We start from the raw sequence: 55,753 nt of genomic DNA on the forward strand, positions 1-55,753 counted from the left end.
CCCGACTGACGGATGCCGGTTCGCGACGCCGCCGGTCACGTCAGAGCCGCTCGCCGGGCGGCGGGATCGACCAGGACGGCCACGTTGTCGAGCCGGGTCAGCTCCGGTACGACGCCCGCACCGAAGCCCGTCCGCCATACCGGACACCCCGGGTCCCGGAGCCGATCGGCGGCCCAGGTTCCGGAACCACGGAAGGGTGTCCCGGGCGCCGGCTCGCCGGGATCATGGCCTGAACACAAAGCCCAGGAGGCTGATCGAGTGACTGTCACACCATCAGTTGGCCCCACCCCCGCCCCCGCCCCGGTCGGCACCGCCACGGTGCTGTCCCTGCGGGGCATCTCCAAGCGCTTCGGCGCGGTCCAGGCCCTGAAGAACATCGAGCTGGACGTTCGCGCCGGTGAGGTGATGGCCCTGGTCGGCGACAACGGCGCCGGCAAGTCGACGCTGGTGAAGACGATCGCCGGCGTCTACACCGCGGACGACGGCTCGATGGTGTTCGACGGCCGGGAGGTACGGGTCGGCAGTCCGGCCGAGGCGCAGCAGCTCGGGATCGCCACGGTCTTCCAGGACCTGGCCCTGTGCGACAACCTCGACGTGGTCGCGAACCTGTACCTCGGCCGCGAGCTGCGCAGGGGCCGGGTGCTCGACGAGGTCGAGATGGAACGCTCGTCCTGGGAGCTGCTCCGCCAGCTGTCGGCGAAGATCCCGTCGGTCCGGATCCCGGTGGCCAGCCTGTCCGGCGGGCAGCGGCAGACCGTCGCGATCGCCCGTTCACTGCTCGGCCAGCCCAAAGTGGTGATGCTGGACGAGCCGACCGCGGCCCTCGGCGTGGCTCAGACCGCCGAGGTCCTCAACCTGGTCGAGCGGCTGCGCGAGCGGGGTCTCGCGGTGATCCTGATCAGCCACAACATGGCCGACGTGATGGCGGTGGCCGACCGGGTCGCCGTACTGCGTCTGGGCCGCAACAACGGCGTCTTCGTGGTCAGCGAGACCAAGACGCAGGACATCATCGCCGCCATCACCGGCGCGACGGACAACGCGGTCTCCGAGCGCGCAGCGCGCCGGACCCGTGAGGAGGGGACCGCATCATGACGCTGCACGGATCAGAGGTCCGGCCGCAGGACACCCCACGCCCGGCCACCGGGAACGGGAACGGCACGAACGCCGAGCTGCCGGCCGACCTGCAGGACGAGCGGCTGATCGCCAGCCACGGCGTCAGCGGCGCCGTTTCGGCCTTCACCGCCCGGCTCCGCTCCGGCGACCTCGGCTCGGTACCGGTGGTGGTCGGCCTGATCATCATCTGGGCGGTCTTCCAGATCGCGAACGGCTCGTTCCTGTCCAGCCGCAACCTGGTCAACCTGACCCTGCAGACCACCTCGGTCGGGGTGATTGCCATCGGCATCGTCCTGGTCCTGCTGCTGGGTGAGATCGACCTGTCGGTCGGTTCGGTCAGTGGCCTGTCGGCCGCCGTACTCGGGGTCACGTTCGTCAATCAGGGCTGGCCGCTCGCGTTGTCGCTGCTGGCCGGCGTCGTGCTCGGCCTGGTGATCGGCTTGTTCTACGGCGCGCTCTACACGCGGTTCGGCGTACCGAGTTTCGTCATCACGCTGGCCGGTCTGCTCGGCTTCCTCGGTCTTCAGCTGCTGGTGCTCGGCAAGGAGGGTTCGCTGAACCTGCCCTTCGACTCCGCGCTCGTCGGTTTCGCCACCCGCAGCTTCCTCTCCCCCGCGCTGGCCTACGGGCTGGTCGCGGTGGTCGTCGCGGTGTACGTGCTGACCCGGCTGCGCGGCAGAGGCGCCCGCATCGCGGCCGGGTTGTCGGCGGCACCCAACTCGATCATCGCGGTCAAGGCCGGTGCACTCGCCGTCGTCCTGCTCATCCCGGTGATCATCCTGAACGGCGACCGCGGGGTGTCGTCGATGTTCCTGCTGTTCCTCGGGCTGGTGGTGGCCACCGATCTCGCCATCCGGCGTACGCGCTGGGGGCGGTCCGTCGTCGCGGTCGGTGGCAACGTGGAGGCCGCCCGGCGGGCCGGTATCAACGTCCGGATGATCTACCTGTCCGTGTTCGCGGCCTGCTCCACCTTCGCCGCCGTCGGCGGTCTGCTCGCCGCCGCCCGGCTGGTCGCGGTGAACCAGAGCAGCGGCGGCGCCGACACCAATCTGAACGCGATCGCCGCGGCCGTGATCGGCGGTACCAGCCTGTTCGGCGGCCGTGGTTCGGCGTACTCCGCTCTCCTCGGTGCCCTGGTGATCATGTCGATCTCCAACGGCCTCGCCCTGCTCAGTCTCGACTCCAGCGTCCGCTACATGGTGACCGCCGGCGTCCTGCTGATCGCCGTCACCATCGACTCCCTCAGCCGCCGCAGCCGCCAGGCCCACGGGCGGGCCTAGAGCCGGCGGGCCCTCCCCTGACCCTGACCAGGTGGGGGCCCGCCGTTCCAATCCGCAGCCCAATCGGGTGGCAGGATGTGCGACATGATGTCCAGAAGGCCCATCAGGGTGGCGAAAACCGGTGAGCGACACACGGTCACTCCGCTGGAGTTGTTCTTCGATCTGGTGTTCGTGTTCGCGCTGACGCAGATCACCGCACTGATGGCACACGATCTGAGCTGGCACGGCGTACTGCGCGGTCTGTTGCTGACCGGCTTGCTGTGGTGGAGCTGGATCGGCTTCTCCTGGTTGTGCAACCTGGTCAAGGCCGACGAGGGCGCTGTCCGTGGCGTGATGCTGGCCGCGATGGCCGCGATGTTCCTGATCGCCCTGGCCATCCCGGAGGCGTTCGGCGACCTTCCGGGTGGTCTGCCCGGGCCGGTGGTGATCGCCGGTGCCTACTTCGCTTTCCGCACGCTGCACCTGGTGCTCTTCTGGCTGATCGCCGAGGGAGACCAGCAGTTGCGCCGTACTCTGATCCGCTTCGCCGGGTCGATGCTCGGCGCCAGCGCGCTGCTGGTGGTCGCTTCGCAGTACGACGGCCGCACTCAGACGGTGCTGTGGGCGGCCGCGCTGGCGGTGGACTACGGCGGCACGTACCTGATCGACGCGCACGGCTGGCGGTTTCACTCCGCCTCGCACTTCGCCGAACGGCACGGACTGATCGTCATCATCGCGCTCGGCGAGTCGATCGTGGCCATCGGCGTCGGTGTCACCGATCTGCCGATCTCCTGGCCGATCCTGATCGCGTCCGTGCTCGGCCTGGCTGTGTCGTCCGCCATGTGGTGGATCTATTTCGACGCGACCGTGCACTATGGCGAGCACGCGCTGGCTTCCGAACCGGAGGAGACCCGGACGGCACTCGCCCGGGACGCGTACACCTTCTGGCATTTCCCGATGATGGCGGGGATCATCCTGCTCGCCCTCGGCCTGAAGAAGGTGCTCGAGTACGTCGGTGACACCGAGCATCACCACCTCGACGACCCACTGAAGGGCATTGGCCTGTATGCGCTGTTCGGCGGGGTCGTGATTTACCTGCTCGGCCACGTCGGCTTCAAGTGGCGGACGATGCACAAGGTCGGGGTTTCCCGGCTGATCACGGCTGGTCTCGCGCTGGTCGCCGTACCGCTGGTGGCGAAGGTGCCGGCGCTCGGGCAACTCGGCGTACTCGCTGCCCTGCTGGCCGGGCTGGTCGCGTTCGAGTCGGTCCGCTTCGCACAGGAACGCGACCAACTCAAACACGGCGAACAGCACGCATGAGCGAGGAGCCCAGTGTGACCTACCCAACACTGCACTAGGCATACCCCGGCCTGGTCCCGCTGCCGTGCCAGCATGGCGGGCTCAGAACGACGGCCGTATCGGGGCCGTATCGCAGCGTGGAAAGGGAAGCAGTGGCTAACGAGAGGGACAACGAAGCGTGGCGGGCCGCGTTTGACGGCGTAGGAGCCTACGCGGCGCAGGAGAAGCGGATCGTCGACCAGGCGGTCGGGACTGACGGCTCGCCGGAGACCATGGAGGCGGCCAAGTCCGCACTCAGCGAGGGCCGGTTCGAGGACGCGGCGGACACCCGGTTCCGTCCCACCCCCGGCAAGGGCGGCGGCAGGACCCTCTGACCCGGACCTGCGCGTAGACATAAAACTGCTCCCCGGTAGCTGGAACTGAGTTCATCAGTCCCGACTACCGGGGAGCAGTTCTTGACGAGGTATGTCAGGCGGTGGCGGCGGTCAGGTCCGCCTTGGGCTCCGCGAAGTGACAGGCGGCGGTGTGGCCCGGGGTGGACTGCGGCTTGGGCTCGAGCGGGGGCTCCTGGGTGGCGCAGATGTCCTCCGCCTTCCAGCAGCGGGTCCGGAAGCGGCAGCCGCTCGGCGGGTCGATCGGCGAAGGTACGTCGCCGACCAGCCGGATCCGCTCCTTCGGCGGAACGCCCCGGATCGTGCCGAGGTCGGGAGCGGCGGACAGCAGCGCCTGCGTGTACGGGTGCTGCGGAGCGCCGTAGATCTGCTCGCGCGGCCCTTGCTCGACGATCTTGCCCAGGTACATCACCGCGACCTGGTCACAGAAGTGCCGGACCACGCCGAGGTCGTGGGCGATGAACACGAACGCGATCCCGAGGTCGCGGCGCAGGTCCTCCAGCAGGTTCATCACCTGGGCCTGGATGGACACGTCCAGCGCGGACACCGGTTCGTCGGCGATGATCACCTCGGGCTCCACGGCGAGCGCCCGGGCGATCCCGATGCGCTGCCGCTGGCCGCCGGAGAACTCGTTCGGGTAGCGGTTGTGGTGCTCGGGGTTGAGGCCGACCCGCTCCAGCAGCTCCTGGACCCGGTCGAGCTCCTTGCCCCGCTTGACCAGGTTGTGCACGCGCAGCGGCGTACTGATGATGTTGCTGACCGTCTGCCGGGGGTTCAGCGAGCTGTACGGGTCCTGGAAGACGATCTGCAGCTGGCGACGGAACGGACGCAGGTCCCGCTCCTTCAGCTGCGCGATGTCGGTGCCCTTGAACCGGATCTGACCGGCGGTCGGGGTCAGCAGCCGGGTGATCATCCGCCCGGTGGTCGACTTGCCGCAGCCGGACTCGCCGACCAGGCCCAGGCTCTCGCCGGCCTTCAGGTCGAAACTCACCCCGTCGACGGCCTGGACGACCTTCTTGGTCCGGCCCAGGCCGGCGGCTTCCTTGATCGGGAAGTGCATCTTCAGGTCGCGGACCTCGAGCAGCGGGGTCCCCGCGGCGGTGTCGACCGTGCGCACGTTGTCGCTCATCTCTCTCCTCAGCCCCCTGTCAGCCCAGTCTCGGCTCGACCTCGGCCTCGTAGATCGAGGCCTTGTCGTGCAGGTGGCAACGGGACGTGTGGGCACCGGCGCCGTCGACCGGCAGCAGCTCGGGCAGATCGGTGGTGCAGCGCTCGCCCTTCACCCGGTCCTTGTACGGGCAGCGCGGGTTGAAGGAACAGCCGGTGGGCAGGTTCAGCAGGCTCGGCGGCAGGCCCTTGATCGGGCGCAGCCGCTCACTCGCCGCCGACACGGTCGGGATCGACTCGAGCAGGCCCCAGGTGTACGGCATCCGCGGCCGGGCCAGCACGTCCTCGGCGGTGCCGTACTCGACGCAGCGGCCGGCGTACATCACCAGCACGTCGTCGGCCATCTCGGCGACCACGCCCAGGTCGTGGGTGATCAGCACGATCGCGGAGCCGAACTCCTTCTGCAGGTTGTTCAGCAGGTCCAGGATCTGCGCCTGCACGGTCACGTCGAGCGCTGTGGTCGGCTCGTCGGCGATGACCAGCTTCGGGTCGTTGACCAGGCCCATCGCGATCATCGCGCGCTGCCGCATGCCGCCGGAGAACTCGTGCGGGTACTGCGAGAAGCGGCGCTGCGGGTTCGGGATGCCGACCAGGTCAAGCATCTCCAGGGCGCGCTTCTTCGCGACGTCCTTGCTGACCTTGTGGTGCACCCGGTACGCCTCCACGATCTGGTTGCCGACCGGGTAGAGCGGGTGCAGGGAGGACTGCGGGTCCTGGAAGACCATCGCGACGGCGTCGCCGCGGACCTTCATCAGGTCGTTCTCGGACAGGCCGACGATCTCGTCGCCGCCGAGCGTGATCGAGCCGGTGATCTGGGTCCGCTTGCGGTCGTGCAGGCCCATCACGGCCATACTCGACACCGACTTGCCGGAGCCGGACTCACCCACGATCGCCAGCGTGCGGCCGAGCGGAACGGAGTAGCTCAGCCCGTTCACCGCGCTGACCAGGCCGTCGGCGGTCGGGAACTTCACGGTCAGGTCCTTGACCACCAGGTACGGCGTCTCGCCACTGGGATTGATCGATCCCTGCCGGCGCTCGCGGGTCGCGATCGACGGACCACGCCTGCTCTCGGCAGTCGTCGCACCGGCGGCTGCTTCCGGCGTGGGCGCACCTGTTCCGGCCATGGTTTCCTGGAGGTCCTTCCCCTCGTTGGCTGGTGTGGTCACGAGAGCCTCACCCGCGGGTCGATCAGGCTGTAGCCGATGTCGACGAGGAAGTTCATCGCGACGAGGATGGCCGAGGCGACCAGGACGGTGCCCATGATCACCGGCAGGTCGTAGTTGTTCAGGCTCTCCAGCACGAGGTTCCCCAGCCCCGGCAGGTCGAAGATCCGTTCGGTGAAGATCGCGCCGGCCAGGCTGCCGGCGATGTCGAGGCCGAAGATCGTGATGACCGGGATCATCCCGGAGCGCAGCGCGTGCTTGTACGTCACCTGGCGGTCCGACAGGCCCTTGGCCCGGGCGGTCCGGATGTAGTCCTCGCTCAGCGCCTCCACCATCGAGCCGCGCGAGTACCGGGCGTACTGCGTGCAGTTGTAGACGCCGAGCACCAGCCAGGGTGTCAGCAGGCCGGCGAACCAGGCCCCCGGATTGTCCGAGAACGGCGTGTAACCACCGCGCGGCAGGATCGGGTACAGGATCGTCAGGTACAGCGAGACCATCAAAGCGACGATGTAGTACGGCACCGAGCTCAGGATCAGCGTGCTGCTCATCAGCGCGCGGTCGCCCAGGGTGCCGCGTCTCTTCGCAGCCATCGAGCCCACGAAGACACCAATGGTGAGAACCATCACCGCATACCCGGCGACCAGCGAGACCGTGACCGGCAGCCGGTCCTTCAGCATGTCGGTGACCGGCCGGTCGTTCTTGAAGGAGTAACCCAGGCAGGGCACGCTGCAATGCTGCTTCACGCCGGCCGTCTCGAAGGTCCGCCCGGCGACGATGCCCGCCGTGTACTCGGCGAACTGCTGCACCTTGGGCCGGTCGAGGTGCAGATTTTCCTTGATCTCGTTGTATCGCTCTGTTGTGCAGTTGCGATCACCACAGATCGCCGCGGCCGGGTCGGTCGGGGCGACGAAGAACAACGTGAAGGTCGCGATCAGCGTGACCAGCACGACGCTGAGCGCGCTCACCAGCCGGCGCGCCACGAAGTAGAGCACGAGGGTTTCTCCTCACCGATCGGGGTGGTGACCGAACCGAGGTCCGGTCACCACCCCACCATCAGATGATCAGACTGCTAGGTACTGCGGCAGTCCGGATCAGGGCTGCTTCAGGTACATCGAGGTGAACTCCGGCAGGCCCTGGGTCGGGTCGTTGACGACGTGACCGAGGTTCTTGCCGATCGGGTAGTAGCTGGCGCTGTAGTACAGCGGGATCAGCGGCAGGTACTTCTCCAGGATCTGCTTGTCGACCTTCATCCACTCCTTGAGCTGCTCATCCGGGCTGAGCGCTCCGACGCGGTCGATCTCGGCGTCCAGGGTCTTGTCCTGCAGCATGCCGATGCTGTTGCTCAGCTCGACCGCGTCGGACCGGAACAGAACGGCGTACCAGCTGGTGCCGGACGGCCAGTCCGAGCACCAACCCGACGGGCCCTGACCGATGTTGACCGGAGCAGCCGGGTCGTTCCGCATGGTGCGGATCTTGGCCTTCGGCACACCGATCGCCTTGACCTTGAAGCCCGCGGCGGTGAAGACCTGGGTCCGCAGCTGGTTGACCTGAGTGGCGATCTTGTCGTCGTTGGAGTAGTACCAGCTGAGCTCGAAGTTCTCCTTGCCGAGTTCCTTCAGCTTCGCCTTGATCTCCTCGGCGACCGCCGGGTCCTCCGCGCCCTTGCCCTTACCGGTCAGACCCGGCAGCTCGTACTTCTCGTAGCCGGGAACGGCCGGCGGCAGGATCGTCGAAGCCGGGATCGCGCTCTCCGGGGTCAGGCCGGCCACCTTGCGCCAGGTGTCGAACGGGTAGCCCTTGGCGATCAGCTGCCGGACCTCCATCGGGATCTTCCGGGTGTCCAGGCCCCAGACCGTGGTGCACGGCTGCGGACCGGTGACGATCTGGCTCTTGTCCTTGACCTCAGGGATGAGGCTGGCGTCCAGGTCGGAGTAGTTCATCGCGTTCGCGTCCGGACCCGAGCTGGCCAGCACCTGGCGCTGCACCTTCAGGGTGTCCTGACCGAACTTGAAGTCCCAGGCGTCCGGGTACTGGTGCCGCACCGGGTCGGTGTTCGGGTCCCAGTTCGGGTTCTTCTTCAGCTTCAGCTGCGTGCCCGGGTTGTACGAGTCCACCATGTACGGACCGGTCGCCATCGGCTTCAGGTCGTAGCTCTTCTTGGTGTCCTTCGCCTTCGGGATCGGCGTGAACATCGGGAACGCCGCGTAGAACGGCAGGTCGTCGAACTTCCTCGCCAGGTGGATGATCAGGGTGCTCTCATCCGGGGTCTCGACGCCGGCGTAGTTGTCGCCGCTCGCGTACGGGCCCTTGTACTTGTCGCCGTCCTTGAAGAACTGGTTCTGGTACGTCGGGCCGGCGTCGTACAGGTCGTGCGCGAAGGACCGCTTGATCGCGTACGCGTAGTCGGCCGCCTTCACCGGCGAACCGTCCATGTACTTGATGCCCTGCTTGAGCTTGAACGTCCAGGTCAGGCCGTCGGCGGACTTGGTGCCCAGGTCCTCGGCGAGGTCCGGAACCAGGATCGGCTTCTGGGTCTTGTCGTCAAGCTTGTACTGCGTCAGCGCGCGGTACATCAGCTTGCCGATCTGGTTTCCGTCGGTGAAGTAGATGTTCGTCGGGTCCAGGGTGTCAGGCGTGACGTCGGACAGGACGGAGATGGTGCCGCCCTTCTTGGCACCCTCGACCTCCGGCGCCGGGCCCTTCAGCGTTGCGTCGGTGGCCTTCTCCTGGGCCGTGCCCGCGTCGCCCGTGTTGTCGCCGGTGTTGTTGTTCGACGACGGGCTGCCACAGGCCACGGCGGCCAGCATGACCGTCGCCGCAACAGCGGTGATCCGTTTCCACTGCATGTGTTGTGTTTCTCCTTTTCTGCCGCTGGGGCAACGCCGGGCTACCGGCGAGTCTTGGGGTCGAAGGCGTCGCGTACGGCGTCACCGAGCAGGGCGAGCGACAGCACCAAAGCTGTGATGCCCAGCACCGGGAGCCACAGGTACAGCGGATCCGCCTTGAACCAGTTGGTGGCGGTGGCGATCGTCTGACCCCATGACGGGATCGGCTCGATCAGACCCACACCGAGAAAGGACAGACCGGCTTCGGCGGTCACGTACGCCGGCAGCGACAGCGACGCCGAGATCACGATCGGCGCGACCAGGTTCGGCAGCAGTTCCTTGAACAGCACCTGCCGGGTCGGCACCCCGATCGCCTTCGCCGCGAGCACGAACTCGCGCTCACGCAGGGACAGCACCTCGCCGCGAATGATCCGGGCCAGGCCGGCCCAGCCGAAGAACGAGAGCACGAAGATCAGCACGAAGAACCTGGTCGACGCCTGCTCGTCCGGCGAGAGGTTGAAGGACCCACCGCGCATGCTCTCCACGATCGGAACCATCGCGATCGCGAACAGCAGGTACGGCAGGCTGAGGACGAAGTCGATGACCCAGGAGATGATCCGGTCGACCCAACCGCCGAGGAAGCCGGCCAGCAGACCCATCACGACACCGACGATGGTGCCGAACGCGGTCGCGGTGAAGGCGACGATCAGCGACGGGCGGGCGCCGTACACCCAGCGGGCGAAGTTGTCCCGGCCGGTCTTCGGCTCGACGCCGAACCAGTGCTCGGCGTTCGCCGCGATGGTCGGGAACCCGTACTCGTCGACCAGTTCGGGGTGGAAGGTGCCGATGTCGCCACCCTCGATCTTGGCCAGCAGCGGCGCGAAGATCGCCAGCAGGATGAAGAACAGCACGATGGCGGCGCAGGTGACAGCGACCTTGTCCTTGCGGAGCCGGTCCATCGCGATCCGGGTCGGAGATTTGCCGTGCGGGACGGCGGAGTCCCGAACCGGCTCTGCCGACGCCGGGTGGTCCTCGACACCAACTGTCGAGTCGGGTGAACCGATACTCATTCGCGCTCCGTCAGCTCTGTTCAGCTCTGTCAGCCAGATTCGTCCAGGGGTCCAGCCACGATCTGTAGATCGGGTAGAGCCTCGGCTGGTGATGGGCTCGGGTCAAATCCAGTTGACGACCGGGTCCGCCACAGCCGCGCGCTAGCCTGCCCGACGCCGTGACCCCAAACCAGCGGCGTTGGGAACCAGTGCACAAATCGTTACCGGAACGAGTACCGGACAGGAACATTTGCCCAGAACTTTCACTCTGCGCAACCGATCAGTCGCGAAAAGCGTCGGCACAGGCCCGCCAGCGTCCATTTTGTGCCACCTTTTGACAGAGCGTGATCAAATCCATCTCGCAGTGATGGTCACGCTCAGTGTTCATTAACCGGTCCAGTCTCCAGCGAAGCCGCCGCCAACGGTGTCGCGGATCATCTCGTCGAGGATGCGGCGGGCCTCATCGGTTTGCCTCGCGGGACGTTCAGCCGGGCCCGGCCGATCGCGTTGGCGGACCGCCCCGGACTCGTCCGGGGCGCCAGGTGGATCGCGTGCATCGGCCGACCGATGGGGACCGATGAAGAACGCGGCGCGCGCGACCTGGGAGTGGTGACGGTGGGGGCGGTGGTGACGGCTGCCGCCCCCACGGCGTCATCAGCTCTCGCGGACGTGCACGGTGACGAACGGCGGCTTGACCACGTCGAACGTCTCCCGGCGGCCGCGGATGTCGACGACGACCTGGTCGCCTTCCTTGATCGTCGCGTCGAGCAGAGCCAGGGCGATGCCCTTCTTCAGTGTCGGCGAGAAGGTGCCGGAGGTGACCTCGCCGAGCGCGGTGCCGGCCGAGCCCAGCACCGTCATGTGCGGGCGCGGAATGCCGCGGCCGACGGCACGCAGGCCGCGCAGGATCCGGGCCGGACCTCGCTCCTTCTCCGCCCGGAGCGCCTCGTCACCCCAGAAGTGCTCCTTCTTCCAGCCGACCGCCCAGCCGGACCGCGCCTGCACCGGCGTGATGTCCGGCGAGATGTCCTGGCCGTGCAGCGGGTAGCCCATCTCGGTCCGCAGCGTGTCCCGCGCGCCCAGCCCGGCCGGCACGATCTCGTACGGCGCCCCGGCCTCGAGCAGCGCGTCGAACACGGCGACCGCCGCCTCGTTCGGTACGACGAGCTCGTACCCGCGCTCACCCGTGTAACCGGTCCGGCAGACGACGACCGGCGTACCGGAGAAGTCCGCGGTCGCGAACGACATGTAGTCGTGCCCGGTCGGCAGGCCGATCGCACTCACCACCTCGTCGCTGTTGGTCCCCTGGACGGCGAGGATCGCGTAGTCGTCGTGAGTGTTGGTCACCACCACGCCGTCCGGCGCGTCCGCCTGCAGCAGCCGGACCACCTCGGCGGTGTTGGCCGCGTTCGGGATCAGGAACACGTCGTCATCCGCGTGCAGGTAGGCGATCAGGTCGTCGACCACTCCCCCACGCTCGTTGCAGCACAACGTGTACTGCGCCTGGCCGGGAGCGATCTTGGCAAGGTCGTTGGTCAGGCAGGAGTTGACGTACGCCGCCGCGCCCGGCCCCTTGACCGTCGCCTTGCCCAGGTGACTCACGTCGAAGACACCGACGGAGGTGCGCACCGCGGTGTGCTCGGCGACGACACCGGAGTACTCCAACGGCATTTCCCATCCACCGAACTCGGCGAACTTCGCGCCGAGGGCGACATGGCGCTCGTGCAGTGGCGACTTCTTCAACTCAGGCGACTCGGTCATGGAGGGGAAACTACCCGACGCGTAGCATGCGGAGGCAGCATTCACGTACCGTCACGACCGGCCCGTCTCCCGCCGGTCAAGGAGGACTGAGATTTTCGTGAGCACCATCACCCTGAGCAAGTCCGATGCGGCCGGTGTCCGGACCGACGCCGTGGTCATCGGCGTGGTCAAGGTCGGCGGCGGTGTCGCCCTGCCGGCCGGCACCGAGTCGCTGAACGCCGCATACGGCGGGAACCTGGTGGAGGTGCTGTCGGGTCTCGGCGCCACCGGCAAGGCCGGCGAGGTCACCAAGGTGCCCGGGCCGAAGCCGGGCAAGTCGGCCAACCTGATCGCGGTCGGTCTCGGCGAGGCGCCCGACGGTGCGCTGAAGACCGAGGACCTTCGGACCGCGGCCGGCGCCGGCATCCGCGCCGCCAAGACCTCCCAGTCGGTCGCCTTCGCCCTGCCGACGCCGGACGCCGACTGCATCCGCGCGATCGCCGAGGGCGCGCTGCTCGGCCGGTACTCGTTCACGGCGTACAAGTCCTCGGATGGTTCCACCGACGAGCCGGGCAATCTGACGGTGCTGACCGACCTGGCCCGGAACAAGGAGGCCAAGGCCGCGCTCGAGCGGGCCGAGGTCACCGCCGACGCGGTCCGCCAGGTGCGCGACTGGGTCAACACCCCACCGTCGGACCTGAACCCGGCCGACTTCGCTACGCAGGCGGCCGACCTCGGCAAGGAGTACGGCGTCAAGGTCGAGGTGCTCGACGAGAAGGCCCTGGCCAAGGGCGGGTACGGCGGCATCCTCGGCGTCGGCCAAGGCTCGGCCAACCCGCCGCGGCTGATCCGGATCAGCTACACGCCGAAGAAGCCGGTCACCCACCTGGCCTTCGTCGGCAAGGGCATCACCTTCGACTCCGGCGGCCTGTCGCTGAAGACCGCCAGCGGGATGGTCAGCATGAAGGCCGACATGGCCGGGGCCGCCGCGGTGATCGGCGCCACCGTCGCGATCGCCCGGCTCGGCCTGCCGGTGCAGGTGACCACGTACGCCGCGATGGCCGAGAACATGCCGTCCGGCTCGGCCGCGCGGCCGTCCGACGTACTCACCATGTACGGCGGCACGACCGTCGAGGTGCTGAACACCGACGCCGAGGGCCGGCTCGTCCTCGGTGACGCGCTGGTCCGCGCGTGCGAGGACCAGCCGGACCTGATCGTCGACGTGGCCACCCTGACCGGCGCCTGCGTCGTTGCCCTGGGCACCAAGGTGGCCGGCGCGTTCGCGAACACCGACACCGCCCGCGACCGGGTGGTGGACGCCGCGATCGCGGCCGGCGAGGCGATGTGGCCGCTGCCGATCCCGGCCGAGATGCTGGACAAGCTGAAGTCGCACTCGAAGGTCGCCGACCTGGCCAACATCACCGGCGAGCCGTGGGGCGGCGCGCTGGCCGCGGCCGCGTTCCTCGGCGACTTCGTTGCCGACGGCATCGACTGGGTCCACCTCGACGTGGCCGGCCCGGCCTTCAACGAGGGCAGCGCCAACGGCTACACCCCGGCCGGCGGTACCGGGTACGCCGTACGCACGCTGGTGGAACTGGCCGCCTCGGCCGGCTGACCACTTCGCCGGCCAGGCTGACCGCCTGGCTCACGTCGGCCGCTTGTTCGCGCCCGCCGGCCGGCCGTCTGCGAGGGTCAGCGGCGGGTCGGGGTGAGCTCGGTCAGCTCAGGCCGTTCTTCTTCATCCGGGCGTTGTACTCACGCATCCGGGGCGGGTAGCCGACCACGGCGGCGTCGTACGACGGGATGCCCAGCTTGTTGGCGAAGGTGTGCGCCCACTCGACCGAGGGGACCCGTCGCCGGGTCCACTCGCCGTCGATGGCGACCAGCAGCAGGGTGTAGTCGGTGACCGCGGTGCGCGGCTCGACGAATCCCTCAACGCCTTGGCGGGTTTGGGCGAACTCCCGCAGGTGCGCCTGGTCGGGGCTTTCCGAACGGCGCATCGTGCCCGGCTTCTGCCGGCGACCGAACCACTTCATGGGGCAAGTGTCCCCTATCGCCGCAACTGTCCGCCGAAATCCCGCGTAACGGTTCCGACCGGCCCGGGGGTGGCGCCCGGCCGCATCGGTGAAAAGATGACGCCGGGCCGGAACCGCGATCCGGGGCCCGCCCGCCGACCCGACGGACACGGAGGAACCTGTGACTGACACTGGCACGACGTACGACCTGGTGATTCTCGGCGGCGGCAGTGGTGGGTACGCCGCCGCACTACGCGCCGCCACCCTCGGCCTGTCCGTGGCCCTGGTGGAGAAGGACAAGGTCGGTGGCACCTGCCTGCACCGCGGCTGCATCCCGACCAAGGCGCTGCTGCACGCCGCCGAGGTCGCCGACTCCGCTCGCGAGGGTGAGCAGTTCGGTGTCCGGACGACACTCGAGGGTGTCGACATGGGCGGCGTGAACAAGTACAAGGACGGCGTCGTCGACCGGCTGTTCAAGGGTCTGAAGGGTCAGCTCAAGGCCCGCGGCATCACCGTGATCGAGGGCGAGGGCCGGCTCTCTTCCCCGACCACTGTCGAGGTGGGCGGTACGACGTACACGGGCAAGAACGTCGTGCTCGCGTCCGGCTCGTACTCGCGCTCGCTGCCCGGGCTGGAGCTGGACGGGCACCGGGTGATCGCCAGCGAGCACGCGCTGACGCTGGACCGGGTGCCGGAGTCCGCGGTGGTGCTCGGCGGCGGTGTGATCGGCGTCGAGTTCGCCAGCGCGTGGACCTCGTTCGGCACCAAGGTGACCATTGTCGAGGCGCTGCCGCGGCTGGTCCCGTCCGAGGACGAGGACTGCAGCAAGACGCTGGAGCGGGCGTTCCGGAAGCGGAAGATCGCCTTCAAGACGTCCACCCCGTTCGAGTCTGTCTCGACGACGGACTCCGGGGTACGCGTCACCGTCGCCGGTGGCGAAGTGATCGAGGCCGAGCTGCTGCTGGTCGCGGTCGGCCGCGGGCCGAACACCGCCGGCCTCGGGTACGAAGAGGCCGGGGTCGCGCTCGACCGCGGGTTCGTCACCGTCGACTCGACGCTGCAGACCAGTGTGCCGGGGGTGTACGCGGTCGGCGACATCGTGCCCGGGCTGCAACTCGCGCACCGCGGCTTCCAGCAGGGCATCTTCGTCGCGGAGCACATCGCCGGGCTGAACCCGACGCCGATCGACGAGGCCGGGATCCCGCGGGTGACGTATTCCGAGCCGGAGGTCGCGTCGGTCGGGCTGACCGAGGAGCAGGCCCGGGCCAAGTACGGCGACGTCGACATCCTGAACTACAACCTCGGCGGGAACGGGAAGAGCCAGATCCTGAAGACCGCCGGGTTCGTCAAGCTGGTCCGGGCCAAGGACGGCGCCGTGGTCGGCCTGCACATGGTCGGCTCCCGCGTCGGCGAGCTGATCGGCGAGGCCCAGCTGATCTACAACTGGGAGGCGTACCCGGCCGACGTCGCGCCGCTGGTACACGCCCACCCGACCCAGAACGAGGCTCTCGGCGAGGCCCACCTGGCCCTCGCCGGGAAGCCGCTGCATTTCCACGATTGAGACGACGAGCGGCCCACTGGGCCGCCCGAGTAGGTTTGAGGCCGTCGGGGCGTGCGTGTCCGCTGTGACCCGGATCCCGCTCGCGCCGGCGGCACCGTAGGCTGACACTCGACCGATCAGACGAAGGAGCAACCACCGTCATGCCGACCTCTGTATCCCTGCCGGCCCTCGGGGAGAGCGTCACCGAAGGAACCGTCACCCGCTGGCTCAAGCAGGTCGGCGACACGGTTGCCGTCGACGAACCCCTGCTGGAGGTCTCGACCGACAAGGTCGACACCGAGATCCCCTCGCCGGTGGCCGGCACCCTGCTCGAGATCAAGGCCGCCGAGGACGAGACCGTCGAGGTCGGTGCCGAACTGGCCGTCATCGGCGACGCCGGCGAAAGCTCCGGCTCCGCCCAGCAGCCTGCGGCCGACCAGTCCGCCCAGGCTCAGGAGGCCCCCGCCGAGCAGGCCGCCCCCGCGCAGGAGGCCCCGGCCGAGCAGGCCGCGCCGGCTCACCAGGCTGCCCCGGCTCAGGAGGCTGCCCCGGCTCAGGAGGTCGCCCCGGCTCAGGAGGCCCCGGCTCAGGAGGCTCCCGCGGAGCAGGCCCAGTCGCCAGCTCCAGCCGGCGGCCAGTCGAACGGTACGCCGGTCACCCTCCCGGCGCTCGGTGAGAGCGTCACCGAGGGCACCGTGACGCGCTGGCTCAAGCAGGTCGGCGACGACGTAGCCGTCGACGAGCCGCTGCTGGAGGTCTCCACCGACAAGGTCGACACCGAGATCCCCTCGCCCGTCGCCGGCAAGCTCCTGGAGATCAAGGTCGCCGAGGACGAGACCGTCGAGGTCGGCGCCGAACTGGCCATCGTCGGCTCCGCCGATGCCGCCCCGGCTTCCTCCGCCCCGGCCCAGGCCCCCGCCGAGTCGGCCCCCGCCGCCCAGGCCGAGGCCCCAGCCCAGGCTGAGGCTCCGGCTCAGACCCCGGCACCGCAGAACGCCCAGGCCCCGGCCGCACAGGCCCCTGCCCCGCAGGCCCCGGCAGCCCAGGCTCCCGCCCCGCAGGCCCCGGCCGCCCAGGCTCCTGCCCCGCAGGCAGCCTCCACCACGGCCCAGGCTCCGTCCGTCTCCACTCCGGCCGCATCCGCACCTGCCCCCGCCCAAGCCTCCCCCAACGGCGCCGTTTCCGAAGGCCCGAACTACGTCACCCCGCTGGTTCGCAAGCTCGCGGCCGAGCACCAGGTCGACCTCAACGCCGTACAGGGCACCGGCGTGGGCGGTCGCATCCGCAAGCAGGACGTGATCGCCGCCGCCGAGGCCCAGAAGGCCGCCGCCGCAGCCCCGGCAGCAGCACCGGCCGCGGCCGCCCCGGCCGCCAAGCCCGCCCAGATCAGCCCCCTGCGCGGCACCACCGAGAAAATGAGCCGCATCCGCAAGGCGATCGCGACCCATATGGTCAACTCGCTGAAGGTCTCGGCCCAGCTGACCACCGTGGTCGAGGTCGACGTCACCGAGATCGCGAAGCTGCGGAACGCGAAGAAGGCCGAGTTCGAGGCCCGCGAGGGCGTCAAGCTGTCCTTCCTGCCGTTCTTCGCGCAGGCCGCGGTCGACGCGCTGAAGCAGTACCCGAAGCTCAACGCCTCGATCGACGAGGAGAAGGGCGAGATCACGTACCACGCCGCCGAGCACCTGGGCATCGCGGTGGACGTGGAGAAGGGCCTGATGGTCCCGGTCGTACACAACGCCGGCGACCTGAACATCGCCGGTCTGGCGAAGAAGATCGCCGACCTCGCCGAGCGCACCCGCACCAACAAGGTGCTCCCTGACGAGATGGCCGGCGGCACCTTCACCATCACCAACACCGGCAGCCGCGGCGCCCTGTTCGACACCCCGATCCTGAACCAGCCCCAGGTCGGAATGCTCGGCACCGGCGCCGTCGTCAAGCGCCCGGTCGTCATCACCCACCCGGAGCTCGGCGAGACGATCGCGATCCGGCAGATGGTGTACCTGGCCCTCACCTACGACCACCGCCTGGTCGACGGTGCCGACGCGGCCCGCTACCTGACCGCCGTCAAGCAGCGCCTCGAAGAGGCCCAGTTCGACGTCTGATCCGCAATCCGGCGCCGGCGTCCGTCCACACTTCTGGACGGGCCCGGCGCCGTTTCGGTTTTCCGCCCGGGTACAGCGCCGCCAGGACGATCAAGGAGCAGAAGCAGGATGAAGTACGTGCTCGCCGGCGCCTCCGGCTTCCTCGGTACGGCGCTCGCGCGCGACCTGTCCGCCAATGGACACCAGGTCATTCGCCTGGTCCGCCGTACCCCGTCCGACTCGAACGAAGTCCGCTGGGACCCGGCCCGCGGTGACCTGGACCCGGCCGCCCTCGGCGACCCCGACGTCCTGGTCAATCTGGCCGGCGCGAACATCGGCCGCCCGTGGACCCCGGCGTACCGCCGGATCCTCCGTGAGAGCCGCGTCAGTACGACGTCCACCTTGGCAGCGGCCGCCGCGCAACTCGACCAGCGGCCGGTCGTGATCACGCAGAGCGGCGTCGGCGGCTACGGCCTCGACTGCGGCGACCGCACAATCACCGAGGACTCCGAACTCGGCGACGGCTTCCTCGCCGAGGTCGTCCGCGTCTGGGAAGGCGCCCTGGAACCAGCCCGCGCCGCCGGCTGCCGCGTCGCCGCCCTCCGCACCGGCGTCGTCCTGGACCGCAACGCCCCCGCCTTCCGGCTCCTCTCCCTCCCCTTCCGCCTCGGCCTCGGCGGTCGCCTCGGGCCTGGCACTCAGTACTTCCCCGTCGTCTCCCTCACCGACTGGCTCCGAGCCGTCCGCCACGTCGCCGAACATGACGCGCTCAGCGGCCCCGTCAACGTCACCCTCCCCAACCCCACCACCAACCAGGAACTCACCGAAGCCCTGGCCACGGCCCTGCATCGCCCCGCCCTCATCCCCGTCCCGGCCTTCCTGGTGAAAACCGTCCTCGGCGAATTCGCCTGGGAACTCCTCGGCAGCAACCGAGCCCTTCCCACCCGCCTCCAGTCCACCGCCTTCACCTTCCACCACCCCACCGCCCAATCAGCAATCTCCGCCGCTTTGAGCCACTGACACCGCTCCCAGCCACCTCAGCCACTGACAGCGCCGACCAACCTCAGCCGCTCGCGGGTTGTTTGACCGCTGGCGTGCTGCAACCCGCCAGTCATCAAACAACCCGCCATCGATACGTTGTCCGGGTTGCGCCGGTCGTGGCGCTAACGCACGCGGGCTGAGGTTTCCTCGTGTCGGGCAACGTGGAGATTGACACGGTGGTGGAGGTCGTCGCGTCCGACGATGCGGTGCAGATCGTGGCTGGCCTGTTCGGCCGCGGCTTGGACCGTGCCAAGGTCGGCGGTCGGTTCGATCGTGAGGTTCAATTCGGCGACGAGCTGGCCCCGGTCGGAGACCACCCGTCCGGTGGAGCTGCGCACGCCAGCGGTTTGAGTGAGTTTCTGTCCGGCCGCGGTGGCGGCGGCGTTCGCGTCGGCGGTGAGCCGCCCGGTGCGGTCGCTGCCCACCAGCTGCAGCCGGCCGACACCGCGGCTGCGGAAGTGCCTGATCAGCCAGATCAGGCCGATCAGCACCAGGAGCACCCCGGCAGCGCCTGTTGCCCAGGGCCACCACGCGGTCTGGGTGATGTCGCGTAGCCAGCCGAACCGCAAGCGCGCGGGTGCGTCGGGGATGAGGTCGAACCGCCATCCGAGGGCGGCGGCACCAAGCGCGATGAGCCCGACGCCGAGCACGAATGCGGCCACCCGGTCCACCGCGACCACTCCACGTCCCATCTCAGTGCTCCTCGACGACCCGCCTGCGGATCCGCGGCGGTGGCGACAAGACGGCGAGCCGTTCACCGAGGGTGATATCCAGATCAGTGGCGACCCGGCCGGTGTCCCCAGTGGCCCGGACCGTGATCTGCACCGTCCTCCGCCGGGACTTGGCGGTGGCCGAGATGACGGAGTCCACCGACTCCGCGGATTCGGCGGCCAGACGGGCGATGTCGCGGCGCCGGATCCAGACGCCGTCCTGGCCGACAGCGACGTGAGTGGCTCGGCGCGGTTTCACTGCTGCGACCAGGAACAACAGCCCGGCAACGACGGCGAGGACGCCGGCCGGGATCATCCAGTCACCCGGTTGGACGGTCTCGAGTTTGCCGGCCAGCCATCCGGTCCACGATGGTCCGCTCACTGCGCCGGCGGCCTGCAGAGAGTCACGGACGCCGACCACACCGAGTGCGACACAGGCCACCGCGGCCAAAACCCCGACCGGCGCGGCGGAGGCGGTGCCGACCGGCCGCTTGGCAAGTCCGTTGTTCATCTGTCTTCCTCGTCTCGCGCGCCGGTCAACGCAGGCGCACTCGGGTCGGTCGCGAAGGCCACGACGTCAACCGCGACCGCATCGACGACAAGCCCGGTCAGCTCGGAGACGTGTTCGGCCACCAGCGATCGGACAGCAGCGGCGGTCTCGGGCAGCGGCCGACCCCAGCGCGCGACGACGTCCACGTCCAGCCGGACATGTTGACCTGCCACCTTCGCGGTGGCGTTCGGTAGGCTGCGGCCGAAGGTAGCCGGCTGCCGCACCACCGCGCCCACCCGCAGGGCGGCAACCTCGGCGATGCGTTCCACTACTCGGGAACTGATCTCCAAGTGGCCCCGCTGGCCGCTGTCAACAGCCACGCCGGCGGACCGGCTCGGCACCAGGTCGCCTGAGGCTGCCGCCACTGCTGCCGGCGGACCCGCCGATGCCGAGGTGCTCATGTCAGTGGATGTGTCAGCCACGCCCGCGGCGCGACATCAAGTCGTCGAAGGGCTTCGATCCGCCGTCGGCGAACATGCCGACGGCGAAACCAGCCGCACCCAGAACCAGGGCGAGTAGGAAGCCGATGAACCCGCCGGCTGCGGCCGCGACGGCGACGAGCAGCCCGGCAAACAGGCCAACCACAGAGGTGTTCATGAATTCTCCTTCCAGGGGTGCTCAGCGCCCGACCGGCGCGAGACTGGCGGCCCGGCAACGGGCGGGTCACCCGCACGCTGGAATTCCTCTGGACGCCGCTCCACGAGGTCTTCGACCGTCACATATACCGGCTGGTCGACCAACGGCTCGACCGCGGATCGGACGGCGTCGGCGGTGGCGCGGACGGGGTAGTCCCAATAGAGCGTGACGTGGACATCGACCCGCCCGCCGGCGATCCGGATGCCGGCAACCCGGCCGCCGGGAAGGTAGGTCCCGATCTCGCCGAACATCCCACCGTGCAGGTCCGCGACACCCTCCACCGACCGGGCGGCGGCGGCGATCTGCCCGGACAGCTCGGATGCGTCGGCAGGGGTCACTGGACCCGGCGCTCCGCCACGACCTCGGCCTCGCCGCTGTCGCCTTCGTCGTCGCCCTCGAGGTGGATGTCGTTGACGGCGATATTCACCTCGGTGACCTCCAGCCCGGTCATCCGCTCAACCGCCTCGATCACGTTGCGCCGGATGCCTTGGGCGAGGTCGGCGATGCTGACGCCGTACTCCACCACGATCGCGAGATCGATCGCGGCCTGGCTCTCTCCGACCTCGACCCCGACCCCCTGGGACATGTTCGTCCGCGATCCCGGGATCCGTTCCCGCAGCATCCCCACCGCACGCGCCGTACCGCCGCCGAGATTGTGCACCCCGTCCACCTCGCGGGTCGCGATCCCGGCGATCTTCGACACCACGGTGTCAGCGATAGTGGTCCTACCGTGCTCGCTGCCCAGCGCTCCGCCGCTGCTGGCACCAACTGCCTTCTCACCGGAGGTCTTCACGGCGTCTGTGCTGGCCCTGGTCTCGGTCATCGGCTGACCTTCTTTCCTGTCCTGATCTGGTCTCTCGCCTGGTTGGACGAGGCGGCCGGCCGGAACCTCACGCAGCGACCCGCGGAAACTTTCTCGTCCCGCGACGATCCGTTTGAATCATTGTGTGAACGGGGTCACTCCCCCTCCTCGACGCGCTGGCCATGCCGAAGCGGAAGCCTGGGCAGTGCCGGGCGACGACACGCTCCGGCGCGCTGCGGCGCTAGGCGATCTCGAGGCCTTCGCCACGATCATCGACCGGCACGGACCGTCGATGTTCCGCTACGCCCGCCGTATGCTCAACGACCGGGGCGACGCTGAGGAGGTGGTCCAGGATGCCTTTGTCGCGGCCTGGAAAGCCCTGCCCGACTTCCGCGGCGACGCCCCGCTGCGGACGTGGCTGTTCACCATCACCGGCCGCAAGGCCGTCGACCTGTTCCGTAAGAAACGCGCCATCCCGGTCGAGGAGACCACGCTCGCCGACCTGCCCGCGCCCGGCACGGACCCGGCGGGGCAGGCCGTCCAGGCCGGACTGCTCGACGCACTCGGCGCGGCCTTGGCCGAACTGCCCTGGCTTCAGCGGTCCGTCTGGTTGCTCCGCGAGGTCGAGCAGATGAGCTACGCCGAGATCGCCATCGTGCTGAACACCACCCCCACCGTGGTCCGCGGTCAGCTCGCCCGCGCTCGAGTCGGGCTGCAACACCGGTTGGAGGCCTGGCGATGACCGACGATGTTCTGAGCCGCGCCGCCCACGCGGCCCGCACCCACGCCGAACCAGGCTGGATCGACATCTCCGCCACCATCAAGCAACGACTCCGGACCATCACCCGGCGGTCGCGCCCGATCCGCGCCGCGGCTGACAACGGCGCCACGCTGTTGATAACCGACCACGTGTTGATCAGCGCGCTCCGCAAAGCCATCGCCGAACTCCGCTGCGAACTGGAGCGGGTCCAGCTGATCATCGACGGCGACACCTGCTCCGGCGCCGTGCTTGATGTCGTTACCGTGTACGGCCAGGACCTCCACGACCTCGCCGCCCAGATCCGAACCACCGCCTACCGGGTCTTCACCGACCTCCTCGGCCCAATCGATCCACCCTTCGGCACGGACGGAATCGACGTCATCATCACCGACCTCACCACCGACCACTGACGGTGGCCCGGGCTCCCCGCATGAGAGCCGTGCGCAGATGCTCTACCAATCGCCGTAACGGCTACTGACCCCGGCTTCGAGCAACAGCATTCGAAGAACGCCGACCTGGTTATCCGACAAGATGCTGCGGTCCTCCGCGATCGACTCGTCCACCCGCGACGGCGCGGGCTGCGCGACTGCAGGAGCCGGGCGTCAGCACCCAGGCGTCCAGCACCCGGCTCGCACTCGACGACAGCCCCCACCTCAAACACTCCACCGGGCTATCGCCTCAAGCACCCGGCACCGCACGGTCAGCGCGTACGGCTGGTGGTCAGGCGGAGGTGATGGCGGTGATTCGCCAGGTAGGTGGGCTTCGGGTCGGGGTGCTCGGGGTGCTGGTGAGGGTGATTCGGCGGGTTGAGGGGGTGCCGGATGGAAGCGGGGTTGTCGTGCCGGTGCGGTCTACTGCTTGACCCGCAGTCAGGTGGTCGACGGTGCGTAGGACAACGGTTGACGGGGTTTGGCTCTCGATGGTGGTTTTGTCGATGCGGATCTGTAGACCCCGGACGCGGATCTGGTGTTTGCGGTACGTCGACAGGAGCGCGCGATCGGCTGCCCACGGTTCGGTGCCAGGTACGTAGATGGTGTCGAGCAGCGCGAGGTCGAGGGTCCAGAACGCTTGTGCGCGTTGGGCGTCGAGCGCCTGTAGCGTTCGGGTCCACTCCCGCGCTGTGGGTGGTGGTTGCGTTGGCGTGGTCGGTGGTGGTGGGAATATCGTAGGACTCTGTGACGGTGGGATTGGCGACGGTGATTGTCTGGCGCGATCGGCGGCTGCTGCTGTGCCGGCGGGGCTGTCCAGGGCACCGACTGTGAGCCGGCCGAGGACGAGCACGACTACCGCCCCGACGCCGACTGCCGCCAGTACGCCGTACGCCGGATGCCAGAACCCGTAGCGTCGACCTCCTCTGGTCCTCGCGGCTGAATCTGAGCTCGGTGTTCTGCTTGTCGGCGTCTGGGACGTACCCGCACTGTGAATCGGCCGCATGAAGCGGCTCCAGCGCGCGTTCCGTCGGCGCCAGCCGCGACGCGAGGCACGAGGCCAGCTTCGACGCCGACTCCGACGTCGGCCAGCGCGCGTCGCACTCGGCCGACTGAATCCCCCGCCCCAGACATCGCTCGCGGGAGAACTCGCATCGCCCCGATCATTTGAGAGATGCGGGCGTGTGCCGACGGTTGGTGTCGTGTGCGCCGCCGGGACGCCTGCGCCCGAATCATCCGGGTGATGCCGTGGTGCGCCGATCCCCGGGATCGTGCCCGCAGCCGCCGCACCTGCGTCCGGATCATTGGGGAGATGCGAGCGTGTGCCGATAGTGGAGGGGATGGCCGGGTCGGTTGCGGGGGCACGGGGAGTGAGGCGGGTGAGGGGGTTGGATTGGGGTGGAGAGGGGCGGGCTCGGTTGGGGCGGAAGGGTTTGCGGCGGGCGGGTTTGGCGGATCGTGGGGTGGCGGGGGCGGGTGGTTTGGGTGGGGTGGGGCGTAGGAATGCTGGCGTGGTTGGTGCGGGTGGAGGTGGGGGCAGGGGCGTGCGGGAATGTTCGATCGGGTCGTCGGTGGGCGTGGGCTTGCGGCGGGGTGGGGTATTCGGGGCGCTGGGCGGGGTGGAGTCCTCGGTGAAGGCGAGGTTGATTGGGGTTGGGGTGGCGATGGTGAGGAGGTTGTGGGTGGTGGAGAAGAGGCCGGGGGTGAAGACGGTGGGGTCGCCGCCTGCGTGGTGGGCGACGGTGGCGAGGGAGGTCAGGTCGTCAGACGGAGCGGTGGCGTGATGGGCGTGGAGGCCGGCGTCGGTCAGGACTGGGCGGCCGTCGGCGTCGAACATGATGTTGGCGGGGGTTACGCGGCCGTGGGTGAGGCCGGTGCGGTGGAGGTAGTCGAGGGCTTCGGCGAGTGGGGTCAGGAGTGTGACGAGTTCGCCGGAGGTGAGTGGTCCGCGGCGGCCGAGTAGTGCGCTGAGCGTGCCGGCGACGACGTACTGGCTGATGAGGAGCCACTCGGTGCCGGTCTCGCGGAGCTCCTGGAGGCGCGCGAGGTGTGGATGGTCGATGCGTTGCAGGATGCTGAGGTGTTCACGAAGCTCCTCCGGGTGTGAGATCGCGGTGATCGGGACGCGTTTGAGCACGGCGTTGCGGCCGGAAGCGCGGTCGCGAACCAGCCAGACGGTGCCGGCCGATCCGGACCCGAGCCTCCGGCGCAAGCTGTAGCCGGCGATGTCTTCGAGTGCCATGCCCTAGAGACTGCACGAATCGCCGCGATCGCCCCGGAAGTTTTCCACAGGCAGCCCGGCGCGAACGTCGTACGGCGGTGGGCTGTGGACGGCGGCGAATGGCGAGTGGGCGGGACGCATACACTCGAGGACGTGAGGGAAATCAGCTTTGTGGAGGCCGGGTTCGGTGCCGGCGCGGTGGACTACGAGACCGCGTGGGCCGAGCAGCGCCGCCTGCACGCGGAAGTTGCCGAGGGCACTGGTCCGGACACGGTCATCCTGCTGGAGCACCCGCCCGTCTACACGGCGGGCAAGCGGACCGAGCCGCACGAACGACCGCTCGACGGGACGCCGGTGGTGGACGTCGACCGCGGCGGGAAGATCACCTGGCACGGTCCGGGACAGCTGGTGGGCTACCCGATCGTGAAGCTGGCCTCACATGTGTACGTCGTGGACTACGTCCGCCGGCTGGAGGAAGCGCTGATCGCGGTCTGCGCCGAGCTCGGGGTGAGGACCGGGCGGGTCAAGGGACGGAGCGGGGTCTGGGTGGCGGCGGACGATCGCGGCCGGGAGCGGAAGATCGCGGCGATCGGGATCCGGGTCGCGCAGAAAGTGACGATGCACGGGTTCGCGCTGAACTGTGACAACGACCTGGGCTGGTTCGACCGGATCGTGCCGTGTGGGATCTCGGACGCCGATGTGACCACGCTGTCGAGGGAGCTCGGGCGGGATGTGCCGGTGACCGAGGTGCTCGAGCCGGTACGGCGCCATCTCGGCCGGATGCTTGCCTGGGAGGAGTACGAGCGCTCCCCCGACATCGACCACGAGGAGCCCCCGTCGGCTATCACCTACGGCCTCACCGTCTGAGGTGCGCGCCGAGCGATTCACACCGTCGAGCACCTACTGGACATCCTGGATCGGGTTGTAGCGGCCAGCGAGCGCGGGGATCGAGCGCGTCCCGGGGCCGCCGGGTTCTGCAGCGAGATGCTGGCGCGGGCCGGCCATCCGTTGGCTACAGACCTCCCGGAGGAGCCGTTGGTGGACTGGCACGAGCGTGGGTTGCTGGGAAGCCTGGACGGATCGCGGGTTGTGGATGTCGGATGCGGTGGCGGGCGGAACAGCAAGTGGTTCGCCGAGCAGGTGCGGTCGTGGAGGGGGTCGACCTGGCGGCGCCCTTGGACAGCATTCCGCAGACCATGGAGTCGGTGAGCCTCACGGCGCTCGACGTACTGCGGCTGCCGGGCAAAGAGTTCGACCTTCGTTGAAGTGCGTGCGCCCCGGCGATCACGGTCCAGTCATCACGCAGGTGATCTCCCCGCGAGCGGAAGCCGGGGCGGGGATGACACCGTTGTCTCAGGCCCCGATCTGTGCAGGTACTGCCCGGCGATCAACTGACAGCCGCGACGGACGCACATCGGGCTGTTGGTGCAGGCGCGGTCGAACGAGACGCTCTTGAGCAAGCGATTGCCCGCCGGGGTCTGCGATGGGTCAGCTATTCAGCTCTCGGGCGGTTGCGAAGTGTCTGCGGGGTGTGACGGCACAACGCCGCTACCGTGGTGGTGTGTCCAAATTTCTTGGGTTCTTGCTCGGGGTTGCGGTCGCACTGGCTGGGCCGGCGGTGTTCGGCGTCCTCGCCGCGCCTGGCGGTGTCGAGCTGAATGCGAAGGAGATGGCGCTTGCCTTCGGCATCGGAGCGCTGATCTTCTGGACGGTGGTCTCGTACTTCTCCGGCGCCGGCGCGCTCGGGGCGTTCGTTGCGTTCGGCACGCTGGTCTACTGCTGGCACTGGATCCCGAACCGGACGACCAACTTCCTCAACGACGTCCCCGGCGTGACCACCGGGATGATCGAGGGGTCGAAGCAGTACACGCTGAACGGCCTCGTACCGATCCTGACGGTGATCTCGCTGGTCTACGCGATCCAGCTGATCGTGCGCAGTGTGCAGCGCCGGCGGCGGCAGCGCGCGGAGGTCGAGCGGCTGCAGCGTGAGCAGGAAGCCGCGCAGGCGCAGCAGGAGGCCGAGGCCGCGGCGGTGTACCCGGTTGCCGGGAGCACCTATCCGGCCGAGAGCGGGTACGGCGGTTCGTTCGGGCACAGCAGCCGGTACGACGACTTGTTCGACGAGGACCCGGAGCCGGTCCGGCCGCGGAGTCAGGCGGACGAGCAGACCGCGCAGTTCCCGGCCTCGGCACCGGAGCAGACGGCACAGTTCCCCGGTGTCGATGCCGAGGGCAACGACTCTGCCGACGAGACGGTGCTGGTGCCGACCGACCGCGACGAGACGACCCAGGTGCCGGTCGATGCGGGCGAGACCGAGCAGGTGCCTACTCCCCCGCAAGAACAGCAGCCGGTGCAGCCTCAGCCCGCCGAGCCGCAGCAGGTTGCCGGGGCGGAAGGCCAGCCTGTTGCCAAGGCGGCGGAGCAGGACACGCCGGAAGCACCCGCCGGAGCCGAAGACCAGCAGCCGGTCGCCGCACCGGAGCCCACGCCGACACAGCCCCAGCAGCAGGCGACGGCTGCGGCGGAGGACGAGCAGACGGTTGTCAGGCCGGGTGACGCTGGCGAGCAGAAGGATCAGCAGGACAAGACGGAGGCAGCGCCGGTTCCTGGGGCGAAGGAACAGGTGGGGCAGCAGTACCGGGAGCGGATGGAGGACCCGGAGGACACCGGGGAGTTCTACATCAGCGCGTTCGAGAACCCGCCGCAGGTGAGCATCCGCCCCGCCAGCGCATGAACTCGAAGACCGCCGCTTGAGTTAGAAGACCTAGGCGTCAGTTATAGGTCGCCACGATCAGGTCACGTGCATGCGTTCGACCTGGTCGCGGTGATCGGGCGACCTGCATGCGTTCGACCTCGTCGCGGTGATGGAGCCACGTACGTACATTGGACCTCGTCGCGGTGATGGAGCCACGTGCGTGCATTGGACCTGGTCGCGGTGATGGAGCCACGTGCGTGCATTGGACCTCGTCGCGGTGATCAGGCCACGTGCAGGCGTTGGGCCTGGTCGCCCTGGTCAGGCGACGTGCATGCGCTGGACCTGGTCCCGGCGGGCGTGTTCGGCGAAGGCTTCGTCGTACGCCGCGGTGGCCATCTGCAGCACGTCCGGTGCCATCTGCGCCCGCGGCGAGTCCGTGCTCCACGCCAGCATCAACCGGCGGTGGATCGGGTCGCCCACCAAGGTCCGCGTGGTGACGTCGCTGGAGAGCATCCGGTACGACGTCGGTGAGATCAGCGCGACGCCCTGGCCACTCGTCACGAACCCCATCAGTACCGAGGTGTCCACGGAGTGGTGCTCCACCTTCGGCTGGAATCCGGCCTGCTCGCACGCCGCCCGGAAGAGCACGTGGAACCCGCTGTCGTCCGGCGGCTCCCCGATCCACTCCTCCCCCGACAACGCGGAGAGCTCGATCTCGCCGCGGTGCCGTGACGCCACGGCCAACGGGTGGTCGGCGGCCATCACGACGTACGCCGACTCGGACTCGACCACTGTGCAGGCCTCGACTCCGCTCGGCATCCGCAGCTCGAAGCCGGGGAACTCCCGCAACAGCGCGAAGTCGAGCCGTCCGCTCTCCAACTGCTGCAGCAGCACGCTGGTTGACCACTCCACCTCGATGCTCACCTGCTCGATCTCCCCGTGGTCGCGCAGCCGGGAGGCGATGCCGGACATCGGCGCGGTCGGGAACCCGCCGAGTCGTACGGCGCTGGAATCGACCGCGGTCATCGCCGACACGGTCGCGGACAGGTGGTCGACGTCGACCAGGATCGCCCGGGCGCGATCAACGGCGTACCGGCCGAGTGCGGTGGGGGTGACGCCGGTGCGGGAGCGCTCGAACAACTCGCCGCCGAACGCGGCCTCGATCCGCTTGAGCTGCGCGGTCAGGCTCGGCTGGCTGACCTTGAGCCAACGGGCGGCCCGCCCGACGGACCCCGCTTCTGCCACCAGGACCATCACCCGCAAGTGGCGCAGCTCGACCTTCATGCGTGGAGACCGTAGTCCAGGTCTGCACACAGCACACAGTTATCAACTGTTGCGGTTTCGTCTCAGCCGGGGCGAACTGTGTAACGCCCACCCCGGCCGCGACGATAGATCATGACGGTTCGAGCGCCAGTGCCTCGCGGTAGCCGAGCCTGCGGCCGGTCTGGAGCAGGGTGCGCTCGTAGAGCCGGGCGCCGAGGCGGACGATCAGGACCGTGGCGGCGAGCAGGATCGCGACCGCGAGCAGCGGCTGCCAGACCGGCACCTTCTCGGTCAGCATCCGCCCGGGCATCGCCATCGACGACGCGATCGGCACGAACGAGGCCACCGTCTTGGCCGACGATCCGGCGAACACCGAGAAGAAGAACGGGATCATCAGGATCATCTGGCCCGGTAGCGTGGTCGACCCGAGGTCCTCCTGCCGGGTGGCCAGCGATCCGGCCACGGCCCACAGCCCGGCCAGCGCGACGAAGCCGAGGACGAAGAACACCACGAACCAGCCGGCCACCGGCGCGACCACCTGCAGGATGCCGAGCTGATCGGTCGCGACCAGGCCGATCACCGACGCCCCCGCGATCACCACGATCTGCGACAGCGCCAGCGCGGTGTTGCCGAGCACCTTCCCCCACAGCAGCGACCGGATCGGTACGGCGGCGGCCAGGATCTCGACGACCCGGCTCTCCTTCTCCTGGACGACGCTCTGCGCGATCATCATGCCGAAGCCGAGCGCGGTCATGTAGAACACCAGTGCGAGGCCGATGTTGACGAAGCGGGCCACCACGTCCGGCAGTGGTCCGGGCTTCAGCAACTGCAGCTCCACCTTCGTCCCGGCCCGCAGCTCGGCTGGTGTCAGGCCGGCCCGCGCCGCATTCTGCTCCATTCCGACCGTGGCCGCGGCCTCCCGCAGCGCGCTCTCGAGCCCGGAGTCGACGGTGTCCTTGCCGAGTACGACGTATCCGTCGGCGCCGGGCAGCAACGCCGCCTTCACCTCGCCGTCGGTGACGAGCCTCTCGGCCGCAGGGCGATCCGCCGCGCGGGTGACCTCGTAGCCGTCGCCTCCCCTTGTCGTGGACGCCTGCTGGACGATCGTGGCGCCGGCGTCGTCGACCACGGCGAGCTTGTCAGGGCCGCTGTTCCCCACGAGCAGCGCCGGGATGACCACCGCGGCCAGGACGAGCACCAGCATCACCGCGGTCGATCCGAGGAAGGTCTTGTCCCGAAGCTTGGTGGTGATCTCCCGCTCGGCGATCAGCAGCCATGGCCGGTCAAGGGTCCGGTCGTTCATCGGGTCGCCTCCCGGAAGACGTCACTCAGTGCCACCCGCTCCGGCCCGAACTCCAGGACCGGTCCGCGGCTGATCGCCTGCTGAAGAACCAGTTGCGCGGCACCGTCGTCCTCGACGTCGAAGAGCGCCGTACCGGCGGCCACATCACGGACCTGGATGCCGCGGATATCGCGCAACCAGCCGGCGTCGCCGTCCACCACCAGCTTGTACGTCAGCGACGGCCCGGCGGCCAGCTCGGCAACGGGGCCGGCGGCAACGACTTTGCCGCGGGACAGTACGACGAGATCGTCGCAGAGCCGTTCGACCAGTTCGAGCTGGTGACTGGAGAACAGCACCGGCACCTCCGGCGTGACCTCCTCGCGAAGCAGGTCCACCATCGCGTCGACCGCGAGCGGGTCGAGACCGCTGAACGGCTCGTCCAGCACCAGCGCGATCGGCTCGTGCACCAGCGCCGCGGCGATCTGCACCCGCTGCTGGTTGCCGAGCGACAGGGTCTCCAGTACGTCGGTCGCCCGCTGGCTGAGCCCGAGTCGCTCGAGCAACTTGTCGGTCCGCTCGGCCGCCCGGAGCGGGTCGAGCCCGTGCAGCCGGCCGAAGAACACGAGCTGGTCGCGGATCTTCATCTTCGGGTACAGGCCGCGCTCCTCCGGCATGTAACCGAAGTCACGCCGTACGTCGTGCGTCAGCGGCCCGTCGTGCCACCGCACCTCACCCGCGGTCGCGGCCAGCACGCCGAGGATGATCCGCATCGTCGTCGTCTTTCCGGCCCCGTTCGCCCCGACGAACCCGGTCATCCGCCCTGGCACGACGTCGAAACTCACGTCGTCCAGCGCCAGTTGGTCGCCGAATCGCCGGGTCAGCCCAGCCACCCTCAGCATCCGTCACCGTTCCCTGTCACCTCGGCCCCCTCAGCCAGGCCCACACCCGACCGCTTCCGCTCGGAAGTGGTTCAAAGTTAGTGACAGGGTGCCCACACAGACGTCGGCCCCCAGGGTGATCACCCACGTCATCCGCACGGCGGACCTGGCATCACCTCGGGGGCCGACCCGGGGACGTTCAGCTGGCGGAGTCGCCCTCCATGGTCTCGACGGCGCCGAGCAGGCTGCGCAGGCCGATCTCCTCGCGCTCGACCTCGGCGGGGTCGGTCGTCCACTCGCTGGGCGGCAGCATCGCCGCCTCCTCGGGGTGGCTGGACTCGACCATGCTCAGGTCCGCCTCGACCTCGGACTGGAGCTCGTGCAGGAAGTCGCCGCTCATGACGGGTTCCACTCGCCGTAGTGGATCCGGCCGAGGGTCGCCTCGCCGATCGGGACCAGCGAGTCCTCGACCAACTCGGAACCGAAGTACGTCGCGTGCGGATCGGTGACGACCTCACGCTTGTCGCCGAGCTCGGCGAGTGCCTTGCGGAAGAACTCGTCCATCCGGTAGCGGTCCGGCCCGGCGATGTCCCTGCGTCCGTTCAGCGGCTCACCGACCGCGGTCTTGGCGACCTGGTCGGCCACATCGTCACCCGCCATCGGCTGGAACGACACGGGCGCCATGTGTACGCCGTCCTCCTGGGCGCCGGAGTCCGCGATGGCCTTGACGAACTCGAAGAACTGGGTCGCGTGGACCAGCGAGTACGGGATCCCGGACTTCCTGATCAGGTCTTCCTGAGCCAGCTTGGCCTTGAAGTAGCCGTTCTCCGGCAGCCGCTCGGTGCCCACGATCGACACCGCGACGTGGTGGCCGACACCGGCGGCGGCCTCCGCGGCCAACTGGTTCGAGGTGGAGGTGGTGAAGAAGTCCAGCACCGCCTGTGGCTCGAATGATGGCGAGTTCGACACGTCGACCACCACCGAGGCACCCGCCATCGCCTCGGCCAGACCCTCGCCGGTGAGGGTGTTCACTCCGGTGTTCGGGGACGCCGCGACGACCTCGTGTCCGTGCGCCTCGAACCGCCGTACCAGCTTCGAACCGATCAGCCCCGTGCCACCGATCACCACGATCTTCACAGCCACTCTCCTGTCCCCGGGGCACCCCGCTGGTGACCCGTCGTCAGCTAAGACAGGACAGCCGAGCGACTTGTGACCGTCACAACCAGCCGGTCTGTCCTGTCGCGGGTGTCGCAGTACTGATCGCGGCGCTGGCGTTGGTACGCGCGAATCAGCTGGCTGGGTCGTCGCCCGGGGTCACGAGGCCGCATTCGTAGGCGAAGACGACGGCCTGGACCCGGTCGCGGAGGCCGAGTTTGAGCAGGACCCGGGAGACATGGGTCTTGACGGTGGCCTCGCCGACGTAGAGCTGGCTGGCGATCTCGGTGTTGGTGAGGCCGCGCGCGATCAGGCCGAGAACCTCGCGTTCGCGGTCGGTCAGCTCCTCGAGCAGGTCAGGGCGGTAGACGCGCTCGCCACCGCCGGTGAACCGCTTGATGACCCGCCGGGTCACCTCAGGGGCGAGCAGGGCGTGACCGGAGTGCACCACCTGGATCGCGTCGACCAGGTCCTCCGGCGCGGTGTTCTTCAGCAGGAACCCACTCGCGCCGGCGCCGAGCGACTCGAACAGATAGTCGTCCCGGTCGAACGTGGTCAGGATGACGACCTTGCCGGCGTCCTCCGCGACGATGCGCTGGGTCGCGGTGATCCCGTCCATCCCGGGCATCTGGACATCCATCAGTACGACGTCCGGCCGCAGCGCGAGGGCGAGCTCGATCGCCTTCTCCCCGTCCGCGGCCTCGCCGACCACCTCGATCTCCGGCTCGACCGACAGGATCATCCGGAAACCGGCCCGGACCAGATCCTGGTCGTCCACCAACAGCACGCGCATCGGTGCCAAGCTCATCGGCGTCCTCGCTTCGCTGCGGGCGCCGACGAGGCACAAGTCAGGCTGTGCTTGATGGTGAACTCGCTGCGCTCGTTCACGAACGGGTCTCCTCCTTGGTCAGCGGGCGGTTCTGCGGGTCGAGCGGGATCCGGACCCGGACCCGGAAGCCGCCGACCGGGCGCGGGCCGATCTCGGTCTCGCCGCCGAGGAGACCGACCCTCTCACGGACCCCGACGTGACCGAGCCGGCTGCCGACCGGCGCGTGCTTCGGCCGGCCGTCGTCGATCACCTCGAGCTCGACCGATTCGCCGAGGTAACGCAGCGTGATATGGGCACTGCGTGCGGTCGAGTGGCGCCGTACGTTGGTCAGCGCTTCCTGGGCGATCCGGTAGACCGAGACCGAGACCGTCTCCGGCAGCTGGAGCGGCTGGCCGATCTGGTGGAAGCCGACCGACAAGCCCTCGCCGTTCACGTCCGCGATCAGCGCGGGCAGCCGGTCGGCACCGGCCTGCGGTGCCTTCGTGGCCGGCGACTCGGCATCGAGGTCGGGGTCGGCCGCGCGGAGCATGCCGAGGAGCTGGCGCATCTCGTTCACCGCGGTACGGCTGGAGTTCTCGATCACGGTCAACGCGTTCTTGGCCGCGTCCGGGTCGGAGTCCATCACCCGCCGGGCACCGCCGGCCTGGACGCCGATACTGCTGATGTGGTGGGCGACGACGTCGTGCAGCTCGCGCGAGATCCGCAGCCGCTCGTCGATCACGGCTCGACGGGCGTTGGCCTCCTGCTGGGAGGCGAGCTCGGCCGCCTGCTGCTCCAGCTCGTACCGCTGCCGGGCCGTCCCCCACGCCGTACGGCCCCAGAAGTAGGCGCCGAAGAAGTAGAGGACGTTCAGCGCGAGCGTCAGGATGACACTGGACACGTACGGCGACAGCAGGGCGTCGTTGGCGCCTTTGATCTCGTCGTTCTGCACCGCCCGGCCGAAAGTGAGGACGAGCCAGCTGAACATCCCGATGAAGACGATCCCCACCGCGGCCTTCATCAACCGGCGGTCCCGGGCCCAGGCGGCCGCCGTGTAGATCGCCATGAACTGGGTCGCCTGGGTGACCAGGTTGCCGACGAAGGCGAAGGTGGAGCGTTCACCGGCAACGACGAACAGCACGGAAACGATGAGCAGCACCGGGATCGGCCAGCGGCGCCGGAAGCACAGCGGCAGCGCGACTGCCGCACTCAGTACGTACGGTTCGACGCCGCCGATGCCGAGGCTGACCGGGTCCGGCGCGACGCCGCGCGCCAACTCGGTGCCGATCACCCCCGTGACCGCCATGCCCAGCCCGAGCAACAGGTCGTGCTGGTGCTGCTTGGCCGTCGGCCCGGGCCGGAGCCAGCCCCGGACGGTCGTGCCGGTCGCAGGCGGTGTCCCCGGCTCGGACACCTTCACTTCCCCAGTACGCCGTTCCGCCGGGGACTCGGCCGTAGTCGACATAGCTCATCAGCCTACGGGCTGGGGGCGGCCGAACCGGGCCGCGTACCCTGGTGGGCGTGACGATCGCCCCAGAAGGACGGAAACTGCTCAGGCTCGAGGTGCGCAACGCGGAGACCCCGATCGAGCGCAAACCCGAGTGGATCAAGACCCGGGCGAAGATGGGCCCGGAATACCAGGCGTTGCAGAAGCTGGTGAAATCCGAGCAGCTGCACACGGTGTGCCAGGAAGCCGGCTGCCCGAACATCTTCGAATGCTGGGAGGACCGCGAGGCGACCTTCCTGATCGGTGGCGACCAGTGCACCCGGCGGTGTGACTTCTGCCAGATCGACACCGGCAAGCCGGAGGCGCTGGACCGCGACGAGCCGCGCCGCGTCGCCGAGTCGGTCCGGACCATGGGCCTGCGCTACGCGACCGTGACCGGGGTGGCCCGCGACGACCTGGACGACGGCGGCGCCTGGCTCTACGCCGAGACGATCCGCCAGATCCACGAGCTCAACCCCGGCACCGGGGTGGAGATGCTCGCGCCCGACTTCAACGCCGTACCCGAGCAGCTGGCCGAGGTGTTCTCGTCCCGGCCCGAGGTGTTCGCGCACAACGTGGAGACGGTGCCGCGGATCTTCCGCCGGATCCGGCCCGGGTTCCGGTACGAGCGCTCGCTGGACGTGATCACCCAGGCCCGCGACTACGGACTGGTGACCAAGTCGAACCTGATCCTCGGCATGGGTGAGACCCGCGAGGAGGTCAGCCAGGCGCTGCGCGACCTGCATGCGGCCGGCTGCGAGATCATCACCATCACCCAGTACCTGCGCCCCTCGGTGCGGCACCACCCGGTCGAGCGGTGGGTCAGGCCCGAGGAGTTCGTGGAGCTGAAGGACGAGGCCGAGGCGATCGGTTTCGCCGGAGTGATGTCCGGGCCGCTGGTGCGTTCGTCGTACCGGGCCGGTCGGCTGTACCGTCAGGCTGTGGAGTCGCGGATGACCTCCGCGGCGCAACAGGACGCATAAGAGAACACGGACAAAGGTAGAGATGGCCAAGAACGACGCGCCCGCCGAGAAGACCAGCCGGCTCAAGCAGATCCGGTCGGCTTACCAGCTGACCAAGAAGTCCGACCCGAAGATCGGACTGGTGCTCGCCGGGATCTTCCTCGGCGTCGTCGCCGTGTTCGTCGCGCTCGCCTTCCTGGTCGGGCCGCTGCTCGTGTGGCTGCCGCTGGGTGTGGCGCTCGCCTTCCTGGCCACCACGATCATCTTCGGCCGCCGGGTCGAGAAGGCGGCGTACAGCCAGATCGAGGGCCAGGCCGGCGCGGCCGCGTCGGCGCTGCAGACGCTGCGCCGCGGCTGGAACGTGACGCCCGCGGTCGCGGTCACCAAGAACGCCGACATCGTGCACCGGGTGGTCGGCCGGCCGGGCATCGTGCTCGTCGGTGAGGGCCAGCCGAGCCGGGTGAAGAACCTGCTCCAGGCCGAGGGTAAGAAGCACAGCCGGGTCGCCGGCGGCGCGCCGGTGATCCAGATCGTCGCCGGTCAGGGCGAGGACGAGGTCGACATCCGCAAGCTGACCAAGCACGTGATGAAGCTTCCGGCCGTGCTGCAGCCGTCCGAGATCACCGACCTGCTGCAGCGGCTCAAGGCGCTGGACGCCGTCCGCCCGCAGGTGCCGATGCCCAAGGGCCCGGTCCCGACCAGCCTCAAGGGCGCCCGGCAGGCGATGAAGGGCCGCTGAGCCGGCCGGTCGAATCGGCCCGTCCTCGTTCGTCAAGCGGATGACACCGTTTTCGAGCGAGGAGGGCGACAGATGGGCGTCGACGACGTCTTTCCGATCGTGACGACTGATGACCTGGAGCGGCTGCTGCCGTTCTACCGGGACGTACTCGGTGGCGAGGTGCACTACCGGTTCCCGCCCGAGGGCGTCGGGTGAGCGGGTCGCCCGGGCGGAGGATCCGGACGGCAACCAGTTGATCTTCGGCCAGCGAGCTCTCTCTGAGTGAGACGCCGGTAACTCGGCAGCCGCTGAGCAGTTGATCTGTCGTGACGTGGCACGGGTGTGCCTTCGTGTCGCGCTGGGGGGTGGGCTCTGGGCCTTAGGGTGCGACCAGGACAGATCGAGACACGAGGTAGACGTACATGACGGATCTCTTGCCGGCGCGGGTACACCAGCCGGTGGCCGAGACCTGGCCCAGCCTGGCCCGGCCGCGGTCGAACCCGGTCCGCCGGGCCGGCGCGATGGCCGCGATCCGTCTGATCGCGAAGGACCTGCCGGCCACGATCCATCTGGACAACAACCGCTCGTACGGCCTGGGCGGCCCCGCGATGCGGGTGCACCGGAGCGCGGCCTTCCTCGACCGGCTCGGGCAGGACGCCGGGTCCGGGTTCGGCGAGGCGTACCTGGCCGGTGACTGGGATCCCGAGCCCGGGACCGACCTGGCCGACCTGCTGGTCCCGTTCGCCGAGCGGTTCAGCAACGAGGAGACCCGGCACCTGCTGCCGAAGTGGGCCCAGTCGCTGCGGTGGCTGGTCACCCGGTCGCAGCCGGGCGACCAGGACAACGACCGGGCCGGCGCCCGGGAGAACGTCAGCCGTCACTACGACCTGAGCAACGCGATGTTCTCCGAGTTCCTCGACCCGACCCTGACCTACTCGGCGGCCTACTTCGGTCCATCCGCCACGGCGGATCTCGCGACGGCGTCGTACGACGAACTGACCCAGGCCCAGCTGAACAAGCTCGACGCCATCCTCGACGCGGCCGGGGTGGTGTCCGGATCGCGGGTGCTGGACATCGGCTGCGGCTGGGCGAGCCTCGCGATCCGCGCGGCGCAGCGGGGTGCTTGGGTCACCGCGATCACGATCGCCTCGCAGCAGGCGCTGCTGGCGCAGCGCAAGATCGCCGAGGCCGGTGTGGGCGACCGGGTGCAGGTCGCGCTGCGCGACTACCGCGACCAGATCGGCGAGTTCGACGCCGTACTGAGTGTGGAGATGATCGAGGCGGTCGGCGAGAAGTACTGGCCGGTCTACTTCGACGCGATCGAGCGGCGGCTGGCGCCCGGCGGGGTCGGCGTCGTCCAGGCGATCGTGATGCCGCACGAGCGGATGCTGGCCACCCGGAACACGTTCACCTGGGTGCAGAAGTACATCTTTCCCGGCGGCCTGATCCCGTCGATCAAGGTGATCGAGGAGATCACCGCCCAGCACACCGGGCTGCGCACCGAGGTGCTCCGCCACCTTGGCCCGGACTATGCCCGCACCCTGCGGATCTGGCGCAACCGCTTCATCGACCGCTGGCCCGCCATCGCCCAGCTCGGCTTCGACGACACCTTCCGCCGCATGTGGGAGTTCTACCTCGCCTACTCCGAGGCCGGCTTCCGCACCAACTACCTCGACGACGTCCAGCTACGCCTGACCAGGCGGTGACCTCGGTACGGCGTACGCCGTACGACGTATCGGTGGATCAGCGGTGGACGACGACTGTTTTGGCGGCGCGGTCGTGGAGGCCCCGGCGGTCGCGGTCGTAGACGACGGCGGGGAGGAGCAGGCAGATCAGCAGGGATCGGATCACGCCGGCGATCAGGCCCGGCGGAACCGTGTCGGTCTTGGTGCCGCGGACCGGGACCACCCGGAGGCCGCAGACGCGGTGACCGATGGTGCTGCCGACCAGACCGGTCAGGATCGCGCTCATCGCGAAGAACGTGACCAGCTGGGAGGTGTTGTAGTCGTTGCCGCCCGCCCACATCGGCTTGGACGTGATCGCGGACGCGACCAGGCCGGCGATCAGCCAGTCCAGCAGCAGCGCGAGGATCCGGCGACCCCAGCCGGACACCGATCCCGGACCCTGCTCGGGCAGCCCGAGCCGATTGCCCGGAAACCGGAATTCTTCGGTGGGTCCTGTGCCAGGCTGCGCGGATGATGCCATGATGGCTAGCCTACGGACACGGCCGGGCACCGATCACAGCGGATCGGGAGATCTCAGGCCGTAACCGGCGTACACCAGTGGGTCAGCGCGGACACGCTGGGCGTAACATCCGCGAAACATTGGGGTCATGGCCGGGAAACCGGCAGGCCCTACGTTCAGATCAATCTCTGAGCCACCCCGAGGAGTACGAATGTTTTCCAGCGCTGAGGAGCTGCTCGCCTACGTCAAGGACGAGGGCATCGAGATCATCGATGTCCGGTTCTCTGACCTGCCGGGCATCATGCAGCACTTCACCGTCCCCGTGTCGTCGTTCGGCCCCGAGGTCTTCGAAGAGGGCCTGATGTTCGACGGTTCGTCGGTACGCGGGTTCCAGCAGATCCACGAATCGGACATGAAGCTGCTGCCCGACCCGACCACCGCCTTCCTCGACACGTTCCGCGGGACGAAGACGCTGGCGATCAACTTCTTCGTGCACGACCCGCTGACCGGCGAGGCCTACAGCCGCGACCCGCGCAACATCGCCCGCAAGGCGCAGGAGTACCTGAAGTCGACCGGCATCGCGGACACCGCGTTCTTCGCGCCCGAGGCCGAGTTCTACGTCTTCGACGACGTCCGGTTCGAGACCAAGCAGAACTCCGGCTACTACTCGATCGACTCGGTGGCCGGCGCCTGGAACACCGGCCGCGTCGAGGACGGCGGCAACCGCGGCTACAAGGTCCGCTACAAGGGTGGCTACTTCCCGGTCGCGCCGACCGACCACTTCGGCGACCTGCGCGACCAGATCACGCTGAACCTGGAGAAGTCCGGTCTGCTGGTCGAGCGCGCCCACCACGAGGTCGGCACCGCGGGTCAGGCGGAGATCAACTTCCGCTTCGACGAGCTGCTGAAGACCGCGGACAACCTGCAGAAGTTCAAGTACATCGTCAAGAACACCGCCTGGGCGGCCGGCAAGACCGCGACCTTCATGCCGAAGCCGATCTTCGGTGACAACGGCTCGGGTATGCACTGCCACCAGTCGCTGTTCTCCAACGGCGAGGCGCTGTTCTACGACGAGTCCGGGTACGGCGGCTTGTCCGACGTGGCCCGCTGGTACATCGGCGGCCTGCTGAAGCACGCCCCGTCGCTGCTGGCCTTCACCAACCCGACGGTGAACTCCTACCACCGCCTGGTCCCGGGCTTCGAGGCGCCGGTCAACCTGGTTTACTCGCAGCGCAACCGGTCGGCCTGTATCCGGATCCCGATCACCGGCTCGAACCCGAAGGCGAAGCGGATCGAGTTCCGCTGCCCCGACCCGTCGGCCAACCCGTACCTGGCCTTCTCGGCCCAGCTGCTGGCCGGCCTGGACGGTATCCGCAACAAGATCGAGCCGGCCGACCCGGTCGACAAGGACCTGTACGAGCTGCCGCCGGAGGAGCACGCCGGCATCGCCCAGGTCCCGACCTCGCTGCCGGCCGTGATCGACTCGCTCGAGGCCGACCACGCCTTCCTGCTCGAGGGTGACGTGTTCACCTCCGACCTGATCGAGACCTGGATCGACCTGAAGCGCGAGCAGGAAATCGCCCCGATCCAGCTCCGCCCCCACCCGCACGAGTTCGAGCTCTACTACGACGTCTGAGCGGCGTAGTGCGCTGACCTGCTGAAGCGCACCGCAAAACGGCGGCCGACCTGGGCAAACGTCATTTCGACGTTACTCCCGGTTTGCCGCCGTTTTGTGTTGACCCGGTACCTGCTGTGTAACCGTCTACTGCTGGTTGCAATAAACACGCGCCAGGAGAATCATGGCCAGCATGAGCGGGGCATTCATCGTTCCTCCTGGCCAGGGCCGGCATCTCGATCTGGGCAACTTCGAGGCCGTAGTCCTGGCAACATCTGCGCAGACAGCTGGCCAGTTCACTCTGCTGCAGACGCAAAGTGAGCCGCCGGAGTTCGGTCCCCCACTCCACCTTCATCGTGATGCCGCCGAGGCGTTCTTTGTGCTCGAGGGCGAATACCTGATGTTCATCGAGGAGGAGCAAACTCTGTGTCCGCCCGGAACGTTTGTCTACGTACCGCGAGACACGCCCCACACGTTCAAGGTCGTTTCAGCGGGCCCTGGTAAGAAGCTGAACTTCTTTTCGCCTGCTGCCATGGTCCAGTATTTCGAGGAGTTGGCCGAAGCAGAAGCAACCGGCTCGGCGACGCCGGAACTGCTGGACGAGATCGCGGCCCGATGCAACGTGGATGTTCTTGGGCCGGTGCCGGACAGCTATCTCTGAGTCCGCTCAGTCTGAGTTCACCAACTTCCCGAAGAGCCGCATCCACCTGGTGGATGCGGCTCTCGCCGTTTCCGGCGAGTGAGACGGTCAAAGTCTAGTAGGTCAGGTGGAATACAGTCTTTTGGACTGTTCGTCCGCCTGAAAGGTTCCTGCTGATGAGTGTTGAGGTGCTGTGGTACATCCCGAACCAGGTCGATCCCGGGCATCGGGGAGACGACGCCGGGCAGGGGCACAACAGCTTGGAGCGGTTGACTGAGCTGGCCGGTCTCACCGAGGACCACGGCTGGGGTGGGGCCTTGATCGGGACGGGGTGGGGGCGGCCTGACACGTTCACGGTGGCTACGGCGCTGGCCGCGCGTACGACGACCTTCCAGCCGTTGATCGCGATCCGGCCGGGCTACTGGCAGCCGGCACACTTCGCGTCGGCGGCGTCGACGCTCGACCAGCTCACCGGCGGGCGGGTGCTGATCAACATCGTGTCCGGGCAGGACAACCTGGCGGCGTACGGCGACAGCGAGGGCGACCAGCCACAGCGGTATGCGCGGACGAAGGAGTTCCTGCAGTTGGTACGGCGGTTGTGGACCGAGGAGGACGTGACCTACGACGGCGAGTACTTCTCGGTCACCGGATCCACGGTCGCGACGCGTCCCGTCGTACGCGAGGGAAGGCTGCATCCGCGGCTGTACTTCGGCGGCGCGTCCGACGCCGCCCAGCGGGTCGCCGCGACCGAGGCTGATGTGCAGTTGTTCTGGGGTGAGCCGCTGGACGGGATCGCCGAGCGGGTCGGCAAGCTCCGCGCCTTGGAGTCTGAGCTCGGGCGTGAGCATCCCCCGCTCGAGTTCGGGCTGCGGATCACCACGCTCGTCCGCGACACCACCGAGGAGGCCTGGGCCGACGCGGAGGCGAAGGTCGCGCAGCTGGCCGAGGCTCAGGGCTCGCGTGATCGCCGGTGGTTCAAAGCGGTCGGGCAGCAACGGCTGCTGGACCTGGCCGAGCGGGGCGAGGTGCTCGACGACAACCTCTACACAGCGCCCGGCAAGTACGGCGGTGGCGGTGCCGGTACGACGTGGCTCGTCGGCTCGGCCGACGACGTCGCCAAGTCGCTCCGCAGGTACCAGGATCTCGGCATCACCCACTTCATCCTCTCGGATACGCCGTACCGCGACGAGATCGTCCGCATCGGCGACCAACTCCTCCCGCTGCTGAAGAACGGATCCTGACGGCCGGCTGGCCCCTTGGGCTGATGGGATGAGCTTGCCGCGCCAGGGAGTGTGAATCACTTGGACCGCATTCTGAGTGTGATCGGTTGATTACCGAGTGCCAGGGACGGGTAGGTGCTCAGTGAGGCAAGTGAGGGAGCGCTGATGGTCGTATATTTGCCGCGGTCCGCCTGGAATGCGCGACCGCCGAACGGGGGGCCGGGCAACCTGACGGTCTCCCGGGTCCAGGGCGCGGTGATCCACTGGCCCGGGACCGGGTCGACGAGACCCATCCACAGCCAGACGGCGGTGGCGTCGGCGCTGCGCGGGTGGCAGGACTTCCACATGGACGACCGTGGCTGGTCGGATATCGCGTACCAGGTCGCCGTCGACCAGGCCGGCCGGGCCTGGACGCTGCGCGGGTTGCGCGTCCAGTCCGGCGCCAACGGCAACGCTGATCTGAACGAGCGGTACGGCGCGGTGCTGCTGATCCTGGTCACCGGCGAGCAGCCGACCGCCGCGATGAAGGCGACCACCCGCGGAGTGATCGCCGACTTCCGCCGACTCTTCCCCCGCGGTACGGCGATCCGGCCGCACTCCGCGGTCCGGCCGGACGGCACCGACTGTCCCGGCCCGGCCGCCCGGGCCGCGATCGCCCGCGGCGACTTCACCCCGACTTCCTCGGAGGACGACATGACCCCCGCCCAGATGCAGGAACTGAAGAACTTCATCGAGGCCCGCAGCCAGGCCTACGCGCTCTGGGTGCACCGGCAACTGCGCCGCGACCTCTCCGCGGTGGTGAGGGCGTACGCGCTCGACATCAAGAACTACGAGCGCCAGACCGACGCCGCCGACGCCCAGCGCGCCGCCGCCGCGGTCTGGGCGACCGCACCCGACAACTTCCCGACGAACACCGAGCCGAAGCCCGCCCCGGACCCGCAGCCGGAGCCCGACCCCGGCACCGAGCCCGACCTCCTGCTCCCGGAGCCCGAACCGATGCCAACCGTCGACACCGCACCGGACGGCGCATCGGGCACCGACGGCAGCGCACCAGCCGCCGACGGAAGCGCACCGGTCGATGCCGCCGCGACCCCCGTAACTCCGGATGGAGCGCCGGATGCGCAGCCGGAGTCCGGCGCCGACCCAGAGCCCAACCCCGAGCCCAAGCGGTAGCCGTCAACCCAGTTGCTCAAAGCAACCTTCAATGTCCTGCGGCCTTCAGTACCCGCAGGGCGTTGAGGGTGATCAGCTCGTTCGGCCCGCTGCGGCCCCAGTCGACGACGTCCGGCGTACGGTCGCTGCCAGGCGGGTTCCACCACTGCCGTCCGGCGTACCAGAGCCCGTCGGCGTGCCGCTGCCGCTCCAGCTCGTCGAGCGCGTCACCGGCCCGCTCGTCGGTCACCAGCCCGAGCCGCGACAACACCAGCAACGCTTGCAGGATGTCGTAGTGCCAGTACGGCGGATAGCTCGGCCGCAACCACCTCTTGTTGATCACCTCGCCGGTCGACAGGCTGCGGAACACGCGGTGCTCCAGGAACAATTCCCCAGCCCGTACGGCGGCATCGCGAGCGGCCGTGTCGCCGGTAGCTCGGTAGTACTCGTGCAGCCCCCACGCGGCCGCATGCGTCTCGTGGAACGACGAACGCCGGCCTGAAGCGCTGCGGTCGCAGTTCCAACCGCCGTCAGGCCACTGCCACTCCAGCAGCCCTTCCGCCAGCTGCTGTACCCGCGGATCGCCCGCCATCCCCAGCCGGCTGCACGCCCCGAGCGTGTTCCCCTCGATCGACCCACACCGCCGTACGAGCCCGTCCACGACGCTCACGCCGTACTGCAGCGACCGCATCACCTCGGCCAGGTCGTACTCCGCAGCCGCCACCGCCCGCGGCTCCCCCGCCGGCACCTCCAGCTCCACCAACGAAACAATCCGCCAGTGCGCCCCGGTCCACTTCCGATAGGCCCGCTTGTCCGCGCAGGCGTCGGTCAGCAAGGCCCGCACCTTCGCCCCACTCAGCACATCCTCACCATGCGGCTCCCCCAGCAGGTCCCGCCGGGCCATCCCCCGCACCGCCGGCTCCTCAGACTCCAGCAACCATCCCACCGCATCCATCCACCCATTCTGTGTCGGTGCCTGGTGGTTGGGTAACCCAGTGGACATCACGGAGCTGTCGGAGCGGTACGGCGAGACAGCACGACGTCGACCTGCCCGCGGAGATCGAGCGCAAGTGGCTCGCCCACGAGCTCTAGTCCGTCTTCGGGCGTACGGCGAACATCACCGCGAGGACGAAGGCGGGGATGGCCAGGATCCAGATCGAGCTGAGGTTGAGGAGGGCCGGGACGAGACAGAGCAGCAGGAGGTCGAAGCCGCGGATCGGTTGGGAGAACATGCCGGGCGGGATCGCGCCCATCGGGGAGGCGACCAAGGGCCCCGCGTACGACGGAGGTCGCGCGGAGGCCTGCCGGACGGCGCCGGAGATGATGCCGGCCGCAACGGCGAAAGCCACCGGACCGTTGCCCAGCGCCGGAAGGGCGAGCAGAGTCCACAAGGCGGCGAAGAGCCCCGGCACGACGGCCATGATCACGCGCAGCTCGCGCAGGTCCATGCCGAGCGCCCGCGCTAGCCCGGTCGACCGGCACACCGACCGCAGACCGTCCATCAACGGCCGTACCGCGGCAAACCCGGCGAACCCGGCCGCGACCGGCACGAGCACGTGGAAGCCGGCACCCGCGATGGCGTACGGGACGACCAGCAGGGCGAACCCGATCACCAGCCGTCGCGGCCACCGCAGGATCCGCAGGAACTCCCGGTGCACCAGAGCGGCGCCCCGCGACCCCAGACCCCGCCGGGACCGAGCGCGGCCCTTCAACCGCCAGTGCCGGCCCGCGACCACGTCGGCGAGCATGCTGATGTCCAGGCTGCTCGCGGCCCCGGCCAGACCGGCCAGCAGTTCCCCACCGGCGATGACCGTCGTCCGGCTCAGCTTGGCGAGGGTTCGCCCGGTGACGACCACGATCGCCAGGACGACGACCAGGCACACCAGCCCGATCACCAGCAGACGCACCTGCTCGAGTGTGAGCAACGTGTCCGGCTCGACCGGACCCCACTGGGCGATCACGACATTCGCGCCCTGGACCTGGTCCGGCTCGGCTCGGGTCGCCAGCCACACCGCCGGGATCGCAGCGACAATCAGCAGCAGATCGGCGATCCAGAGCGTCCACCTGGTACGCACGGAAGATTGCTGCGCCCACACCGTCAGGCAGGCCACGCACACCAGCAACGAGGCCGTCAGCACCGACGCCTCCCCGATCCCCATCAACGGCCAGCCGAGCAGGGTCCAGGCGATCACTGAGACCAGCAGACCGGTCACGGCCACGACGGCGATCATCACCCGGTACGTCGGCCGGAGCAGAGCCGTCCGATCGACCGGAGTGGCCAGCAGCCAGAAACCTGCTGCCCGCGACGCGGACACCGGGCCGACGCTCAACAGGACCCGAAGCGTCGTTGCCACCAGCAACGGCACGAGGATCCAGGGCAGGTAGTACGCCAGCTCCATGCAGGACCATGACATGCACCGGGCGGCGTTCTCGTTGAGCTGCCGCAGCAGGTTGCCGCCGGACGCGCCCGCCATGGCGAGGGTGAACAGGACCAGGTAGACGTCTTCGAAAATCTGCCAGAAGGAACGGTCGGCGTGGCGGCGCCGGGTGGTCCGCATCCAGGCGCGGAGCGAGCGGGACGTCGGGATCGCACCGAAGTCGGCCGGGTCGAAGACGACCGGCCCGTCAGCTGAGCTCATGAAGCAGACCTCACCAGGAAGCTCATGGCAGCGGGGTGAGGGTGACGACGGAGTCGGCGACGGCTTCGACCAGGGCCGGGTCGTGGCTGGCGAACAGGATCGACGTACCGGCCTTCTTCTCCTCGATGAGGCGATCCGACAACCACTGCACGCCGTCGGTGTCCAGCCGCGCTTCGGGTTCGTCGAGGACCATCAGCTTGCGCGGCCGGACCAGCGCCGTCGCCAGTGCGAGGCGGCGGCGCTGACCCGAGGACAGCGAACCCGGCAGCTGGTCGGCGGCGGGCAGCAGGCCGATGTCGTCGAGCAGCGTGTCGACGAGGTCTTCCGGCGACGGGTTCCCGTGGGCGCGAGCGAGCAGGTCGAGGTGTTCGGCCGCGGTCAGGTCCGGGAAGAAGTCGAGGTCGTCGAGCAGGGTGGCGACGTCTCGTCGTACGGCGTCCGCACGCTCGTCGATCGGCAGACCTTCGAGCAGGATCGTGCCCGCCGCCGGATCCGCCGAGCCGACGATGCACTTGAGTACGGTCGTCTTGCCGGCGCCATTCGGCCCGACCAGTGCGACCGCCTCACCGGCGGCCAGGGTGAAGGTCAGACCTTCGATCACCGGCCGGTCGCCGTACTTGTGCTGCAACTCCTTCACGCTCAACCGAGCCGCGGCCTTGCTCACTTCTTGCGGACCAAGGTCAGTCCGTCGCCGATCCCGAGGATGACCACGTCGACGCGGTCGTCCTTGGCGATGTGCGCGTTGAACTCCTTGCGCTCGACCGGGTCCTGCGAGTGCTGACCGACCACGCGGCCGCCGGCCAGCGTGTTGTCGAACAGCATCAGCCCGTTCGGCCGGATCAGCGGCACCAGTCGCTCGAAGTAGTCGATGTACCCGGGCTTGTCCGCGTCCACGAAGGCCAGGTCGAACGAGCCGTCCAGCGCGGCCACCAGCTCGTGCCCGTCGCCGATCCGCAGCTCGATCTTCGCGGCGACCCCGGCGCGCTCCCAGTACCGGCGGGCGATCGAGGTCCACTCCTCGCTCGCGTCGAGGCAGATCAGCTGTCCGTCGTCCGGCAGCCCGCGGGCGATCGCGAGCGCGGAGAACCCGGTGAAGGTACCGATCTCGACCGCGCGGCGCGCGGAGATCAGGCGGGTGAGCGTGGTCAGAAGCGCCGCCTGGTCGGCGGTGGTCAGCATCACGGACACGTCGCCCAGCTGCTGGGTCTCCGCCACCAGATCGGCGGCGATGTCGTCCAGCGGCATCCCGTGCTCGACCATGTAATCGTGCAGCTCGTCGGTGACGAGTACCTGGTTCCCCATCGAAATTCCCGCCTTCTGTGTATTAGATCGGTCGCCTGTAGTCTCTATGGGTTGCTCGAACGCCGCACACCCACCCCACCGAGGAGCATCCCCCATGCGCATCGCCGTCGCCGGTTCGATCGCGACCGACATCCTGATGACGTTCCCGGGGCGGTTCAAGGACCAGTTCCTCGAGGAACAGATGCACAAGGTCTCGCTGTCGTTCCTGGTCGACGAGCTGGTCGTCCACCGCGGCGGCGTCGGCGCGAACATCTGCTACGGGATGGCCCAGCTCGGCCAGCCCTCGCTGCTGGTCGGCTCGGTCGGCGCCGACTTCGCCGAGTACGGCGCCGCGCTCACCGAAGCCGGCGTGGACGTGTCCCACGTCCGTGTGTGCCAGAACGTACACACCGCCCGGTTCACCTGTACGACGGACCTGGACGCGAACCAGATCGCCTCGTTCTACACCGGTGCGATGGCCGAGGCGCGAGAGCTCGACCTCGGTGCGATCCACGCCGCGACCGGTGGGATCGACCTGGTGCTGATCGGCGCGGACGACCCGGCAGGGATGCTCAAGCACACCGAGCTGGCGAAGGCGAACGGGATCGCCATCGCCGCCGACCCGTCCCAGCAGCTGGCCCGGATGGAGGGCGAGGAGATCAAGCGCCTCGTCGAGGGTGCGGAGTACCTGTTCACCAACGAGTACGAAGCCGGCCTGATGGTGCAGAAGACCGGTTGGAGCCACGACGAGATCCTGGAGCGGGTCGGCGTCCGCGTCACCACTCACGGCGGTGACGGCGTGGTGATCGAGAACACCGCCGGCATCCTGGCCAAGGTCCCGGCCGTCCCGGCCCCGAACCTGGTCGACCCCACCGGCGGCGGTGACGCCTTCCGGGCCGGCTACCTCACCGGCCGCGCAGCCGGGCTCGACCACGAAGCCGCCGCACAGATCGGCTGCACCCTGGCCACCACGGTCCTCGAAACCGTCGGCACCCAGGAGTACACCCTCGACCGCCCCACCTTCCTGACCCGCCTCGCCTCCGCCTACGGCTCCCCCGCCGCAGCCGCCGCAGCGCAGGCCCTCAACCTCAACTAGCGTGCTCCAGTAAGAGGACTGGGGTGATGCGTGCTCCGGTACGGGGACTGTGGTCACGCGTACTCCAGTAAGGGGACTGTGGGGGCGCGGCCCCCAGTCGTCCCACTGCATCACACGTCACCACATCCGCTTTACCCGAGCACGCGTCACCACACTCGCCTTCCCCGAGCACGCGTCACCTCAGCCGCCTACCCGAACCCGGCCTCGGGGCTCAGTGCTCGGGCTCAGTGCTCCGGGTTGCTGGCCCAGAGGCCGCGGACGTGGCTGATGTGGCGGCGCATGAGTTGTTCGGCGCCTTCGGCGTCTCGGGCCTCGACCAGGTCCATCAGTTCGTGGTGCTCGGCGGCGGACTGCACCAGGCGGCCGCTCTCGACCAGTGGGGTGAGGCCGAGCAGGCGGGTCTGCGACCGCAGGTCGGACACCACGTCGACCAGCTTCTGGTTTCCGGAGTACGCGAGCAGCGTGACGTGGAAGACCCGGTCCGCCTCGATGTAGGCGATCAGGTCCCCCGCCTCGGCCGCGACCACGATGTCCTGGGCCAGCGCCCGCAGCCGGGGGAAGTCCTCCACCGGGATCACCGGTACGACGTCCCGGATCGTCGGCGGCTCGATCAGCTGCCGCAACGAGGCCAGGTTGTCGAGGTCGTCGTCGGACATCTCGGTGACCCGGAAACCCTTGTTCCGCAGCGAGATCACCAGGCCCTCGCGGACCAGGTCGAGCATCGCCTCCCGCACCGGCGTCGCGGACACCCCGAACCGCGCGCCGAGCATCGGCGCCGAGTACACCTCGCCCGGCACCAGCTCGCCGGAGATCACCGCCGCCCGCAGCGCGTTGGCCACGCTGTCGCGCAGGTTCTCCCGCTGCTTCAGCCGCCGCACACTCGGTAGCGGCCCGATCGAATCGGCCGACATCCGCTCACTCCCCTCCCCGCATCGTCGGCCCCATTGTGAGGCACCAACCGTCGGACAGAATGGTCAACCCGCCCGTACGCCGCCGCCCACCGACCGGACCAACTCGGTCAACCGGCGGAACACCCGGTCCGACGAGAGCCCGTCGTGCTCGTACTCGTTCGTCACCCAGGCCTGCAGGTTCCCCACCCGCGCGGCCGTGTCCAGTTGCAGCCCCGAGTCGACGTACATGTCGTCGAAGTACACCGCCGCAGCCACCGGTACGTCGTTCGCCGCCAACCGGTCCACGTCGTACAACGGCGACCACTGCGGACGCGCCGCCAGCACCTCCACGGCCGCCTGGAAAGGACGCAGGACCCGGATCTCCGCGAACATCCAGGGGTACATCATCTCGCCGGTGAACAGCAGCGGCCGAGCCTCTTCGGCGAACTCCGGATGCAGCGCGCGCTCCGCCTCCGCCGCCCACCCCGTGGCGCCGGGGCCGGACCCGAAGATGCTCTCCTGCAACGCCGCGAACAACGGCCCGTCGGCGTACGACGACCGAGCCATCACCTGACTCAGGAACGTCTCCGACAGTTCGCCGGAGTCGAACGCCTCGTCGACCAGCCAGTGCATCCGCTCGTACCCGGGCTTCATCCCGAAGTCGATCCCGAGCGACTGGAAGCGCCGTACGGTCAGCCTGTCACCATCCGGCAGCCGTACGTCGGACGCCGCCAGCCGGTCCGCGATCGCCCCGACCGTCTCGACGTGCTGCGGGTAGCGCCGGTAGAACTCGCGGTTCTTCGCGGCCACACGCGGATACGTACGCCGATATACCTCGGCCGCCGACGGGTCGATCGAGGCCAGCCCACCGGTCACGTAGCAGGCGGTCAAACCCTCCGGCGCCTGCGAGAGGTACGTCAGCGTGAGGAATCCGCCGTAGCTCTGTCCCAGCGTCGACCACTTCCCGCCGCCGAAGACTGTCGTACGCAAGTGCTCGGCATCCCGGACGATCGAGTCGGCGCGGAAGCAGGCCAGGTAGTCCGCGCCCTCCTCGGCGGTGGCGAACGACGCCATCCGCCGCCCGGAGATCGGCGTACTCCGGCCGGTGCCTCTTTGGTCCAACAGGATGACCCGATAGGTCTTCAGCGCCTGCCCGATCCATCCGGACGGCTCGACCGGACGCGGCCCCTTGCCACCCGGCCCGCCCTGCAGGAACAGCAGACACGGCAGGTCGTCGTCCTTGCGCACTGGGTCGACCAACTCGCGCGCGAACACACTGATCCGTGCGCCGTCGGCCGCGGACCAGTCCAACGGGACCTCGACCGTGTGCTCCCGGACGTGCATCCCCGGGATGGTGTAGCTGGTCATGGGGCCTCCCGGCCTGGACTGAGGAGCGGAGGGAGCGAAGCGACTGGAGCGACGAGGGAAGGCCGGGAGTTCCAGCCCCATGACCCGCCGCGCCGGAGGCGTGGCATCAATACAGTCATTGAGCCCCCTTCGCCCGCGCCAGACGCTTCCGATCCCATTCCGGGTTGATCCGGGGTACGGCGGCCAGCAGCGTCTTCGTGTAGTCGTCGCGGGGCTCGCCGAACACCTGATCGCGTGACCCCAGCTCGACTATTCTGCCCTTGTTCATCACTGCGACGCGCTGGGAGATCTGCCGTACGACGGCCAGGTCGTGCGCGATGAAGATGTAGCTGAACCCGCTCTCCCGCTGCAGCCGCATCAGCAGTTCCAGGACCTGGGCCTGGATCGACACGTCGAGCGCGGACACCGCCTCGTCGCAGATCACCAGCTTTGGGTTCACCGCGAGCGCCCGGGCGATCCCGATCCGCTGCGCCTGGCCGCCGGAGAACTGCGCCGGGTACCGCTGGCAGTGGTCCGGATTCAGCCCGACCCGCTCCATCAGCTCCTGCGCGAACGCCCGCCGGCCACCCTTCGGCGCGATGCCTTGGTACGTCAGCGGCGCGGTGACGATCCGCTCGACCGTGTACCGCGGGTTCAGCGACGAGAACGGGTCCTGGAACACCACCTGCACGTTGTTCCGGAACCGGACCAGATCCTTGCCCCTGGCATGCGTCACGTCCTGCCCGTCGAACTCGACCGTCCCGCTGGTCGGTTCCAGCAGCCGGGCCGCGATTCGGGCCGTGGTCGACTTCCCACTCCCCGACTCCCCCACGATCGCCAGCGTCTCGCCCAGCTCGACGTCGAAGCTGACGTCGTCGACCGCGGTGAACGCCGCCTTGCGCGCCATCACCCCTTCGCCCCGGGTGACGAACTGCTTGGTCACCCCGCGCACCTCGAGCAAACTCATACTGCCCTACTTTCGGACGGCACCTCGTCGTCGATCCTCGGTACGGCGTCCAGCAGCGCCCGCGTGTACTCGTGCCGCGGCGCCGAGAACACCTGCTCGGCCGTGCCGTACTCGACCGCGTCGCCGGCGCACATCACCAGCACCCGCTGGGCGATCGAGCTGATCACCGCCAGGTCGTGGGTGATGAAGATCATCCCGGTGCCGGTGGTCGACTGCAGTTCGGCCATCAGCTCCAGGATCTGCGCCTGCACGGTGACGTCGAGTGCGGTCGTCGGCTCGTCCGCGATCAGCAGCGACGGCGAGCAGCACAACGCCATCGCGATCATGATTCGTTGCCGTTGGCCACCGGAGAACTGGTGCGGGTAGTGGTCGACCCGCCGGCCCGGGTCGGGGATGCCGACCCGTTCCAGCCCTTCGATCGCCACCCGCCGGGCCGCGCGGCGCGAACCACCCCGGTGCGCCCGGTACATCTCCTCGATCTGCAACCCCACGGTGTAGTAGGGATTCAGCGACGACAACGGGTCCTGGAACACCATCGAGATCGAGTTGCCGCGCACCGACTGCAGCTCCCGGTCGGTCCGCCCGAGCAACTCCGCTCCGTCCAGCCGGATGCTCCCCGTGGTCCGCGCGCCCCGGGGAAGCAGCCCGAGTACGGCGAGCGCCGTCATCGACTTGCCCGACCCGGACTCACCCACGATGCCGAGCGTCTCGTCCCGGCCGACCGTGAAGGACACGTTCTTCACCACGTCCACCGGACCACGGCTGGTCGGCAACGTGACCGTGAGGTCCTCCACCACAAACAGTTCGTCCCTCATGACGTTGTCACCCGCACTCTGGGGTCAAGGGCTGTGTACACCAGATCGACCACGACGTTGCCGATGACAACGAAGAACGCGGCCAGCAGGGTGACCGCCATGATCACCGGCTGGTCGTTCTTCGCGATCGAGTCGGCCGCCATCTTGCCGATCCCGTTCAGCCCGAACACGGTTTCAGTGATCAGCGCACCGCCGAGCAGGCCGGCGAAGTCCATCCCGAAGATCGTGGTGATCGGCGTCAGCGCCGGCCTGAGCGCATGCCGGCGCAGGATCAGCGGCCGGCTCAACCCCTTGGCCCGGGCGGCCCGGTAGTAGTTCTCGCCGAGCGTGTCGATCACGTTGGCCCGGGTCAATCGCGCGTACAGACAGGCGTAACCGACGGCCAGCACGGTCCACGGCATCAAGTACGACTCGAACCACAGCATCGGGTTGTCAGCGAACGCGGGCGCCGACGGGAACGGCAGGATCTGCAGCTTCACCACCAGCACGAACTGGAGCACCAGCGCGAGCACGTAGTTCGGCACACTCACCCCGCCGAGCGCGAGGGCCATCGCCGTACGGTCCCACCAGGTGCCTTGCCGGATCGCACTGATCAGACCGCCGATCACACCGGCGAGCAGCCACAGTACGGCGGCGCCGACAGCGACCGTGACACTGACGGGGAGGCGGGCGGTGATCATCGCCCACACCGACTCGTTGGTCTGGAAGCTGTAGCCGAGACAGGGCGCCGAGCAGTGCACCGAGCCGTAGTCGCGGCCGACGAAGATGCCCTGCAGGAACTCCCAGAACTGGGTCAGGATCGGCTGGTTGAGACCGAGCACGGCGCGGATCGAGTCGATGCGTTCCGGCGTACAGGTCTTGCCGCAGATCATCACCGCGGGATCCGGGGAGAGCTTGAAGAAGATCAGATAGGTGAACAGGCACACGGCCAGCAGGATCAACACCACCCCACCTATCCGTACAACCACGTACCGGGTCATGGGGCCTCCCGGCCTGGACTGAGGAGCGGAGGGAGCGAAGCGACTGGAGCGACGAGGGAAGGCCGGGAGTCAAAGCCCCATGACCCCGCCGGCGCCGAAGGCCCGGCCAAAAGCACAGTCACGCGGCGGCCTCCCCCTGGTCGACGACCGAGCGAATCTTGTCACCGAGCACCGTCAGCGAGAGGACAGTCAGGAACAGGAACGTGCCCGGGATCGCGAAGAACATCGGGTCGACCGAGTACCAGCTCACCGAGCTCGAGATCATCTGGCCCCAGGACGCGGTCGGCGGCGAGACACCGACGCCGAGGAAGGACAGACCGGCCTCGGTGCCGATGTAGCCGGGAATGGCCAGCGTGGTCATCACGATGATCGAGCCGCGCAGGTTCGGCAGGATCTCCCGGAACACCACCTGGACGTCCTTCGCACCGGACGCCCGGGCCGCCTCGACGAACTCCCGGTTGGCCAGCGTCATCGTCTGCCCGCGGATCACCCGGGCCAGGTACGGCCAGCCGAACGCGCTGATCACCACGACCAGGAGCACCGGACGGTTCCCGGCCGGCAGCGACGAGAGGATCGCGATCATGAAGATCAGCGCCGGGAACGCCATCAGGAAGTCCATCAGCCGCGAGATCACCTGGTCGACCCAGCCGCGGTAGAACCCGGCCAGCATGCCGAGGACGACACCGAGGATCCCGGTCAGCAGCGTCGCCGACAACGAGATCGTGATCGAGACCCGGGCGCCGTACACGATCCGGGCGAACAGGTCGCGGCCGTTCTGCGGCTCGACACCGAACCAGTGGTTCCCGCTGATCCCGCCGAGCGCGCCTTGCGGTACGCCGCCGAGGTCGGAGTTGATCGCGGCCGAGTCGAACTCGTACGGCCCCCAGCCGCTGAGCTTGGTGATCAGCGGCGCGGCGACCGCCATCAGGACCACGATCGCCAGGAACAGCAGGCACGCCAGCGCGCCCTTGTCCCGGGTGATCGTGGTGAGGATCCGCCGGCCCGAGGTCGGGGGACCGCCGGCCGCAGCCGGGGTCCCCACCTCCTCGATCTCGAGCAAGGTCGGGGTCGCAGTCATCGGCTACTTCCCGGCGTCCGCGAGACCGACCGAGACCAGGTCGATGCCGCCGGAGAACCCGTCGTGCAGGTAGGCGCCGGCGATGTTGCCGCCGACCAGCATCAGCACCTTCTCGTACAGCAGCGGGACGACCGGCGCGAGCTCCATGATCTGCTTGTCCAGCTCGCCGTACGCCTTGTTCGCCGCGGTCACGTCGGTCATCGCGGCGATCTCGTCGATCTTGGCGTTGACGCCCTTGTCGTTCAGCTGGGACAGGTTCGAGTTGCCCTTGGCGGTGATGTTGCGGCCGTCGAACAGCGGCGGCAGGAAGGTCGCGCCGGACGGCCAGTCCGGGCACCAGCCGGTGATGGCCATGTCCTTCTGCTGCGACGGCGTACCGATCACCTCGTAGTACGTCGAGGTGTCGATCGGGTTGATCTTGACGGTGATCTTCAACGGCTCCAGCGCCTGCTGGACCGCCACCGACATCGCCTGCATCTTCGGCTGGGTCCGGGAGTCCAGGGTCAGCGTGAAGCCGTCCGCCACACCGGCCTCGGTGAGCAGCGCGCGGGCCTTCTCGATGTCACCCTTGTGATCCGGGCTCGGATACGGGTCGTAGTCCACCCGGCCGGCCACCGTCGGCGGCTGGATGCTGGTGGCGATCTCGGCGAGCGTGGAGCCGCCGACCGCGTCGCGCACCGTCTGCTTGTTGATCGCGAGGTTGATCGCCTGCCGGACGCGGACGTCGTTCAGTGGCTTCTTGGTGGTGTTCAGACCCATGTACGTCGTACAGCCGCCGAGGCCGGTCATCGTGCGCTGCTTGAGCTGTGGGGTCTGGATCCGGGCCACACTCGCGGCCTGGACGGTGCCGGCGATCGCGTCGACGTCGGTGCCCTGGCCGGCGATCATCCGCTCGTCGATGGTGGCCGGGTCGAGCCCGAACGTCCACTGGAACGCGTCCGGGTTCGCGGCCCGGACATCGTCGGTCTTCTTGTCCCACTTGTCGTTGCGGACCAGCTTGAGCGAGGCGCCCGGCTTGTACTCGGCCAGCTTGTACGGACCGGATGCGATCGGCTTGCTGTCCAGTTGGTTGCCCGCGCCCTGGCCCTTCGGAACCGGCACGAAGGAGTTCTGCGCGACCACGCTGCCGAAGTCGGCGTAGGGCTTCTTCAGGTGGAAGACGATGGTCTTCGCGTCCGGTGTCTGGATGGTCGGCAACTCACCCGACTTGTACGGGCCCTGGTAGTTGGCCGGCGCGTCGATGATCTGCTTCGCGTACGGCGACCCGATGCCGAGCTCGGGGTCCCAGGCCCGGGACACGCCCCACTTCACGTCCGCGCTGGTGATCGGCGCACCGGTCTCGAAGAACAGCCCGTCCTTCAGCGTGAAGGTCCAGGTCTTGCCGCCGTCGGACGGCTTGCCGGTGTCAGTGGCCAGGTCGGCCACGATCTTGGTGCCCTCGGCACCGGGTGCGGCGCCCTGCGTGGTCAGGGTCCGGTAGATCAGCCGGTAGAAGTTGTTGACACCACCGTCGAATCCCCGAGCCGGGTCGAGGTGGGAGAAGCCCGCGTTCGCGAGCACTTGGAGTGTTCCGCCCTGCGCGGCCTTGCCACCCGGCCCGGCCGACTCGGCCGCATCGGTCGCGCCGCCACCGGAGCAGGCGCTGACCGCCAGCGCGCCGGACAGCACGAGCCCCACTAGTGCCGATCTCTTCATCTGCCTTCTTTCAGTTCGCGGCGCGCAGCCATACACGCATGGCCTGTGCCTCACGGTTGCCCCAGAGGAAGTACGGGACGAGTGTCACCGGCACTTCCCTGATGGCGGTCTGG

General features: G+C 68.7%; 56 protein-coding genes (1 of these 56 only partly in view). 22 read left to right on the forward strand and 34 right to left on the reverse strand.

Annotated elements, in window-relative coordinates; genetic code table 11:
• From AB0F43_RS02815 to AB0F43_RS02835, 5 genes are all read left to right on the forward strand, one after another.
• A partial coding sequence (locus tag AB0F43_RS02815) for a hypothetical protein (protein ID WP_360469712.1) occupies positions 1-233 on the forward strand: 233 nt, incomplete at its 5' end.
• Between the two features lie 25 nt (positions 234-258).
• Positions 259-1,092: an ATP-binding cassette domain-containing protein gene (locus AB0F43_RS02820; RefSeq protein WP_360469715.1), complete on the forward strand. Its 834-nt coding sequence runs from the start codon at positions 259-261 to the stop codon at positions 1,090-1,092.
• Positions 1,089-2,393, forward strand: coding sequence for a sugar ABC transporter permease (locus AB0F43_RS02825; RefSeq protein WP_360469718.1), 1,305 nt, complete (start codon positions 1,089-1,091; stop codon positions 2,391-2,393). Before AB0F43_RS02820 ends, AB0F43_RS02825 begins: the two co-directional genes overlap by 4 nt.
• A gap of 108 nt (positions 2,394-2,501) precedes the next feature.
• Positions 2,502-3,692, forward strand: coding sequence for a low temperature requirement protein A (locus AB0F43_RS02830; RefSeq protein ID WP_360469721.1), 1,191 nt, complete (start codon positions 2,502-2,504; stop codon positions 3,690-3,692).
• Between the two features lie 131 nt (positions 3,693-3,823).
• Complete coding sequence (locus tag AB0F43_RS02835) at positions 3,824-4,045, forward strand: hypothetical protein (protein WP_360469723.1); 222 nt, start codon at positions 3,824-3,826, stop codon at positions 4,043-4,045.
• A gap of 94 nt (positions 4,046-4,139) precedes the next feature.
• Here AB0F43_RS02835 and AB0F43_RS02840 read toward each other — a convergent pair whose 3' ends face one another.
• From AB0F43_RS02840 to gcvT, 6 genes are all read right to left on the reverse strand, one after another.
• Positions 4,140-5,192, reverse strand: coding sequence for a dipeptide ABC transporter ATP-binding protein (locus AB0F43_RS02840; RefSeq protein WP_360469726.1), 1,053 nt, complete (start codon positions 5,190-5,192; stop codon positions 4,140-4,142).
• 19 nt (positions 5,193-5,211) lie between these two features.
• Positions 5,212-6,354: an ABC transporter ATP-binding protein gene (locus AB0F43_RS02845; RefSeq protein ID WP_360472989.1), complete on the reverse strand. Its 1,143-nt coding sequence runs from the start codon at positions 6,352-6,354 to the stop codon at positions 5,212-5,214.
• Between the two features lie 38 nt (positions 6,355-6,392).
• Entirely contained in the window at positions 6,393-7,385 is a 993-nt protein-coding gene (locus tag AB0F43_RS02850; RefSeq protein ID WP_360469729.1) for an ABC transporter permease, read from the reverse strand.
• 99 nt (positions 7,386-7,484) lie between these two features.
• Positions 7,485-9,239, reverse strand: coding sequence for an ABC transporter substrate-binding protein (locus AB0F43_RS02855; protein WP_360469732.1), 1,755 nt, complete (start codon positions 9,237-9,239; stop codon positions 7,485-7,487).
• 41 nt (positions 9,240-9,280) lie between these two features.
• The gene (locus tag AB0F43_RS02860; protein ID WP_360469735.1) at positions 9,281-10,288 is read right to left on the reverse strand and encodes an ABC transporter permease; all 1,008 of its coding nucleotides are present in this window, start codon (positions 10,286-10,288) and stop codon (positions 9,281-9,283) included.
• Between the two features lie 633 nt (positions 10,289-10,921).
• Entirely contained in the window at positions 10,922-12,028 is a 1,107-nt protein-coding gene (gene gcvT / locus AB0F43_RS02865) for a glycine cleavage system aminomethyltransferase GcvT (protein ID WP_360469737.1), read from the reverse strand.
• A gap of 97 nt (positions 12,029-12,125) precedes the next feature.
• On the opposite strand from gcvT, the gene AB0F43_RS02870 reads away from it, so the two are divergent.
• Positions 12,126-13,622 carry a leucyl aminopeptidase gene (locus AB0F43_RS02870; RefSeq protein WP_360469739.1) on the forward strand — a complete coding sequence of 499 codons (1,497 nt, stop codon included), beginning with the start codon at positions 12,126-12,128 and terminating at the stop codon, positions 13,620-13,622.
• Between the two features lie 103 nt (positions 13,623-13,725).
• Here AB0F43_RS02870 and AB0F43_RS02875 read toward each other — a convergent pair whose 3' ends face one another.
• Positions 13,726-14,043: a hypothetical protein gene (locus AB0F43_RS02875; RefSeq protein ID WP_360469742.1), complete on the reverse strand. Its 318-nt coding sequence runs from the start codon at positions 14,041-14,043 to the stop codon at positions 13,726-13,728.
• 160 nt (positions 14,044-14,203) lie between these two features.
• Between AB0F43_RS02875 and lpdA the strand changes: the two genes are divergently transcribed.
• The 3 genes from lpdA (at position 14,204) to AB0F43_RS02890 (ending at position 18,666) form a co-directional block, all read left to right on the forward strand.
• Positions 14,204-15,583, forward strand: a complete 1,380-nt coding sequence (gene lpdA, locus AB0F43_RS02880; protein ID WP_360469744.1) for a dihydrolipoyl dehydrogenase — start codon at positions 14,204-14,206, stop codon at positions 15,581-15,583.
• A 140-nt stretch (positions 15,584-15,723) separates the two neighbouring features.
• Entirely contained in the window at positions 15,724-17,667 is a 1,944-nt protein-coding gene (sucB, locus tag AB0F43_RS02885) for a 2-oxoglutarate dehydrogenase, E2 component, dihydrolipoamide succinyltransferase (protein WP_360469747.1), read from the forward strand.
• 108 nt (positions 17,668-17,775) lie between these two features.
• A complete protein-coding gene (locus AB0F43_RS02890) occupies positions 17,776-18,666 on the forward strand; it encodes a TIGR01777 family oxidoreductase (protein ID WP_360469749.1) in 891 nt (296 codons plus the stop codon).
• A 143-nt stretch (positions 18,667-18,809) separates the two neighbouring features.
• Here the strand turns inward: AB0F43_RS02890 and AB0F43_RS02895 are convergent, their stop codons facing one another.
• Genes AB0F43_RS02895 through AB0F43_RS02920 form a run of 6 tightly spaced genes read right to left on the reverse strand, consistent with a single transcriptional unit; the run spans position 18,810 to position 21,406 of the window.
• Entirely contained in the window at positions 18,810-19,379 is a 570-nt protein-coding gene (locus tag AB0F43_RS02895) for a hypothetical protein (protein WP_360469752.1), read from the reverse strand.
• A gap of 1 nt (position 19,380) precedes the next feature.
• Positions 19,381-19,908 carry a DUF6286 domain-containing protein gene (locus AB0F43_RS02900; protein WP_360469755.1) on the reverse strand — a complete coding sequence of 176 codons (528 nt, stop codon included), beginning with the start codon at positions 19,906-19,908 and terminating at the stop codon, positions 19,381-19,383.
• Positions 19,905-20,348, reverse strand: coding sequence for an Asp23/Gls24 family envelope stress response protein (locus AB0F43_RS02905; protein ID WP_360469758.1), 444 nt, complete (start codon positions 20,346-20,348; stop codon positions 19,905-19,907). Before AB0F43_RS02905 ends, AB0F43_RS02900 begins: the two co-directional genes overlap by 4 nt.
• A 13-nt stretch (positions 20,349-20,361) precedes the next feature.
• Entirely contained in the window at positions 20,362-20,544 is a 183-nt protein-coding gene (locus AB0F43_RS02910) for a DUF2273 domain-containing protein (protein ID WP_360469760.1), read from the reverse strand.
• Positions 20,541-20,921: a hypothetical protein gene (locus AB0F43_RS02915; protein WP_360469762.1), complete on the reverse strand. Its 381-nt coding sequence runs from the start codon at positions 20,919-20,921 to the stop codon at positions 20,541-20,543. The genes AB0F43_RS02910 and AB0F43_RS02915 overlap by 4 nt, the downstream gene beginning before the upstream one ends.
• Positions 20,918-21,406, reverse strand: a complete 489-nt coding sequence (locus AB0F43_RS02920) for an Asp23/Gls24 family envelope stress response protein (protein WP_360469764.1) — start codon at positions 21,404-21,406, stop codon at positions 20,918-20,920. Before AB0F43_RS02920 ends, AB0F43_RS02915 begins: the two co-directional genes overlap by 4 nt.
• 184 nt (positions 21,407-21,590) lie before the next feature.
• Here AB0F43_RS02920 and AB0F43_RS02925 point away from each other — a divergent pair, with 184 nt between their 5' ends.
• Together AB0F43_RS02925 and AB0F43_RS02930 are read left to right on the forward strand one after the other, a co-directional pair.
• Positions 21,591-22,127, forward strand: coding sequence for a sigma-70 family RNA polymerase sigma factor (locus tag AB0F43_RS02925; RefSeq protein ID WP_360469766.1), 537 nt, complete (start codon positions 21,591-21,593; stop codon positions 22,125-22,127).
• Positions 22,124-22,555, forward strand: coding sequence for a hypothetical protein (locus tag AB0F43_RS02930; RefSeq protein WP_360469767.1), 432 nt, complete (start codon positions 22,124-22,126; stop codon positions 22,553-22,555). Before AB0F43_RS02925 ends, AB0F43_RS02930 begins: the two co-directional genes overlap by 4 nt.
• A 310-nt stretch (positions 22,556-22,865) precedes the next feature.
• On the opposite strand, the gene AB0F43_RS02935 is transcribed toward AB0F43_RS02930, so the two are convergent.
• Positions 22,866-24,815, reverse strand: coding sequence for a protein kinase (locus AB0F43_RS02935; protein WP_360469770.1), 1,950 nt, complete (start codon positions 24,813-24,815; stop codon positions 22,866-22,868).
• A 132-nt stretch (positions 24,816-24,947) separates the two neighbouring features.
• On the opposite strand from AB0F43_RS02935, the gene lipB reads away from it, so the two are divergent.
• A complete protein-coding gene (lipB, locus tag AB0F43_RS02940) occupies positions 24,948-25,661 on the forward strand; it encodes a lipoyl(octanoyl) transferase LipB (protein ID WP_360469771.1) in 714 nt (237 codons plus the stop codon).
• A gap of 694 nt (positions 25,662-26,355) precedes the next feature.
• Complete coding sequence (locus AB0F43_RS02945) at positions 26,356-27,528, forward strand: hypothetical protein (RefSeq protein WP_360469774.1); 1,173 nt, start codon at positions 26,356-26,358, stop codon at positions 27,526-27,528.
• 279 nt (positions 27,529-27,807) lie between these two features.
• On the opposite strand, the gene AB0F43_RS02950 is transcribed toward AB0F43_RS02945, so the two are convergent.
• From AB0F43_RS02950 to AB0F43_RS02980, 7 genes are all read right to left on the reverse strand, one after another.
• Positions 27,808-28,773, reverse strand: coding sequence for a LysR family transcriptional regulator (locus AB0F43_RS02950; RefSeq protein WP_360469776.1), 966 nt, complete (start codon positions 28,771-28,773; stop codon positions 27,808-27,810).
• Positions 28,774-28,882: 109 nt separating this feature from the next.
• Entirely contained in the window at positions 28,883-30,055 is a 1,173-nt protein-coding gene (locus tag AB0F43_RS02955; RefSeq protein WP_360469779.1) for an ABC transporter permease, read from the reverse strand.
• Entirely contained in the window at positions 30,052-30,933 is an 882-nt protein-coding gene (locus AB0F43_RS02960; RefSeq protein WP_360469781.1) for an ATP-binding cassette domain-containing protein, read from the reverse strand. Before AB0F43_RS02960 ends, AB0F43_RS02955 begins: the two co-directional genes overlap by 4 nt.
• Before the next feature lie 178 nt (positions 30,934-31,111).
• Complete coding sequence (locus tag AB0F43_RS02965) at positions 31,112-31,312, reverse strand: hypothetical protein (RefSeq protein WP_360469783.1); 201 nt, start codon at positions 31,310-31,312, stop codon at positions 31,112-31,114.
• A complete protein-coding gene (locus AB0F43_RS02970; RefSeq protein ID WP_360469786.1) occupies positions 31,309-32,049 on the reverse strand; it encodes an SDR family oxidoreductase in 741 nt (246 codons plus the stop codon). The genes AB0F43_RS02965 and AB0F43_RS02970 overlap by 4 nt, the downstream gene beginning before the upstream one ends.
• Before the next feature lie 151 nt (positions 32,050-32,200).
• The gene (locus AB0F43_RS02975) at positions 32,201-32,875 is read right to left on the reverse strand and encodes a response regulator transcription factor (protein ID WP_360469788.1); all 675 of its coding nucleotides are present in this window, start codon (positions 32,873-32,875) and stop codon (positions 32,201-32,203) included.
• A 76-nt stretch (positions 32,876-32,951) separates the two neighbouring features.
• A complete protein-coding gene (locus tag AB0F43_RS02980; protein WP_360469791.1) occupies positions 32,952-34,340 on the reverse strand; it encodes a sensor histidine kinase in 1,389 nt (462 codons plus the stop codon).
• Between the two features lie 56 nt (positions 34,341-34,396).
• Between AB0F43_RS02980 and lipA the strand changes: the two genes are divergently transcribed.
• The 4 genes from lipA to AB0F43_RS03000 all read left to right on the forward strand — a co-directional run bounded on the left by lipA (position 34,397) and on the right by AB0F43_RS03000 (position 37,747).
• Complete coding sequence (gene lipA / locus AB0F43_RS02985) at positions 34,397-35,344, forward strand: lipoyl synthase (protein WP_360469793.1); 948 nt, start codon at positions 34,397-34,399, stop codon at positions 35,342-35,344.
• 22 nt (positions 35,345-35,366) lie between these two features.
• Positions 35,367-36,062: a DUF4191 domain-containing protein gene (locus tag AB0F43_RS02990; protein WP_360469796.1), complete on the forward strand. Its 696-nt coding sequence runs from the start codon at positions 35,367-35,369 to the stop codon at positions 36,060-36,062.
• A gap of 72 nt (positions 36,063-36,134) precedes the next feature.
• The gene (locus AB0F43_RS02995) at positions 36,135-36,257 is read left to right on the forward strand and encodes a VOC family protein (protein ID WP_360469799.1); all 123 of its coding nucleotides are present in this window, start codon (positions 36,135-36,137) and stop codon (positions 36,255-36,257) included.
• A gap of 206 nt (positions 36,258-36,463) precedes the next feature.
• Positions 36,464-37,747 (forward strand): cyclopropane-fatty-acyl-phospholipid synthase family protein, encoded by a 1,284-nt coding sequence (locus AB0F43_RS03000; RefSeq protein ID WP_360469802.1) that lies wholly within the window; start codon positions 36,464-36,466, stop codon positions 37,745-37,747.
• A 37-nt stretch (positions 37,748-37,784) separates the two neighbouring features.
• Here AB0F43_RS03000 and AB0F43_RS03005 read toward each other — a convergent pair whose 3' ends face one another.
• On the reverse strand, positions 37,785-38,246 hold the full coding sequence (locus tag AB0F43_RS03005; RefSeq protein ID WP_360469805.1) for an RDD family protein: 462 nt from the start codon (positions 38,244-38,246) through the stop codon (positions 37,785-37,787).
• Between the two features lie 190 nt (positions 38,247-38,436).
• On the opposite strand from AB0F43_RS03005, the gene glnA reads away from it, so the two are divergent.
• The 4 genes from glnA (at position 38,437) to AB0F43_RS03025 (ending at position 42,873) form a co-directional block, all read left to right on the forward strand.
• Positions 38,437-39,861, forward strand: a complete 1,425-nt coding sequence (gene glnA / locus AB0F43_RS03010) for a type I glutamate--ammonia ligase (RefSeq protein WP_360469807.1) — start codon at positions 38,437-38,439, stop codon at positions 39,859-39,861.
• Positions 39,862-40,024: 163 nt separating this feature from the next.
• Positions 40,025-40,501 carry a cupin domain-containing protein gene (locus AB0F43_RS03015; protein ID WP_360469808.1) on the forward strand — a complete coding sequence of 159 codons (477 nt, stop codon included), beginning with the start codon at positions 40,025-40,027 and terminating at the stop codon, positions 40,499-40,501.
• 155 nt (positions 40,502-40,656) lie between these two features.
• Positions 40,657-41,721, forward strand: a complete 1,065-nt coding sequence (locus AB0F43_RS03020) for an LLM class flavin-dependent oxidoreductase (protein WP_360469810.1) — start codon at positions 40,657-40,659, stop codon at positions 41,719-41,721.
• A gap of 144 nt (positions 41,722-41,865) precedes the next feature.
• On the forward strand, positions 41,866-42,873 hold the full coding sequence (locus AB0F43_RS03025; protein WP_360469813.1) for a hypothetical protein: 1,008 nt from the start codon (positions 41,866-41,868) through the stop codon (positions 42,871-42,873).
• A 28-nt stretch (positions 42,874-42,901) separates the two neighbouring features.
• Here the strand turns inward: AB0F43_RS03025 and AB0F43_RS03030 are convergent, their stop codons facing one another.
• From AB0F43_RS03030 to AB0F43_RS03045, 4 genes are all read right to left on the reverse strand, one after another.
• Positions 42,902-43,807: a hypothetical protein gene (locus AB0F43_RS03030; RefSeq protein ID WP_360469816.1), complete on the reverse strand. Its 906-nt coding sequence runs from the start codon at positions 43,805-43,807 to the stop codon at positions 42,902-42,904.
• Between the two features lie 133 nt (positions 43,808-43,940).
• Positions 43,941-45,491, reverse strand: a complete 1,551-nt coding sequence (locus tag AB0F43_RS03035; protein WP_360469818.1) for a DUF6297 family protein — start codon at positions 45,489-45,491, stop codon at positions 43,941-43,943.
• A gap of 22 nt (positions 45,492-45,513) precedes the next feature.
• Positions 45,514-46,155, reverse strand: coding sequence for an ABC transporter ATP-binding protein (locus tag AB0F43_RS03040; RefSeq protein WP_360469820.1), 642 nt, complete (start codon positions 46,153-46,155; stop codon positions 45,514-45,516).
• On the reverse strand, positions 46,152-46,793 hold the full coding sequence (locus AB0F43_RS03045; RefSeq protein WP_360469823.1) for a class I SAM-dependent methyltransferase: 642 nt from the start codon (positions 46,791-46,793) through the stop codon (positions 46,152-46,154). The genes AB0F43_RS03040 and AB0F43_RS03045 overlap by 4 nt, the downstream gene beginning before the upstream one ends.
• Before the next feature lie 94 nt (positions 46,794-46,887).
• Between AB0F43_RS03045 and AB0F43_RS03050 the strand changes: the two genes are divergently transcribed.
• Complete coding sequence (locus AB0F43_RS03050) at positions 46,888-47,868, forward strand: carbohydrate kinase family protein (RefSeq protein WP_360469826.1); 981 nt, start codon at positions 46,888-46,890, stop codon at positions 47,866-47,868.
• A gap of 224 nt (positions 47,869-48,092) precedes the next feature.
• On the opposite strand, the gene AB0F43_RS03055 is transcribed toward AB0F43_RS03050, so the two are convergent.
• The 8 genes from AB0F43_RS03055 to AB0F43_RS03090 form a co-directional block, all read right to left on the reverse strand.
• On the reverse strand, positions 48,093-48,779 hold the full coding sequence (locus AB0F43_RS03055; protein WP_360469829.1) for a GntR family transcriptional regulator: 687 nt from the start codon (positions 48,777-48,779) through the stop codon (positions 48,093-48,095).
• A gap of 63 nt (positions 48,780-48,842) precedes the next feature.
• On the reverse strand, positions 48,843-50,126 hold the full coding sequence (locus AB0F43_RS03060) for an alpha/beta fold hydrolase (RefSeq protein ID WP_360469831.1): 1,284 nt from the start codon (positions 50,124-50,126) through the stop codon (positions 48,843-48,845).
• Between the two features lie 115 nt (positions 50,127-50,241).
• The gene (locus AB0F43_RS03065) at positions 50,242-51,072 is read right to left on the reverse strand and encodes an ATP-binding cassette domain-containing protein (RefSeq protein ID WP_360469834.1); all 831 of its coding nucleotides are present in this window, start codon (positions 51,070-51,072) and stop codon (positions 50,242-50,244) included.
• Complete coding sequence (locus AB0F43_RS03070; protein ID WP_360469837.1) at positions 51,069-51,887, reverse strand: ABC transporter ATP-binding protein; 819 nt, start codon at positions 51,885-51,887, stop codon at positions 51,069-51,071. Before AB0F43_RS03070 ends, AB0F43_RS03065 begins: the two co-directional genes overlap by 4 nt.
• Positions 51,884-52,867 carry an ABC transporter permease gene (locus tag AB0F43_RS03075; RefSeq protein ID WP_360469840.1) on the reverse strand — a complete coding sequence of 328 codons (984 nt, stop codon included), beginning with the start codon at positions 52,865-52,867 and terminating at the stop codon, positions 51,884-51,886. The genes AB0F43_RS03070 and AB0F43_RS03075 overlap by 4 nt, the downstream gene beginning before the upstream one ends.
• A gap of 118 nt (positions 52,868-52,985) precedes the next feature.
• Complete coding sequence (locus AB0F43_RS03080) at positions 52,986-53,945, reverse strand: ABC transporter permease (RefSeq protein ID WP_360469843.1); 960 nt, start codon at positions 53,943-53,945, stop codon at positions 52,986-52,988.
• A 3-nt stretch (positions 53,946-53,948) separates the two neighbouring features.
• Positions 53,949-55,640, reverse strand: coding sequence for an ABC transporter substrate-binding protein (locus tag AB0F43_RS03085; protein ID WP_360469846.1), 1,692 nt, complete (start codon positions 55,638-55,640; stop codon positions 53,949-53,951).
• Positions 55,641-55,650: 10 nt separating this feature from the next.
• Positions 55,651-55,753: the end of a beta-L-arabinofuranosidase domain-containing protein gene (locus AB0F43_RS03090; RefSeq protein WP_360469849.1), read on the reverse strand. The gene runs 1,775 nt beyond the window's last position; 103 of the gene's 1,878 nt are visible here — the last part of the coding sequence; the start codon falls outside the window, past its right edge; its stop codon occupies positions 55,651-55,653.

Origin of the sequence: Kribbella sp. NPDC023972, assembly GCF_040639075.1 — a bacterium.
In the GTDB taxonomy this organism is placed as follows: Bacteria; Actinomycetota; Actinomycetes; order Propionibacteriales; family Kribbellaceae; genus Kribbella.

What these genes read in the sequence shown, in the direction of transcription:
- AB0F43_RS03075 (WP_360469840.1), bottom strand. Translation starts at nt 52,867, where the DNA reads ATGACCCGGTACGTGGTTGTACGGATAGGTGGGGTGGTGTTGATCCTG.
- glnA (WP_360469807.1), top strand. Translation starts at nt 38,437, where the DNA reads ATGTTTTCCAGCGCTGAGGAGCTGCTCGCCTACGTCAAGGACGAGGGC.
- AB0F43_RS02950 (WP_360469776.1), bottom strand. Translation starts at nt 28,773, where the DNA reads ATGAAGGTCGAGCTGCGCCACTTGCGGGTGATGGTCCTGGTGGCAGAA.
- AB0F43_RS03080 (WP_360469843.1), bottom strand. Translation starts at nt 53,945, where the DNA reads ATGACTGCGACCCCGACCTTGCTCGAGATCGAGGAGGTGGGGACCCCG.
- AB0F43_RS03015 (WP_360469808.1), top strand. Translation starts at nt 40,025, where the DNA reads ATGGCCAGCATGAGCGGGGCATTCATCGTTCCTCCTGGCCAGGGCCGG.
- AB0F43_RS02845 (WP_360472989.1), bottom strand. Translation starts at nt 6,354, where the DNA reads ATGGCCGGAACAGGTGCGCCCACGCCGGAAGCAGCCGCCGGTGCGACG.
- AB0F43_RS02855 (WP_360469732.1), bottom strand. Translation starts at nt 9,239, where the DNA reads ATGCAGTGGAAACGGATCACCGCTGTTGCGGCGACGGTCATGCTGGCC.
- AB0F43_RS02995 (WP_360469799.1), top strand. Translation starts at nt 36,135, where the DNA reads ATGGGCGTCGACGACGTCTTTCCGATCGTGACGACTGATGACCTGGAG.
- AB0F43_RS02875 (WP_360469742.1), bottom strand. Translation starts at nt 14,043, where the DNA reads ATGAAGTGGTTCGGTCGCCGGCAGAAGCCGGGCACGATGCGCCGTTCG.
- AB0F43_RS02965 (WP_360469783.1), bottom strand. Translation starts at nt 31,312, where the DNA reads ATGAGCGGCGACTTCCTGCACGAGCTCCAGTCCGAGGTCGAGGCGGAC.
- AB0F43_RS03050 (WP_360469826.1), top strand. Translation starts at nt 46,888, where the DNA reads ATGCGCATCGCCGTCGCCGGTTCGATCGCGACCGACATCCTGATGACG.
- AB0F43_RS03055 (WP_360469829.1), bottom strand. Translation starts at nt 48,779, where the DNA reads ATGTCGGCCGATTCGATCGGGCCGCTACCGAGTGTGCGGCGGCTGAAG.
- AB0F43_RS02955 (WP_360469779.1), bottom strand. Translation starts at nt 30,055, where the DNA reads ATGAACGACCGGACCCTTGACCGGCCATGGCTGCTGATCGCCGAGCGG.
- AB0F43_RS02980 (WP_360469791.1), bottom strand. Translation starts at nt 34,340, where the DNA reads ATGTCGACTACGGCCGAGTCCCCGGCGGAACGGCGTACTGGGGAAGTG.
- AB0F43_RS02910 (WP_360469760.1), bottom strand. Translation starts at nt 20,544, where the DNA reads ATGAACACCTCTGTGGTTGGCCTGTTTGCCGGGCTGCTCGTCGCCGTC.
- AB0F43_RS03030 (WP_360469816.1), bottom strand. Translation starts at nt 43,807, where the DNA reads ATGGATGCGGTGGGATGGTTGCTGGAGTCTGAGGAGCCGGCGGTGCGG.
- sucB (WP_360469747.1), top strand. Translation starts at nt 15,724, where the DNA reads ATGCCGACCTCTGTATCCCTGCCGGCCCTCGGGGAGAGCGTCACCGAA.
- AB0F43_RS03070 (WP_360469837.1), bottom strand. Translation starts at nt 51,887, where the DNA reads ATGAGGGACGAACTGTTTGTGGTGGAGGACCTCACGGTCACGTTGCCG.
- AB0F43_RS03085 (WP_360469846.1), bottom strand. Translation starts at nt 55,640, where the DNA reads ATGAAGAGATCGGCACTAGTGGGGCTCGTGCTGTCCGGCGCGCTGGCG.
- AB0F43_RS02920 (WP_360469764.1), bottom strand. Translation starts at nt 21,406, where the DNA reads ATGACCGAGACCAGGGCCAGCACAGACGCCGTGAAGACCTCCGGTGAG.
- AB0F43_RS03025 (WP_360469813.1), top strand. Translation starts at nt 41,866, where the DNA reads ATGGTCGTATATTTGCCGCGGTCCGCCTGGAATGCGCGACCGCCGAAC.
- AB0F43_RS02930 (WP_360469767.1), top strand. Translation starts at nt 22,124, where the DNA reads ATGACCGACGATGTTCTGAGCCGCGCCGCCCACGCGGCCCGCACCCAC.
- AB0F43_RS02960 (WP_360469781.1), bottom strand. Translation starts at nt 30,933, where the DNA reads ATGCTGAGGGTGGCTGGGCTGACCCGGCGATTCGGCGACCAACTGGCG.
- AB0F43_RS02975 (WP_360469788.1), bottom strand. Translation starts at nt 32,875, where the DNA reads ATGAGCTTGGCACCGATGCGCGTGCTGTTGGTGGACGACCAGGATCTG.
- AB0F43_RS02935 (WP_360469770.1), bottom strand. Translation starts at nt 24,815, where the DNA reads ATGGCACTCGAAGACATCGCCGGCTACAGCTTGCGCCGGAGGCTCGGG.
- AB0F43_RS03005 (WP_360469805.1), bottom strand. Translation starts at nt 38,246, where the DNA reads ATGGCATCATCCGCGCAGCCTGGCACAGGACCCACCGAAGAATTCCGG.
- AB0F43_RS02895 (WP_360469752.1), bottom strand. Translation starts at nt 19,379, where the DNA reads ATGGGACGTGGAGTGGTCGCGGTGGACCGGGTGGCCGCATTCGTGCTC.
- gcvT (WP_360469737.1), bottom strand. Translation starts at nt 12,028, where the DNA reads ATGACCGAGTCGCCTGAGTTGAAGAAGTCGCCACTGCACGAGCGCCAT.
- AB0F43_RS02860 (WP_360469735.1), bottom strand. Translation starts at nt 10,288, where the DNA reads ATGAGTATCGGTTCACCCGACTCGACAGTTGGTGTCGAGGACCACCCG.
- AB0F43_RS03060 (WP_360469831.1), bottom strand. Translation starts at nt 50,126, where the DNA reads ATGACCAGCTACACCATCCCGGGGATGCACGTCCGGGAGCACACGGTC.
- AB0F43_RS02825 (WP_360469718.1), top strand. Translation starts at nt 1,089, where the DNA reads ATGACGCTGCACGGATCAGAGGTCCGGCCGCAGGACACCCCACGCCCG.
- AB0F43_RS02905 (WP_360469758.1), bottom strand. Translation starts at nt 20,348, where the DNA reads ATGAGCACCTCGGCATCGGCGGGTCCGCCGGCAGCAGTGGCGGCAGCC.
- AB0F43_RS02990 (WP_360469796.1), top strand. Translation starts at nt 35,367, where the DNA reads ATGGCCAAGAACGACGCGCCCGCCGAGAAGACCAGCCGGCTCAAGCAG.
- AB0F43_RS03000 (WP_360469802.1), top strand. Translation starts at nt 36,464, where the DNA reads ATGACGGATCTCTTGCCGGCGCGGGTACACCAGCCGGTGGCCGAGACC.
- AB0F43_RS02840 (WP_360469726.1), bottom strand. Translation starts at nt 5,192, where the DNA reads ATGAGCGACAACGTGCGCACGGTCGACACCGCCGCGGGGACCCCGCTG.
- AB0F43_RS03045 (WP_360469823.1), bottom strand. Translation starts at nt 46,793, where the DNA reads ATGGGGAACCAGGTACTCGTCACCGACGAGCTGCACGATTACATGGTC.
- AB0F43_RS03020 (WP_360469810.1), top strand. Translation starts at nt 40,657, where the DNA reads ATGAGTGTTGAGGTGCTGTGGTACATCCCGAACCAGGTCGATCCCGGG.
- AB0F43_RS02890 (WP_360469749.1), top strand. Translation starts at nt 17,776, where the DNA reads ATGAAGTACGTGCTCGCCGGCGCCTCCGGCTTCCTCGGTACGGCGCTC.
- AB0F43_RS02900 (WP_360469755.1), bottom strand. Translation starts at nt 19,908, where the DNA reads ATGAACAACGGACTTGCCAAGCGGCCGGTCGGCACCGCCTCCGCCGCG.
- AB0F43_RS03065 (WP_360469834.1), bottom strand. Translation starts at nt 51,072, where the DNA reads ATGAGTTTGCTCGAGGTGCGCGGGGTGACCAAGCAGTTCGTCACCCGG.
- AB0F43_RS03035 (WP_360469818.1), bottom strand. Translation starts at nt 45,491, where the DNA reads ATGAGCTCAGCTGACGGGCCGGTCGTCTTCGACCCGGCCGACTTCGGT.